Source organism: Desulfosediminicola ganghwensis (assembly GCF_005116675.2).
Taxonomy (GTDB): domain Bacteria; phylum Desulfobacterota; class Desulfobulbia; order Desulfobulbales; family Desulfocapsaceae; genus Desulfopila; species Desulfopila ganghwensis.
The window spans coordinates 4,969,388-5,027,058 of the sequence record NZ_CP050699.1; the positions used below are offsets into that span (position 1 = coordinate 4,969,388).

Consider the following 57,671-nt stretch of genomic DNA (forward strand, 5'->3'; position numbering starts at 1 on the left):
CTGCGGTAAGGATGCAGAACAAAATGTCTGGATTGCTCATGGAGGTTGGGGCTGGATACAATAAAAAGCGACTGCATGGGAAAAAATATTTCCATAACCTCCTTGAGACATTTGATGATATCCCGGAATCAGTGAAAGAACTCCTGAAGTTGAGCCGCGCCGGTTACGAGATGTTTCATACGGCTCAGAAACATCTCACAAAGGCCTTACGCACCAACCCCCTGATACAGGAGCGGGTACGGCGTCTAATGACAATCCAGGGAGTCGGTGAGGTGACCGCTCTGACCTGGGTACTTGAGATTGGTGACCCCATGAGATTTCCTTCCGTTCGCAAGGCAGTCAGCTACTGCGGACTCTGCAGCGCCCAGTGCGAATCAGCAGGTAAAGAGAAACGAGGACCAATTTCTAAGAAGCGCAACAAACATTTGCAAACCACACTTGTTGAGGCGGCCAAAATTGCTCCGCGGTGGAACACGCAACTAGCTGCCATCCATGAACGGGAATTAAAAAAGGGAAACAGGAACAGGGCAACGCTTGCCGTTGCCAGAAAAATGGTAGCCTACATGATGGCTGTAGATAAAACTAAAGCCGACTTCTTGGTACCGGAGGAACATGCAGTAGCCTAAGAGAAAAACTTCAATTCCCTTGCTAGTTTAAAAAGATCTTCCCGCCAGTCCTTACCGAATCGGGGACTATGCATGCTGTAGACTGGCAATGCTACATTTGGTCTGTTTCGAGGCTGGCGGGTTGACCCTAACTCAATCTTCTACGGAAGTCATCACAGGTACGAGAAAAGCAGATTCGTATGGACTTCAAAATGCAGCAAATGGATGTCTGGTCGCATGATCAATGTTGACCATTTGAAGAGGAAAAAAGATCGGATTACAGCAGGAAGAACGAAGAAGCCACGATGGGTATCTGAGATATCGCAAGGAAACCGCTCCAGTGAAAGATTTGGACGCTCTTGGTGGTTAGAGGAAACCTCCGCTTTCCTCTTGACAATACTTATCATGGATGTCCCCGATATAATCCAAAGGAGAAAGGAAACATGAGATTCCTATATCGGGTGACAGGGTGACAGAAGGCTTGGGATTATCATATCAATTACAGTAATGGCCTCGAAGCTTTGCCAAAAATAATTAGCCTCTGCCCAAAACAGCCTTTTGAGCATTATATTCCTTTTCGTCTATCTCACCAGCAGCAAAACGATTTCTCAAAATTTCAAGTGCGTTATCATGTTGTTTTGAACGAGTACTGGAAAATAAGCCCCTGATAATGCTCAATGCCAGATAGGCAATCAGGCCCCAGAAGAGGAGAGGAAATAACCAACCCATAAACCATGGGCCGTGCCCCCAAGGTGGTCCCCAACCGCAAAAAGAGTTGCCCCATTCAGATACGTTAGCTCCCCACATGATGACTCCTTGTACGATAAGATGGCAGTAAATGCCTACATGCGTAAGCAATTAATTAAACACTGTTATTGCTATACCACTATGTGCCATGTTTGCACGAGCAGTTTTGTGAGGTTCCTTTTCACTTTGCGACCGTAGACGATTTTTAGACCTTTTAATCGCAATAGAGAGTTGGTCCCGGTTTATAGAACAGAATTGGGGTATGATGAAGTTGGGTATAGGCAATTTTAACAGCCAGTAATACATTTCATGTCAAGGTTATTCCTGAGTTTTCTGCTCTGCCCACAGGATGTTACGCAGAAATTGACTCGACCGGTGAAAATCAGCGTGTCCTTGGTTTGGCCTATGGTCTCCGACACTATTTTGATAGAGTCCCGATGGCAGAAATACTTCTGGGGCTTTTTGCGCTCCGGTCACAGCTTTTTTAGATGTCGAGCCGCTTAAATGAACTTCTGCCATATTCCTTGGTTCCAAGATCCATCTGGTGTTATATGCATGAGAATTTCATGTTTCGGTTGGCTAAACTCGTCTGTGAGGTAGCTCTCCTGTAAAATCTTCTCAAAATGATATGATAACGGGTGGAAAGGGAATGAACACTCAGATAGTGCATGGAACTGCGCATATCAATTGGCAAGACCTTTGTGAATTGATACGACTTGCGCCCCTTGGTGAACGTGACGTGGAAAAAATGCAAAAAGCTGCGGAAAACAGTTATGCCGTCTGTTCAGCCTATGTCGACAATGAACTGGTTGGCTTTGGCAGGGCGATATCTGATGGCCAGTATCAATCAGCTATTTATGATGTGGTTGTATTGCCGCGTTATCAAGGCAAGGGGGTTGGCAGGCTGATAGTTCAATCCCTGCTTGAAAAGCTGCCTGAAGGAGCGCTGTCGCTTATGTATGTGGTGCCGGGAAAACAAAAGTTCTATGAGAAGTTCGGGTTCAAGTGTCTGGCCACAGGAATGGGGCGTTTCCCAGACCCCGATAAAGCGAGGCGAAATGGCTACCTGGTGTAATCTGTCAGCTTCGCAAAGGAGCACAATAGATGCATCCCGTTTAGTCTCTGCCCGCTTGGAGTTGGTATTGTTAAGCAGCGATTTTCTCTATGCTATGAAGGCTGGAGATCGCCATCTTGCAGCACGGATTGGCGGGTTTACTATCCCTGACGATCTCAGCCTCAGTCAGTCATTACTTACCATGCGACTGAGTCAGCTTCGCTACATTTCAGTGGAGCAGCACCCATGGTAATTGCGAGCTATTGTCCTTAGAGAATCGCAGACGATGTGTGGCCATATCAACTTTCACTCTTGTCCCGGACCGGATGATCTGAGGGAAATAGCGGCTGACGGCGTGGAGTTGGGGTATTCGGAAGGAGAAGCTTTTCGTCGCCAGGATTACGCAAAGGAGGCCGTCTTTACCTTGATGAAGTGGGCTTTTGAGCACCATCAGCAGCACTGCTTCATTCTCTCGATCCGCCCTGACAATGTCGCCTCACTTGCCATGGCCCGCTCACTTGGGTTTTCAGAAATTGGTGCCCATGTCGATGAAGAAGATGGATTGGAACTCTATTTCGAGCGACGTATCAGCCATTGGCCTGAAGAATGGCGTTCATGACTCCATGTAACAAATTTAGGATGCTGGTCACCAGCCTCAAGAACTGGAGGGATTAACATGGTTAGTTTTTTCCTGATGCTCTTCAGGTGGACGGAGGTGCAAAGCCGATCCCAGGCTTTTGCGGATCAGAATCGGCGATGCACAGTAGCCATTTCAACTTCAAGATTCGGTGGAATCTTCAGTCATTCGGAATGGCTATATTAATCGCGTTATTGGATGGAGCATCTTGTCCCAGCACAAGCCACTTGGAACAGGGGTAATAACGATGTCAGTACAGCCATTATCGGCCACTATTTAACCGATAATTTAGGCATCCTTAGCATGCCCACAGTATGTCATATTGAAGCAAGCAATGCTGCACCCAGAATGGCCCCAGTATTCAATTTCTTATGGAAGCATCATTCCCGCCAGAGAATAAAATTGATTTCTACAGGCACTGAGGCATCCGCATGATATGGTATCACTCTCGGAGTGTAGTCTTGTGCAGATCGCCCTTTTGATACAACTGCATGATATTGATAGCCGATAACAGACCCTGATAGCCTCTCACCACGATCCATGGTGATGCGGACGGGATTCGAATCAGGTGACAGCGGGTCAGCATACAATTCAACCCTAACTGCTGACGGATGCACCTCACCCAGATAGACTTCAACGAGAAACAAGTTTCGCACGGAAGACTCCTCGACAGTGCATTGCCCAAAACGCAGCTGCTGCCAGTGACTAAGAAGAGTAAGATGCCACTCATCCAGGGCGGTTGCAAGACTACCATTGTCTGCGGCCCTCCGTTGATACGCCGCTGCTGCCGGCACATAGTAATCGCTGGTGTACTCTCGCACCATCCGATTGCAGGAAAATAGTGGCGTCAGTCGTGCCATGCTATGCCGCATTCTGGTCACCCATGCCGTGGGAATGCCGCGTTCGTCGCGGGTGTAGAATGCCGGTACCACTTCCTCCTCCAGCAGCATATACAATTCTTCAGCCTCTTTGGCATCCCAGGCGGGATCGTGATCGTGCTCCTTTCCATCACCAAGTGACCAACCTACTCCAGGTTCATAGGCCTCGGCCCACCAGCCATCAAGTTCGGACAAGTTGAGCCCTCCGTTAACCAGCACCTTCATTCCACTGGTACCGCAGGCTTCCCAGGGCCGGCGAGGTGTATTCAACCACAGATCAACACCCTGGACCAGTTCAGCAGCAAGGCCCATATCATAATCCTCAAGGAAAACTCCATGCTCACGCACTTCCGGTCGGCGCAAATACTCACTCCATTCGCGGACCAGCCTTTTTCCTTCTTCATCCTGAGGATGTGCCTTACCGGCAATAATAAGCTGAACAGGATGCTGTGGGTGCGTGAGTAGGTGGGTCAATCGTTCCGGGTCGGTAAGTAGCAACCCTGGTCTCTTGTAACTGGCAAAGCGGCGAGCGAAGCCGATTGTCAGCACATGCGGATCAAGCGTCTCACGGCATTGCCGAAGATCTTTTTCAGACAGGCGGCAAGCTTCCTGCTGGCAAATTAGACGACGGCGCACCGCTGTAATGAGCGGTTGGCGTGCCTCATTGCGCATAGTCCACAATTTTTCATCGTCAACGTTTTTCAAGGCATACTCGACGGTTTCCAGGGTGCTGAACCAGCTGCCCTTGCCGCACCGTTCAGTCCAGAGCGTATCGGCAGCCGCAGAATCCCACGATGGCACGTGCACACCGTTTGTGACATGTCCTATGGGGATTTCCTGTTGGGGCCAACGGGGAAAGAGGGGACGAAAAATTTGACGGCTCACCTCTCCGTGCAAGCGACTGACGCCGTTTGTCCTACCGCAGCCCCGGAGTGCGAGATATGCCATGTTAAAGGAATCATGGTTCTCGGCCTCCCGTGAACATCCCAACGAGAGTAGAGCTTCCATGGATATGCCGAGCGTCTTCGTATATTCGGAAAAATATTGCGTCATAAGCCCTGGTGGGAAACGATCAAAACCTGCTGCTACGGGCGTATGGGTTGTAAATATATTGCCAGCCCTGGTTGCCTGAAAAGAAATACTGAATGAACGATCATGCTGATCCATAAACCGGCGGGCTCGCTCCAGCACGACGAAAGCGGCATGCCCTTCATTGAGATGACATACCGAAGGTGATATCTTCAGTGCGTCCAGCAACCGCCAGCCGCCGATACCCAAAACGATTTCCTGTCGCAGGCGCATTTCGGTTCCGCCACCATACAATTCACCGGTGATGCCACGGTCGCCCGGCGCATTGAGCAGATCGTTACTGTCGAGCAAATACAGAGGAACTCTTCCAACCTGCGCCAGCCAGCCACGTAAATGCAGTGTCCGGCCGGGCAGTTCGACACTGACCCGTAGCCATTCGCCATCCGGGCCCTGGAGAGGGAGCACCGGCAGCATGGTGGGATTGTTGAACGGAAAAAATGCCAGCTGTACCCCATTGGTGTCAAGCGCCTGACGAAAATACCCCTGCTGATAGAGCAGTCCAATACCCACCACGGGAATACCCAGATCACTTGCAGTCTTGAGGAAATCCCCTGCGAGCACACCCAAACCGCCCGAATAGATGGGCAGTGCATCACTTAAACCGAATTCCATGCTGAAGTAGACCACAGATCCCAGGCGATCACTTCCATACCTCTCATCATACCATGTGGGCTGTCTCATATACGCCTGTCGATACGCCAGCTGGTTCCGAAGTTCCTCCATAAAGGCTGGATCGGCAGCCAACGTTTCCAACCGCATTCTCGAAACACTTTCCAGAATCAGCCATGGATCTTCCGTACCTTCCCAGATCTCCGGATCAATTGCCCGCCATAGAACATCGGCACAATGATTCCAGTTCCATCGCAGATCCAGCGCCAAGTCCGTCAGCCCTTTAAGCGAAGCTGGTAGAGACCGGGGCAGGTATCGTTCGGGGTTCATGGTCCGCCTCCTTCAGTCAGTTTGAATACTCCAGTTATCATCTCATAGTCTTTCAAAAAGCTAGTTTTCAGTTTCTGGATCCGCATCCGTTTACGGTTAGCTGGATTACTTGTAGTTTGTCCTGAGTGACATTCAAGGCAGCTCTTGCTCTCTCAGCACTTGACTACCTATATGGATTTATAACCAATACCGGGCATGGAGCCTTTCTGAGAAATTGTTCGGAGATACTGCCGAGAACAATTTCACCCTGTGTCTGTTGGCCATGGGTCCCGACAATGATCATATCGGCCTTCTGGCTCTCTGCATGGGTGAGAATTTCACTGACAATATCACCAGCTACCACAATTATGTGATATTTTCGGCATTCACGGGCAGCATTAATGATGCCCTTCAAAAGTGGAGATGACATCTTGAAGGGAATCCTGCAATGCTTTCCAGGTATCCTCAACCCCTTCCATAATTTGCTCCGACACACTGTCCTGAGTCCGATTCAATTCGAGCAACCGCTGCTTTGCTTCTTCAATTCTCTGTTCCAGCAAATCAATACGTCCGACATTTTCGGATCAAACACTACCTGCTACGCTTTTGATGTTAGCTTTGAACTCAGCAAGTTTGACTTGTGCCAGTTCAACATCGTTTTTAAGCTTTTCCTGTAATTTTTTTTTATCACTCATTGTATTCTCCTCAAATAAAGAAAGGTGAGACGATCGTATGCGTTCAGCAGCACCCCATCTTCGCACGATCAGGCTGTCGTGCAGAGGACTCATCTGAATACTCATGGCAGAACCTGTCTTCCACATGAGATGCAGCAGAAGTGTACCTATAATCTTAGTTCAGCAATTCCCATGCTAAGTGCCCGATACCAGCTCTCTCTACACCCCATCACTCTGCATTTTTAGTATAATTCACTTATGCCGCCTCCTCTGAATGTGTGTCGTCACCCACAGGCTAAAGGTCATATTTAACCACTTGGGCAAATATGACCTTTAGACCCTCACTGTCGATGCAGCCATTCCCATTTTATTGGAGCATCTTGTATGCGACGCAATGCTTAGTGCTCACTGTTGTGCTTCACTTCAAGCTCTCGCAAAGGGAATAAAATATGCGAAAAGCTGACAATGTCATGGCTGTCCTGTAATGCTTCAGTTGGAAATGGAGAATCCATTGTTTTGAGTTGGTTGGCCATCCTGATAGCTGGACAAGAGAGTTTATATGATCTTACGTTATCGGCTTGTAAACGTTCAGCAGTGAACCGGCTGGGAAAAGCAAGTGCTTTTCCCAGGTCCTATTGATAGTTAGAATTCATTTCTTGTTACTCTACTTTAATCTCAATGGCTTTTTGCTTTACCTCCTCAGTCTTCAGAATCTGCAGGTTCAGCATGCCATCCTTGAACGAAGCCTTGATGTTCTTTTCATCGACATTGTCGGGCAAGGTAAAACTCCGGGTGAAGATTCCGAAAGATCGTTCGATTCGATGGATTTTTTTTCCTTTCTCCTCTATCTCCTGTTTTCTCTCCCCCCGAATCGTCAAGATACCATTGTCTACTGTAACCTTGACATCTTCTCTATTTACCTCGGGAATTTCTGCTTTGATTACGAATGCCTTATCGGTCTCAATGATGTCTACACGGGGAGCCCAATCCCCTGCAGCAATAACCTCTTGGCTTCCCGCTCGAGGTTGCCCTACAGCTCTCGTGTAGCGTTCGACCATATCCTCAATTTCTCGCCATGGATCCCATCGTACTATTGCCATAATGAACCTCCATATTTGCGGGCATTTGTTTTCCCAACTGGACGATTCCCGCATTCAGCCCATCAGGGGGTTACGTGGATTTCTCTGTGTTTCCAGAATGGTCAACATTTTCATTATCGCTTTTTCCGGCGCTGTTCGAGGATGGCTGCTCGGGAGATATGTTCGCCATTCCCGATGGGGCTACTGACAGCATCTTCCTCAGCTCCTCTCCCTGCACGCTTTCCTTTTCAAAAAGGATATGGGCCAGATCATTCAAGACACCCTGCGCTCTGAGAGAAGCTTCATTGATAATGTTGGCCAGGTCCGCCCCGACAAAACCCGGTGTGCGACCGGCGATTTTGCCGAGGTCGACATCGGGACCAAAAATCACATTTCTGGAATGGATCTTCAGGATGGCTTCACGTCCATGGATATCCGGTCGGTCGACCAGGACCTGCCGATCGAGTTCGTCCAAAACGATCCATAGCGTTCGAATAGCTCGCTTGAGTAAAGAGGTGTAGGCGACATCGAACCGGTATCCCGCCTCGCGCAAGGCAGCACCAGCCTTATGTGCCTCGGCGATTCCGGCTTCGGCAAGGTCTACGTCTTGCCAACCGGTAAAGCGGTTCTGCTGGTTCCAGTCACTTAACCCGTGCCGCAGGAGTACAAGTTTGTGCCTGCTCTCCATAATTGGCTCCCCTGATCCAGGAGATAAGAATTCAAGATTTTGGGATATTGAGCTTTCACTCTGTCAGTTGATCCTGGCCTGCATGCGAGTCATGTGTAGTCATATGCGTCCACCACGAACATGTTGTGCACCAGCATTCACTATCTGGGATATTGAATTTTTAGAGCCACCTTTTCGGCCTTTCGCAATTATTAAGCCGAAACCTGATTGGCGGACATGAATCGATGATTTCTAGTTGGGTAAATATCGTATTATCGGATAGATGCACTTTCGAGCAATGTTCGCTAATTACCCTTCGGCCTAATACACCACAGTCGTTAAAATTATATAGCCTCTTCTGTATGTTCTCAAAGAAAAATTCTGATTTCTAGGCTTTAATAAAAGTTGGCCATTGGGTGAAAACTCGACCAACAGCCCTGCTGCATTAGGACTGCTAAGACAGTTTGCTAAAGCTATTAGCTGCGTACGACCAAAGAGATGGGGGGCGCCGATCCGGACCATCTTCAAACAGTTTGAAGTAGACTCAAGCTTGAAAAGTGATGTATATCCCCTGCACAACAGGGTGTGTCTCGTTGGCTTTGGAGCAGTATCATCAGCTCGAACCACCCCGGAACGATTGAAGGAGATGGGGCAGCCATCCTCGATGGAGACAGCAATAGATTTATCCTGGCAATACATTGCCGTGGATTCTTCACCTCGGTTTACCTTGTTCCTGAATCTCTTCGAAGGGAAAATATCGGTCATGCCGTGGAAAGCTGGATGAGCAATGTCCTCTAAAATACTAGCCGCACAGAAGAAATACTCCGAGCTGCAACCTGGAAAGTGGAAGCTACTATGCTGGCATGGCCTGCAGAGAGGGAAGAAATATTGAAAGATAAACGTGCATGAAATACGTGCATAGAAGTGACATGAGAAATGTGCTTACATATAGCTGGTCACATCTCGAACCCTTGCTCGACCGGGCGGGATAGGAACCTCGTTGGGATGACCTAATACCACGACACAATAGACCATATGATAGTCAGGGGCCTGCAGCAATCGACGCAATCGGCGCTGATCAACCAACTCGCACTGATACATCACGCACGCTCCCAGGCCGAGAGCATGGGCAGCCAAAAGCATATTTTGTATGGCCATTCCCGCATCCAGCGCGGGAGCATTTTTTTCCCCATAAAAACGTTCATCTATGGCCACATAGATTTTTATGGGCGCTTTTTGCAGCAGACTCTCATTGCTGCTATCTCCCTCGATGATGGCCACCGGAATGTTTTCCACCACATAAAAGTGATACGGCATTTTATGGAAAGCACTTGGGGCGTAGAGGGCGGACTCTATTATTTTTTCTATATCGGCTCGCAGTACCGGCTGTTTTTTCCAGAATCGTATTGAACGTCTATTTCGAATTACGGCAAATATGCCCTGTTCATATTCTTCATAGTGACCAGCAACGGTGCTTTTCGGCAGAGTAATGTATTTGCCGTCCTTTGAACACCAGAGCGTATAGCGCTTGAGCATCTTCTTTGCCCAGCCGATATCAGGCCCCGCAGGATAGTCATTTTCCACCCAGGCATTCAGCAGTATTTTTAGAGAGGCATACGCGTCCCGCCCCCCATCTTTATCATCACACTTGGTTGCCATATCGATGGCATGTGCTTCACTGCGAATAAACTGGCTCAACTGGTCTTTGTCCATGGCTGTCGCTTCACTTGGGGATCCGGGCAGGCGTCCCCCTCCTGCTCCCTCCTTTCAAGAGATTCGCTCCCGGGAACCCTGCAATCAGACTGCATCACACCAACCTGCCACAATCGTATTTTATCATTGCAATACAATTACATAGATCATAACAGCAGTGTAGCACACTTTACAGCCAGCGGGACTTCTTTTTTTATCGACAACACGTTTTCCCTTGAAGAAGTTGAGCAAACAGTGCTAGGAGTCTGTCGGACTAAGCCCTTTTCGGCCAACTCATCGTTATCGAAGAAAAATCAATGCTCGCAGATAAGCGAACGAAGTGAGACTTCGATATCAATAATATGGCTCCGCTTAATTTTCCTTCGATGCCTCGATTTGAGTGAAAATCGCAATAGTCCGACAGGCTCCCAGGATGCCGCCTGATTCCCCTACCTACAGAAAGGATTGATTTATGAAACAGATAGACAGTAGATTTATTTTCGCAGCTCCATTTATTTTAGGTGCTGCCATGGCCACCAATGTTGATGCGGCAGGATTTCAACTCAGCGAACACTCTGCTAACGGCCTGGGACGTGCCTATGCCGGCGAAGCAGCAACTGTGGAAAACAGCAGTGTGATTTTCAGAAATCCCGCAGCTATGAGCTATTTTGATCGTACTGCCATCTCGGTCGGTGCCGTCTACATCAAGCCCGCAATTAACATCGACGGGGACTCTGCAATTTACGGGTCTGCCCATCAGAATGACGCAGCCAATGGCGGCTTGTTGCCCAACCTCTCAGTGGTGCATCCCCTGAAAAATGATTGGTGGGTCGGTATTTCCTTGGGCTCGAACTTTAATACAGGTGTGGAATATGACTCCGACTTCACAGGTTCTCATTTTGGGGATCTTGCTGAAATTACCACGGCAGACATAAACTTCAGCCTTGCCAGAAAGATCACCGACACTTTGAGTATCGGTGCGGGATTAAGCGCTATCTGGGGAGAAGGCAGAGTGAAAAGTTCATTGCCACTATCCCTTGGTGGGGCGACTCTTCTCGACCTGGAGGGCGATGACTGGACCTGGAACTGGAACATCGGCGCCATGTGGCAGATTAACCGGGACAACCGACTTGGAATTACCTACAAGCATCACGCGACGTTAGATCTGGAAGGAACGGCTATTTCCGAGGTAGGTTTGCCCTCGGGTAACGGTAAGCTACCGCTTGAACTACCCGCAATGGTTGAGGTTGCAAGTTTTCACCAACTTACTGACAGGCTCGCCCTGCACTTTGGTATCAACTGGTCGAGCTGGTCCCGTTTCGAATCTCTCACCGCAGATATCGAAGGTAGCATCGTTGAAGTCAAGCGGGAAGACTGGCAGGATACGTTTAAGTTCAGTGTTGGCACTACCTATCAACTTAATGAAGCCATCATGCTGCGTGCCGGTTTCGCGTATGATCAGCCAGCCGCAGATGAAGAACACCGTACCATCACCATTCCCGATTCAGACAGGTTCTGGTATAGCGCAGGAATCGGTTACGCCATCAGCACCAATAGCGTAATCGATCTCGGTCTAACCTATATTCATTTCCTGGGTACTGATATCCACGAGTCATTCACTCCGCCAACGGGAAGCGGGCTTCCTGCCGATGACTTGGACGTCAGTGCCAGCGGGCATGCCTGATCTTGCAACAATAAAGTGGAACCCTAGTTAAGCCGTTTTGTCCCTATCCCACCACTCCTGCTCAAAAAGAGCTGGTGCTTTGTAACCGTTCGTCGAGTGCTTCCTCTGACGATTAAAATAGACCTCTATATAGTTGAACAGTGAATGCTCGGCTTCCAATTTGTCGCGAAATTTCACGTGATGAGTCAGCTGTGTCTTCAAAGAGGCAAAGAAGGATTCAGCGACTGCATTGACGCTCCTATGTCAAGAGGTCAAGGCGGCATCTTCCAAATCAGCCAAAATTAATGGGTACAATTCTCTGACAATATAACGTTTCAAACAACGATGTATCTCTTTCACGGATTTTCCTTCTGCAGTTCTACGAGCGACATAAACCTGGGTGCGTGGATCACTCCTCATGCGTACCATGGCGATCGTCCAGAGAGCATTGTTTGCAGCTCGGTTACCACCTCTATTCAGGCGGTGACGGACTGTTTTCCCAGAAGATGCTTCCAAAGGGTTAACACCGCACAACGATGCAAGTGCTGATTCACTTCGTAAACGTTCAGGATTATCGCCGGCTACAGATAGCAATATGGCAGCTGTTTGAGGCCCGACACCAAACTGCTTACGCACCCGCGTAGCTGCTTTTGCAGTCAATTGTTCCAGATCTTTGTCTAATAACTTCAGTTCTTCTGTCAAGTATAACCAGCGCTTAGCAAGGAGGCGAAGTGTTGTTGCCAAGGTTTTCGACCAGTTTGTTTCACCCAAAGAACGAAGGCGTGCACAGCATTTCGCACACTCGGCAGCATTTGATTTCCATAATCTTGATCTTATTTCATCTGGCGCAGAAATTAACAAGCCTCTTAGCTGGTTGATTGTCTGTGTCCTGGATTTAACCGTGCTACGTCGAGCAACTGAAATAATACGCATTGCTTCTGCTGCACCTGACTGTGATTTTGGAACTGCACAGTCGGTACCTGATAAAACGGTGCGGGCTGCACTCTCAGCATCTGTTGGATCAGATTTTCCACGAAATCGGCGCATTGAACGATCTGGTCGATTAATTTCCAGAACTAAAACATCCTCCGCAGCAAGATACCTGGCCAGGCCCGCACCATAAGTTCCAGTACCTTCAATCCCCGCTCTTTGCAGGTCTCCAAAAGATCGAGCCCATTTAGCTAATTGTTTATATCCTTTTGAATTAGCTGTAACTGATAAATGACCTAAAAGTTTGCCTACGCTATCAATGACGACTCCAATGTGCTGGTCCAAGTGGGTATCAACACCAAGGATTACCTCACGTGTCAGTTGGCTGCTCATCGACTACCTCCTAAAAGTTTAGTAGGTATCACCAGCCCGGATTACAGGACAGGACACTCAAGATGCAGGACAAAGCTCCTATTAGGTCACAAGCAATCGGCCCAGTGATGCATGGGGAACGCCAGGGCCAGCCGACAGGTCAACGCAAAGGCAATAGAGCCAATCCCAGCACGGGTCAGGCTAGCCTGACATTCAATACCACTATAACTGAGTATCCCAACAATTTCCCTTGCGACTCATGCTTTGAATATATCCATTCTGTGTTAGTACAGCCCTGAAACTGGAACTTGCATACTGAATGCCACGATCACTATGGATCATCAAACCTGGTGCAGGCCTGCGCCTCATTATTGCTTTTTTAAGTGCATATATTGCAGATTTACTCTCCAGGGAATCGCTCAGATCCCAGCCAACAATCGCGCGAGAGAATAGATCAATAAACACTGTGAGATAATGCCATTTTGCACCGACCTTGATGTAGGTGATATCGCTCACCCAGGCGGTGTTTGGAGCTGAAACTGAGAATTTACGATCGAGCAGATTCGACGCTACAGGTTGCTTATGTTTTGAATCGGTTGTTACTACGAATTTCTTTGTTGTTTTGCACCTCAACCCCATTTCTTTCATTAATCGCGCAACGCGAGGCCGACTAACGCTGGAAAATTCACGCTCATCTCGCAAGTCAGCGGTAACAAGCGGGCTGCCGACCATGCCTTTATGAGCGCTAAAGATTTCCTTCACGCGCTCTTTAATCCGTATATTTTCTCGTTTTCGCGTGGAGATAGGGGCTTTCTCCCAACGATAGAAACCACTCGGGGTAACTTCTAAAGCCTGGCACATCTTCTTCACCGGAAATGCTGAGCGGTTCTTTTCAATGAATCTATATTTCATTTCGGTGCTCTGCTGAAGATGGCCACAGCTTTTTTTAGGATATCTCGTTCCATCTCGGCATCCTTGAGCTTTTTCTCAAGGTCCCTGATTTTCTTTTCCTGCTCAGTCAGAGCCTCACGACCGTTCCCAGGGAAAGCTAGTTCTTCTTTGGCTCGAAACTCACGCCTCCACTTGTAGAGAAGGTCTTTAGAGATACCGAGACTGTCGGCTACATCTTGCACTGACCTGCCGGGATCATCGGTCAGCTGAACTGCATTGCGCTTGAAATCTGGATCGTATCTTCTTCTTTGAACACTCATATCTTCCTCCTGCCAATCTCTTTAATATTGGCTTATCTGAGTGTCCACTCTTTTATAGCAGGATCAGCCTGGTTGATTGGCGCGCAGTACAGTTATCAGTTCTAAGCGGTGTAATGAAAGGCCAGCAGACCTGAGAGGATACACCTCATACCCGGTCTGCTGGGCACTGCTTCACAATAGAAAAAAATTATTTTCTTCCCGCAGCCTGCGGAATATCAACCAGCATCCTGTTTTATATGACAGATTGATAACAGCAGCCTGGTTCTCATCTCATTTCCCCTCTAAACGACTCACCAACGAAAGCTATAGACATTGATTTTACAGGCCAAATCTGAGACGATACTGTTACTCTTTGAAGTCAATTACCTTGGCTTAAATACGAGCACAGGATCATAACGTTTCAGGGGTGTATCCATCCCCTGCCCACGGAGGAGGGAGCGACAATGACCAGGCGGCTCAGAAAGCATTTTTTGTCGGCAACTCTGCTGGCACTCGTAATGGTTTGCGGATGCGCCACCACGGAAGGCTATAAGGACGTGGTGAACGCCTGGGTGGGGCAGCCGGAACTGGAACTCACCCAAACCTGGGGACCGCCCCAACGAACCTACGAAACGGAAGAATCAAAATTTCTCGTTTACTATTTTCAACGGGATATATACTTTCCCGGCTCACCCACCACCTACCAGAACTATTTTGATGAGAGCGGCACTGCCTTCCGCCAATCTTATGGTGGTGTACCGGACCGCACTCAAACCTATAGCTGCGAAACATTATTCGAGGTTATCGACGGGATTATAGTGTCGTGGAGTTTCCGGGGAAACGACTGTATTGCCGAGGAGCAGGAGTAGTCACGATATTTCGAAAGCAATCAATCCGCAATTATTTGAATTAATAGAGTTAAGAGACCAATCAAACCAGTAGATTCTCGCCCCAGTTCTCCTGCCTGGCTATTGTGACTTTCTGAAACATATTGGTCAGTAAATCGATAAGCATTAACTCTCCTGAAAGCGGAGTACCCACACCAGTAATAAGCTTGATCGTTTCTGAACCCTGCAAGTTGGCAACAATTCCCGGCAACACCCCCATCACCCCTTGCGGCTGGGTTGCATTTTTTACCAACTCGCTATACGGGTACAGGCAGCGATACGAAGGCCCCCCCTGGAAATTAAAGACGCTTACCTGACCACTATACTCACGGATAGCACCATAAACATACACTTTGCCGAGCCTGACACAGGCATCATTTATCAGATACCTGGTGAAGAGATTGTCACAGCCGTCCACTATAATATTGTAATCTTGAACTAACTCCAGAGCGTTCTCTTCGAGGAGTCTGCATTCATTCGCCCTGATGGTGATATGCGGATTGAGTGCCTGCAGCTTTTCTCTGGCAACGTTCACCTTGGAGTGGCCGACATCTTCTGACGAATAGAGTACCTGCCGTTGCAGGTTCGAGACTGAGACCAGATCATCGTCTACCAGCCCGAGCGTGCCAACCCCTGCCGCTGCCAGGTATAGAGACAGCGGCGAACCGAGGCCCCCTACTCCCACAATGAGCACCCTGGCCTTTTTCAACTTCTGCTGACCGGCTTCACCGACGCCATCCAGGATAATATGACGGGCATATCTCTCTTTTTCCTGCTCCGACAATATCATTCCTTCTCCTCTGCACCAGCTGTCATTATGCTATCCCAATCTTTCCAGACCGGCTCATACCCCTGGGCTCGAATCATCTCTGCGACCTCTGCCGGGCTCCTGTCATCATCTATGGTAAACTGCTCCAGCTCACCGCCGGGATTGGCATAACCACCGGGCTCGGTGCTCGAACCCGCACTGAATGAGGTAGCCCCCAGCCGAACCACATTATCACGAAACCTTCTTCCCTCACGGGTGGAAATAGATATTTCCATCTCAGGGGCAAAGAGCCGGTATGCACAGATCAACTGGACCATCTGCCTGTCATTGATAGGATGATTTGCTTCGTAACCGCCAGCATGCGGCTGCAACCGGGGCAGGGAAATAGAGTACCGGGTTCGCCAGTACGTCTTCTCCAGATAATGTAGATGCATGGCTGTAAAAAAGGAATCGGTGCGCCAATCCTCCAGCCCGAGAAGACAGGCCAAACCAATTTTGTGAATCCTGGCCCTGCCGAGCCTGTCGGGAGTTTCCAGCCTGTAACGAAAGTCCGCCTTACTGCCGAAAGGGTGATATTCGCCGTATTTTTCCCGGTTGTATGTCTCCTGGTAGATACAGACAAAATTCAGACCTGCTGCTGCCAGCTTTTCATATTCGTGCTGCTGAAGCGGCTGCACTTCAATTGCCAACTGGGAAAAATCATCACCAATTTCCCTGAGCACTTTAAGAAAATAATCGGCGTCCGCAACCTGGGGCGCCTCGCCACTGACCAGCAGAATATGGGAATATCCAAGCTTCTTTATCGCCTCGATTTCCTGTCTTATTTCCTCCATATTCAATTTCTTTCTACCTATGGCGGTCTTGCAATTGAAACCACAGTAGACACAACCGTTAGTACAGTAGTTGGAAAGATAGAGCGGAATATAGAGCTGGATGGTTTTACCAAATCTTTTCTGGGTAAGCTGCATCGAGCGCTGGGCCATCTCTTCGAGAAATGGCGCAGCCGCAGGGGAGATCAGAGCCTTAAAATCATCAAGCCCAAGACGTTCTTTGGCCAGGGCTCCCCGCACATCACTTTCCGTTTTAGCAACAATTGAATCGCTGGTTGCCTGCCAGTCATGGCGGATTAATTCATCATAAAAACTCATAACACCCCCTTACTCATTATCAAGAAAGGCAGTTAAGGGGCTGCTCGCCTCGGCATTGTCGCGTACCTCTGCCAGTCTCGCTTCATATGCCATACGACCGGCTTCAACCGCCATTTTAAAAGCTTGTCCCATCTGCACCGGGTTAAGTGAAACGGCAATTGCGGTATTGACCAATACAGCATCGGCACCAAGCTCCATTGCATACGCGGCATGGGATGGAGCCCCTATTCCCGCATCAACCACAACCGGCACCTGTGATTGCTCGATAATGATTTTCAACATCTCTGCAGTCTGGATACCTTTATTGGTGCCAATTGGTGCTCCTAGGGGCATAACAGTTGCCGCCCCGGCCTCTTCCAGCCTCTTGCAGAGAACAGGATCTGCCTGGATATATGGCATAACGATGAACCCCTGTTTTACCAACTCCTCGGTAGCCAGAAGCGTCTCAACCGGATCAGGCAGCAGGTATTTAGGGTCGGGGTGAATTTCTAGTTTCAGCCAATTGGTACCAAGTGCCTCTCTCGCCATCTGGGCCACAAAAACAGCCTCCCTGGCATTACGCACGCCAGAAGTATTTGGCAGCAACTGAAGCCTCGGATGATCGAGATGACGCAAAATATCATCATTGTTATCTGCCAGATCGACACGCTTCAGCGCCACCGTCACCAACTCACTCTCCGACGCGATGATGGCATTGCGCATCAGATTGTTTGAAGCGAATTTGCCGGTTCCCGTAAAAAGACGAGACTCAAATGTGCAATCTGCTATTTTCAAAGAACTTCCACTCACGATTCTTCTCCTGAGATATAGAGTAACCACGCATAATACGCATATATGATTTTGGGATTACAAAAAATGCTGCGTAAACTTATGAAACCTGTTGCCTGATGGCAGCTATCCTGCTCTGGGGATTTTCGGCATCAAGAATGAGTGATGAAATGGCAACACCATGGACACCTGAAGAAATAAGCGGTGCGATATCTTCAACCGCAATTCCGCCAATGGCGACAATTGGAGTTGTAATCCCCCGCCGCCGGCATTCCTGCATTATGGTCCGATACCCCTCAAGCCCAAGAGTCGGGCTCAGATTCTTTTTGGTTGAGGTAAATCGATACGGCCCGAGCCCGATATAATCGACGCCTTGCTTGTGTCTCAGCTCAATATCTGCAAAAGTATTGCATGTCCCGCCAATGATCGCCGAGCTACCGAGCAAATCCCTGGCCATTTGAGGCTCACCATCATCCAGGCCGAGATGAACGCCGTCGGCACCAAGTTCCGCAGCCAGCTCAATGTCGTCGTTGACCATAAATGTTGCCTTGAAACTCCGGCAAATCTCGGCCACCTCCTTACCTACTGAAAGCTTCTCATCCCGATCGGCATCTTTAAAACGAAACTGCAACCAATCTATCCCTGCGCGACAAACGACCTCCGCTTGCTCCACAAGACTGGAATCAGGGCGTGGGTCTGTAATAAACTGAATTTTTCCAGCAATCATAATAATTCTATTTTTATAAGAAATTTAAGGTACTCTAATCATAGCGACCAGACAGAATCGTGGCTCAGATTCGGTCGGCAATCTTCTGCAAATTTCGAAAAGCACTTACCCGCTCGACCACTCCTTCATGCTGCCAGATAGTGCCAAGAGCGGCAGCACCCCAGCAAATACTGGAGGAAAGTTCAGGAAGCTTTTGTGCAGTTATACCCCCCAGGGCAACCAGTCTTCTGCCGGAACTGTTCGTACAGTTGTGCAGTTCATCAACAGAAACTGCCGACAAATACCCCTGCTTGGACACCGAATCAAAAACCGGGCTGATAAAGAGATATTCATAGATACCGGCCAAACACTCGACTTCTTCTATGGAATGGCAGGACCTGCTGCGACTGTAAGCAGGCGTGGTGCTACACGGATGAATCGATCTGGAGGGAAGATGAGCTCCGCGAAGCTGGTATTTTTCCAACAAATCATAATTGGAATGGATCATTATCCTGGGGTGGTGAGCCGGATCAATCCCATCCAGCAACTCAGCCATCTGAAGATTACTCCACCCAGGTTTACGCAGGTGTAAAATCTCAAGACCTGCTGAAAATAATGCGTTAATTGTCTCTGTCTCCGCACCATCAAAACCGGGAGTGGAAATAACCAGCAGTTTCATCTCAGCCCCCCTGAGTCGCCATAACAAGCATTACCACATCGCCGTCAGACAGCACATGGACTGGCCAATTATTCTTGGGGATAACTGCATAGTTGACGGCTACAGCGAGACCTTCTTCCGTCATATTCAGCAAATGCAGAGCATCCTTTACGGTGGCCTCTTCGGCCAGCGCATACTTCTGATCATTAATTACAACGTGCATGATTTACTCTTATTCATTGTGCTGAATGTTAATAGCTTACAAACTTTGCCGCAAAAGGCGAAAAACAGAGACCAACACAATTCAAATCGAGGGGGGGGGAGGAGGTGGAGAAAAACAATGATTCCCTACGCCGGCATTACCCGGATCAGGTTAAGGGTATAATCTCAGCTCGTAATCCACGGGCACCCCTGTTCTTTGAAATGTAGCTTGTTTATTACTGTATAGAGCAAAAGAAAGCTCGAAAAAAACTGACACAAATTGATGAGCGAAATTGGACTGGCTTACAATTATTTGTTTCAACAAACTTAAAATTTTAACCCAAAATGGGCCATGGATATGGATCCATGGCCCCTCCAACTCTCTCTGAATTGTAACGCATAAAATTTTCTAAATTATAACTACAAAGAAAAACAGGCCCTTTATCATAACATTGATTAAGAGCCTGTATATACATCAAAATGTTTTCTGATTACCCCTGAGAACCAGCAACCACTGGCCGGGAGTGAGGCGTGGGGCATCACATTGATGTGTGAATGAACCGGCAACTACGACAAGCTATTTTTTTATCATTCGATACCCTAAAAGTAATAAAACGGCACCACCAGTAGCTATGAGCAAGCTGGAGAAGTTGAAACCGGTTACGGTGCCGAAGCCAAGCCTGGTTGAAATGAAGCCACCCACAAAGGCACCTACAATTCCGATAATAATTGTTACGATAAAGCCACCGGGATCAGCCCCCGGCATAATAAATTTCGCTAACAAGCCCACAACCAGGCCAAGGAAAACCCAAGAGAGAATACCCATATCCTGCCTCCATAATTTAGCACCACTTTCATTTGAAATGACTTCTCGAAATAGATGTAGAGGACTCACGTCTCGACAAGTCCCATCTTGCTATTATCACGAAAGAGCAAAAGCTTGCCCACATAGCCTAACATTAAAAACGCTTTCACTCATGTCCAGCAGGCATTTGTCATACCCCAGTGGCAGAATCGGCCAGTGCACATTTGATAAAACACTGCAATTCCCTGCCACCAGCCTATATCGAGAAATAATACTATGAGATTGCTATATTACATAACCTAGAGCCACTCCGGAGGAGGAGTAACACCGGTAATGATGCAGTAAAGAAAAATTATTTCAACGGGCCTTTTTTACCGAGTCATGTCTTCAATTGCCAGAAACCAGCTTTGGCTCCGGGTGTCTCACACTTCGAATCTGACGGTATGACACCAATGGGCCCAATTTCGATTATCCAGAGCCTTTCTAATAATAGACCCTTAATACATGCCACGAACCACACCACATTTTCGACCTGTCGTGCGATACCTCTCTTGATATTTTTCAGATTAGCTCTGAAGCTCAGCAAAAGCTGGTCAGGAGTTAGGCGTGAGATGGCAGGCGATTACACCGTGAACATTGAATTCAATCTGTTCTTCACTTCATACGCTGAATGTTACATCGTAAAATCGTTGCAACCAAAGATGGCGGTGATGTAGTCCTTCCTCCCCCCCTTTCATCTCCCATCACAAATCGTAATCTGAGGTTCAATCGCAATATAATTTTTTTTTAAAATTTTTCCGTCACTTACACAACCATCAAACCACCTGCAATTCGAGGCAATTCAAGCGATAGTTGCCTAACAACTTAAATCCGTTTAACAAGTAGGCCGTATTTTACATTGACACTACATCAATTTGTTATAAATATAACTACACCTAACTATTATCAAGAGCATCTACGACTATTTACACGAACTACAATATAAAGAGAGCATTATCCGCCAAAACCTCCATTGCTCTTGCACCCCCAAAGACCTTAAAAGGACCGTGGAAAATAGAAACACCCAAATAAAACAGAGGGAGAATATGAAATGAAACTTTTACAGGCTTTCTCAGTTGTTAGCTGCAGCTTGGGCCTTTTGACTCTGACAGGTTGTGGCGGTGGCGGCAGTTCAACCGATACAGCCAATGACATAGCCCCCCAACCTTTTTCTGAATCAGGATTATCCGCCGGATTTGATGTTGAGATAAGTGACGGTACTGTTACCGTTACAGACCAAGGTATCAGCTCTAATTCCACAGCAGAAATTGAATATAATTCCAATGGCGATGTGCAAAGTGTGTCAGTCACCACCCCTAAGGGAACCATTGATTGGAATGATAATTCCGGCACAATAAACCCTATCACAGATAATTCAGTGATACTTGTTTTAAGCGACGATAGATCCAAGCTGGGAGCATTTTCAGATCCATATAATGCAGGCTTCGACTATCAGACTTTTGGTATATGGTTTAACAAAGTTGACGATTCCAACAGGTCTTTTGAGGCAATCACAATAGGTACACTAACGCCTGACAGCGCAATCCCCTCGACAGGAAGTGCGACATTTAATGGATCAACAACTGGTTTTTATATAGATACGGGATATGACGATCCGTTTCTTACGCAAAGTGATTTGGAACTTACCGCAGATTTCGAGAATAGAAATGTAACCTTCACTACAAGTAATACTCAAAAGTACAATTTGGCCGATACTGGTGGATTCACCGATGCTTCAGACCTTGATATAACCAAAAATACCTTAAGTATTAGTGAGGGATCCAATAAATTTTCAGGGCAATTAACGACGGATAATGGACTTACAGGCGGTGCAGAAGGAAAGTTTTACGGGCCAAATGCTGAGGAAGCCGGTGGAGTTTTCTCATTGGTTAGCACATCAGGCGATTCAGGATATGTTGGTAGCTTTGGAGCAGTAAAATAAGTCAATAAATTGAAATTTGCTCTATGACATTCAAAAGCCTCTTTTTTCTGGCTATGCTTTTACTGGGAAGCGGAGGCTTCTTTTTTCCAGCATCTGCTGTCGCCGCGCAAAAGGTAGTTCTCCAATCTGACGCAACAGACCCACTGCAGGTTCTCTTTGAGGTTGGTCTTGTGGAGCTCAACAAGGGGAACACCGAATCCGCAGTTCAGATATTTCAGGCCCTGGCCCAGCAATCACCAAGCCCTCGGGTTCAGCTCGAACTGGCCAGGGCTCTCTACCTGGATCACAAATACCGATCAGCGAGAGAACTCTTTAACAGCGTACTGGACAGGCCGAACATCCCCTGGGCCGTCAGAAGAAACATTGATGTCTATCTTGATGAGATAGACTCACGACTTGGCTTTGTACACCTCGATTTCGCCCTGGTAAGTGACAGCAACCCCTGTAATTTCACCGACAAAAAAATTATTACCATCCTGGGACAGCCCATGGAGGTTATTGAGCCTGAGAATAATGAACAAATTTGGGGAATCAATTATTCACTGAGAGCTGCCCGTGCCCATTTCGATGATAACTGGTTGGTCACATATGTAGACGCTTTTTTTACCGATTATGAAGGAGGTGATTTCGATAGATTCGGCGCGAACGTGGGAATTCAGGTTACACCTCCAGCATTTCCTGAAATGCGATTTAAGGCAGGGCTCAATGAAAACTTCTACGCTGGTGATCATTTTTATGAATACCCATATGGAAATATCATATATTCGCCAAATAAGTTTTTAAATTACGACCTTAAATTTGACTTCGAACTAGGCTATCTCAAAGTCATAGACGCAAGTTATCTCGATGCGGTCAATACAACTCTCACAACCAGCCTTAGCACCAGAAACTTCGGGAAGATCCGCTGGACTGCGGATCTCTATCTCGAAGGTTCCCACACTGATGAAAAGGCCTATACATATTACGGGGGCTCAATAGGTGCGACTCTCTATTACTCCATTATTGATTCCCTGGAACTCCGCCCATCGTTGTCTTTCGGCAAACGTACCTACCAGGGAACCGATCCTTTCTGGGGACAAACCCGAGACGATGATATTATCAAGATCAGCTTTTCAATAGTTAAAAGCAACCTGCAGATATTCGGCTATACCCCTGAAGTTGGTATCGCCTATCAGGAGAACTATTCCAACATAGATTACTACAACTACTCCAAGGTTGCGCTCATCACAAACTTCACCAGATAATCCTGCCTTTATGAATCACGGTGAGAACTCTGATTCACCCTGAAACATCAACCACGCCACTGATCCATCCCGCACCAGAGCATTACACAAGGTTTACCTCAGCCGGCCCGGCTGTTTTTCTGGCAAGCCCCCGGAAATCATTCAGTAGAATGGGGTTGGATGGGTCAAAATCCCGTGCGCCCAGAATGATTTCCAGGGCCCTGCCAAGCCCGGCCTGCCGTGCCATGCGTGAAGCGCCACCGCCGCAGGGCAGAATGCCCATGCCAACCTCCATCTGCATAAACTTCGCCTTGCCGCGAGCGGCAAAACGCATATAGCAGGCCAGGGCAAATTCGTGACCGCCACCCCGCGCAAACCCCTCGATTTTGGCAATGGTGGCCTGGGGCAGTTTACTGATTCTCTCCAGCGTGGTCTGCAGATAGAGTAGCTCAACTTCTTCACGGGAGACCGCTTTGGTCGACATATCCTTCAAAAAATTTGTGTCGGCATGTGCCACGAAAATCTCAGGGTGCACAGACTGAAACACCACGACCTTGACACTGCGATCTGCCTCAAGCAGTATCGGCCAGGCGATTCAGGTCGTCAAGCATTGGAATGCCCTGAATAATTACCGGCGGATAATCAAAAGAGACGGTGAGAATTGCATCTTTTTGTTCAGCCTTGAATGTCGTAAACCCTTGGTAATTCATCTGCTCCCCCTTACATCTTTTTTGTGAAATATAAATAATTCAAATTTCCAGGCGACAGTTCCACTCTGCAGATTGTTCACCCAACAAATTCAGATCATACCCAACCCTGCACCCTCCTCTGCCGAGTGAGCATAACGGTTATTTGTTGACCACATGAAGTATAGGAAGTACATGCTTGACGTGCAAGTAGGCATAATTTAATTACGTAGTATCAAAAAACATACTATTGCGGAAAATCAATGCGTCACGACACATATAAATGCAACCAGGGATGCCCGGTTGAGGCAACTTTGGAATTGATTGGTGGAAAATGGAAAGGGGTTATGCTCTACCATTTACTGGAGAAGACATATCGTTTTGGTGAATTGAAGCGGATGATGCCGGGAATAACCCAGCACATGCTGACCAAACAGCTCCGTGAACTGGAAGCTGACGGAATCATCTCGCGCAAGGTCTATGCGGAGGTACCGCCCAAAGTGGAATACTCGCTGACCGAGTGTGGAGAGAGTCTGCGGGAGATAATAACGCTGATGCGTGACTGGGGCAGAAAACACTTTGAGCTGTAATGCCCTTTAATCTCTTTACTTGTCAGACACCCTCTTATACCTCTCAACGACATCTGCCCGGTTCTCTTCCGGTAACGCGTTCAGATAGCGTTTCCAGCCTGGGCACCAACCAATGTGCCAGTGCCACAGGCGTCCCAGCAATGACTTTGGGTTATTATCGTACCTCGCTCTGAATCTGCAGTTTTCGCAGTTATGTTTTTTCATCGAATTTTTCCTTATGGTCATAGCTTAGAAGTTAGAGGGCAGAAGTACCCTAAATCTCACGTCCACCATCCAACCCCCTTCTCCCCTCTCACCTCTCACGGCCTTCCAACATCCAACGTGCCTTCCCCCACCTTCTCAACCCGACAACGGACATAACGGTGCAATGGAGTTGCAGCCAGCCTGTCGCGATGGGTGTTTTTGGTCAGACGATTCACATTGATACCGTGTACTTCACCGCGATATTTGAGTCCGAAGCCATGGGGAATCAACACCTGCCCCTGACGTACTTCCCCTGTTACCTCCAACTCAATACGTTCCTGACCCGCTTCGGTGATGACTTTGACCGTCTCGCCATCAACGATGCCCAATGATTCTGCATCCACCGGGTTCATCGCCAGCGTACAAGTTCTACGCCCCTCATTCCAATCCGGCTTGCGCATCAGGGTATTGGCATTTTCAGGCTTATGGCGGCCGGCGTTTAAAACAAATGGGTAGTCAGCATCCTGCTGCAGTGCCTTCTCTTCCAGTTCCGGCTGGATCTCTTTTATCCACTCTGCCATTTCCGGAATATAGAGATTAACCATTTTATCTTTGGTCATCAGTTCCGCAATATTGTCATCACCTGATTTGCCGAGCCATAGTCCTGAAGGACTTTCGACAACTTTATTGAACAATTTCTCAGCAAAAGAGACCTGGGGGGTAAGAATGGCCAGCGGGGCAACGGAACGATAGTTGATAACCCCTCTTACGGCTCTTAATATCTTTCGCAGATTTCCAAATGCTCCAAATTTTGAAGAAGAAACAACTCCGGCCCTGGCAACATTCCTTTTAAGGCTTGGTGGAGAAACCAGAAACAAACTCCAGAGCGCGTCGAGGTTTATCGACTCCGATCCTTTTTTCCTGGTTTCGGCAATGATCAGTGGCATCAATTTCGAGTACTTGCGGTTTCGCTGGAGCCAGGTAAGAAGTGCCATGGTGTATTCCAAACGATCTTTTTCACCTGCTTCGTAAAGGTAGTCCGGTAATTCAGGTAACAACCCTGCCGCCTTGCCGATCGCCGCAAGAATAGTGCCCGACTCCCTGGTTTCCGGCTCTGGTTCCACCACTGGATGGCGCATCTGAAAAAAGATTTCAGGGTAATTCCAGGTGAAAAATGATGCATCATATGACTCGTATGCAGTTCGGGCAGGTAAAACGTAATCAGATAACTCAGCAGTCTCGCTCATGGTTATCTCCACAGTCACCAGTAGATCAAGCTCTTTAAAAGCTTTCTCATAAGCACTCGTGTCGGCATAAGAACGTACTGGATTTGAAGAGCTTACCACCACAGCCCGCAACCGATCATCTTTTCCGGAGAGGATCTCCTCAGGCATCACGTTGGGCGGAAAGCAACCCAAGATAGCGGGAAAATCCGTCTCGACAGTGCGCCAGGTCCTGGCCAGCCGTTCATCGCTATGGCTGCCAATCGGCATTACCGCGCCAGGGATGACATTACCGCCGGGCACACAAAATCTGCCGCAGACTGCCAGCAACAGCATATGCAGATAGGTGGCAAGCGTAGAGTGCCTGTTCATGTAAACACCGAGGTCAAAATGCAGACACCAGGATCTGCTGGTCATCTCCCGGCAGACATTTCGCACCTGTTCAAAATCAACGTGACATACCTCGAGCGCCTTATGAATATCGAAATTTTCAAACCAGCCACGGATCTCTTCAAAGCCGGTACAAAAATTATCGAGATATTCACTATCCTCCCACCCTTCCTGCAAAATTATAGCAATCATGGCTCTGGTAAACAGGGCATCCGTGCCCGGCCGAAGCGGGACATGGATGTTCGCCTCTTTGGCCGTCCTCGACTCCCTTGGGTCGATGATAACCAGCAGCTTATCAGGATTTTTGGCAAATTCCCGTATCACCAGGGGCGCTCTGGGCATCTGATGGCTCTCCATGCCGTTCCAGCCGATACCGACCAGCATATCCGCTTGATGTTCATCCGGTATTGGGAACCTGTTCTGCCTACCCAGCATCCTGCCTGCGCACCAGAAAAAACCGGTCAGCTCCTGAGCCAGCGCATTATAGTGATAGTGCGAGCCTAGCCCCCGCATAAGTGAAGTACCAAAAGCCGCCTCAAAATGATTGGCCTGCCCTCCACCACCCATAAATGCATAGGATCGCGGGCCATGGGTACCGACAATGCTGCGGAGCCTCGCACCTATTTCAGTCAAAGCCTGTTCCCAGGAGATCTCAACAAATCCTTCCGCAGTCTTTTTCAACGGTTTGGTCAATCGTTCCGCATGATGCTGGAAATTTGCTATATTCTGGCCTTTGCGACAGAGATAGCCGGCACTGCGTGGATTGTCCCGATCCCCTTTCACATTTACAATCCGGTTGTTTTCCACCTTCACCAGTAAACCGCAATTCTGTGCGCATAATGCACAGCTCGTGGGCAGCCATCTACTCATCTCTCACCTCAAATCTGAAATTGGTCGGATTGCCGCATTTGCCAATCCTCGATAAGCGAACAGTTATCTATTTGTATTGAATATATTTAATCATTTGTTTTTCACTACAAACATTACCTTCCCGGAGTATCCGTGCTACACTTTTAACGTAAACGTAAAATACACTTTGCGAATTTTTTGTGAAAGAGGCATATGTGACATATTGCGTGCAAAACCGGCCATAAAACAGTCTCAAACTTCGCCTACTTCCTCTCTATGAAAATGATCACGATTCTTGCCACAGACGGCTGTCTTTCTTCCAGCATTTCCAATATGGTCGACACCTTTGCCATCGCCAACGTCTGGCATCGCACCCTCACCAAAAGCAAAGACAACAGATTTGTAACAAAGATCGTCACTGCAGATGGCAACCCCGTCACCTGCAGCAATTGTATGCAAATCCTGCCACAATTCGCTTTCACCGACGCAGTACAATCAGACTACCTGATCATCCCTGCACTGTTTCCAATCCCCGACTCAGGCAGCCTGCATAACTCTCCAACCATCGAATTCATACAGCAACAGCATGCTTCAGGAACCACTGTGGCTTCAATCTGCACAGGATCATTCCTGCTGGCCGAAACAGGCTTACTGAACGGCAGGCAGGCCACGACCAACTGGCAGTTTGAAAAAAAGTTCCGGTTCCGTTATCCGGAGGTCGATCTGCAGATCGGCAAAATTCTCACCGAACAGGACAATATAATCTGCTCTGGGGCCATGAGCGCCCTGATGCACCTCGCCCTCAGGATCATCCGACGGGAGGGCACCAGCAAACTCGCCTCAGCCTGCGCCAAGGCAATACTGGTCGACCCGAATAATGACAGTCAAACGCCATACGCCACCTGTCAGTTCACCGAAAATCATAAAGATTCCGATATACTCAAAGCTGAACGGTTTATGCGTGATCATCTTGCCCGTTCAATATCCATCGATCAGGTAGCGGAGTTTGTCTGCCTGAGCCCACGCCACTTTAAAAGACGATTTAAAAACGCCACCGGCGAATCCCCTTTGAACTACCTGCAAAAATTACGAGTTCAGAGTGCCAGGGATCGGCTGGAAAACTCACTGGACAACATCGAGGAAATAAGCCGCTGTATCGGTTATGAAGACAGCAGCGCGTTTCGTCGACTCTTCAAACGCCATACAAGTTTATCGCCTAAGGAATATAGAAGCAGGTTTTTAATGCTGGAAGAGCGGTGAATTGGAAGGTGTGAGCCAACTGCAGAGAATGGAAACAAACAGAATGCTGCAGGCTATTGCTTTGCATTAATCTACGTTGCAGCAAGTGCCCGGGGGCTCAGCATCCCTGCCGGCTCCTGACAAAATCCCTCAAATGGTGCGTTTTTCCGCGCAATGTGGTAATAAACACAGTTTTGCCAGTAATTCATACTCTGCACCGATTTATCCGAAAGGCTTACAATTCCAACGATATAGTTGCACTTCTCGCCTTTTTCATGAATCATTTATCATAGCACAGAGACGGTCCTTTCAGCTCCAGGGGAACTGAGGAAACCGTCCAACAATGAAAGGAACTATTCCCAGATGTACAGCTACAAACCAACCGGCGTTTGCGCCAAACTGATTGAGTTCGAAATCGAAGGAACCACCCTGAAAAATCTCTCATTCACCAGCGGATGTCCAGGCAACCTCACCGGTATTGCCAACCTCGTCCAAGGTATGGAGATCGATGAAGTGATTACCCGTCTTAAAGGCATCACCTGCGGTAGAAAAACAACCTCATGCCCCGACCAGCTGACCAATGCGCTTGAAGATGTTAAAGCAGGCATTCTCGAAGAAAGTTCTGATCAGCCTAAGTTGAAAATGGCGATGTAACTCCCGATATTCGAAAACAGGCCGATACGACAGAAAAGAAAGTGTGTCGGCCTTATCTACACTTTTACCCCATACTTGCTATAATCAGACAGAGGTTCTTTATACAATTTTCTTGTACCACTGAATATTCAGGAGTTTTTCGATGGAACAAGTTGAGCTGCATAAGGTGCTGAATAGTTATACCCTTCCCAGTACCAGGAGATCTCTTGTACAGACAACCGTTGCCTTAGGGATATACTTTACTTCCGTCACCCTGTTGATTGTATTTGTGCATTATCAGGTCCCTTTCTGGATCATTTTGCCCCTGTCATTGTGTACAGCCCCTATTGTCGTACAGATCTTCATTATTTTTCACGACTGTTGCCACACTTCCTACTTTACATCCCGCAGGGCCTGTTCCTGGCTTGGCCACATACTCGGCATCCTGACCTTCACCTCGTACTTTGACTGGCAGCGAACCCATGCCCTGCATCACCGATTTATGGCAAACCTTGAGAAAAGGGGTATTGGTGATATATGGCTCATGACTTTGGATGAATACCGTCAGGCTGAAAAATGGACCAGATTTCGCTACAGACTGTACCGAAACCCGTTGGTGATAATTTTTGTCTCAGCACCATTTCTCTTCCTCATCCTCAACAGGTTTCCCTCAAAAGGATTCCGTGCCCGGGAGATGCAGAGTGTACTCTTTACTGATTGCATGCTCCTGTTTCTCATAACCTGCCTGGTAGTCTCAATCGGCTGGAAAGCTGTGATTCTCATCTTTCTGCCCATGATGCTGGGAGCAAGCATGCTTGGCGTCTGGCTATTTTATGTTCAGCATCAGTTTCGTAATGTCTACTGGTCCCATAACAGTGAATGGAATCGTCTCAAGGCAGCCATGGAGGGCTCTTCGTTCTATATGTTGCCCTCTTTCCTGCGTTGGCTCAGTGGCAATATCGGCTACCACCACATCCATCACCTCGCCCCCCGCATCCCTAACTACAGGCTGAAAGAGTGTTTTGATGAAGTCCCGGCATTGCAGGAAATTGATCCGATCCCATTCTTGAGTGGCTTGCGAAATCTCTCCCTGAGTCTTTGGGATGAGCAAAGTGGCCTTCTGATAAGTTTTGCAGAAGCCAGGTCAATCATGAAAAATTCTGACCTTTAATAAAGAGATCAAGGTCAGCAGGTAAGTGGGATTCGAAGTGCTTAATTCCAAAGGGCATCAGTAAATACCACAGTACTTGAAAATATCTACAAGTGTGAGATCCGCCACCAGCAGCAGAGCCACCCCGACCAAAGGTGGAAGATTGTGATGTAGCATAATTTCAGTATTCATTCAAAAATGCCCTGGAAAAACCCTAAGGCCAATCCCGCCCGATCAGCCTGCCAATTGTGAGCCGGTAGCATATTCCTTATATTCAGCGCCCTGATAGTCAGTTAACTCCGTAAGGATGTTTTCTCTGACCGAGTTCATCGCAACCGCTGCCTGTGTTTCTCTGGTAAGAAGAATTTCCACCCCCGCATTACCGAATACAAGGGCCGGACCTTTACCGGTCTGATCGTGATTTGTAATCAAAATGTCGATTCCGGATCGTAATAGCCAGTTGGCTGTTTTTATTCCCCTGCCTTTCTCCTCATTTGCATGGGGATTTACCAGAACATGCTCATCGGTAACTCTTCCGGTATCAAGGGTAAAATGAAGAATATGAAACAGAGGCGCCCCGCCAAAATGTTCTGACAGAGTCTTGCGGTCCGTTTGTAATGGTGCTGCCAGCACAAAATGATCATGAACCTCAGGCTGGTAATGGATGAGCACCCGATCTACCTGCTTAATGTTCATTTTAATCCTGTTTTCAATTTCCTCAGCTATCCTGTGACCTTTCTCCAGGTCTTTCACGCACAGAGTCAGATCAAGCTCGACAAACTTGTATCTCCCTGCATTCCGCCCCCACAATCCGTTGATTTTCCTTACCCGGGCATCGGAGAGGACCAGTTCACGAATCCGGGTCATAGTGTCATAGTCAAGAGAAGCATCCAGAAGAACCCGCATCGAATTAATGAAAATGGAAGCCGCAGAGCGCACAATAAAGAAGATGACAATCACCGCACAGTATCGGTCTATATTAAAGCCTGAGGCGCTGCCGATAAGTGCTGTCAGAATTACCAGAGAAGAGAACACGTCAGACAAAATGTGCTGCGCGTCAGCCACCAGGCTTGGCGACAGGGCTTCTCTCCCCTTTCGCAATTCATAACAGGAAAAAAGAAAAGCTATGCAGATAGTGAGAGAAATCCCTGCAATTGCCTGGGGGATATTTGTTGGTAAGTCACGTGGTGAAGCAGAAAAAACCTCTCTGCCGATTTCATAGCCTGCCACTGCAATGAGCAGAGAGGTACCCATGGCTATAAGGTTTTCAACTTTATAAAGTCCGTATGGAAAATGACGAGAGCGGCGCTTTGATATCTTGATACCGATCAAAATGACAACAGATGAGATAACATCTGTCACTGAATGCAGAGCATCAGCTTTAACCGCCAGACTACCCGAAAATAGTGCGACAATGATTTTAATGGCCACAAGAATGAAGTTCGCTAAAATAGAAAGGAAAGCTGTTTTCTCTGAAATCTCCATGAGGCTTCCCTTAAGAAATTGGGGCTGGACCGAATGGCGCATACCCAGGAGGATTACGTCAATCGTCGCCCTATCACCTTGAGTCAAATTCGGCATGAGAGAAAACCTGCTACTGCACCTATTATCCCAATCGGCAAAAAAGATTGCAATTCTGGGCTGCCCAGGACTTATGGGCGGGTGAGGTTTGAGCTAAAAGGCCAAACCAAAGAGGAGCATTAAATATGACAACATTCAGTTTGAGCCCCTGCCCCTTTTGCGGGAGTGAGGCAAAGCTTTATGAGTTTCATGAAGTTCCGGCTCTTGGCGGGTCTCACTCAAGATTTAATCCTGGGTGTGCAAATGACGGTTGCTTCATAGAGGGTTGGATTGATGCCTGGTTCAAGAGCAAGGAGGAAGCTGCTGCAGCCTGGAATTCTCGTGCTATCCCCCTGAAGGCAATTTTGACAGTAAAAGATGCGCTCAAGGATGCCATTGTTGAAGGACATGCCGAAGTTCAAGACCAACAGCTTAAAAAGGTCCTGCAAAGCCTGGCCGAGATTGATGCATGGCTGGAGGGGATGAAGCCAAGCATATAGGTCAGAGGAATCGATATCATACCCAAAAGACACCGCTGCCAACAGGCCAACGTGCTGCTACAGCAGCCTGAGGTCTGTCCCTGAAATATTATTGATCAGCGCCCCATGGAATTGTACCGGCCCTGGAAAATGAAATCATTGGCTATAGACTTGATTTTGTTCTTTTGCTGGAATAAAGATGTTTGTGCCCTACATATTTTCACTCATTCGACAATACACACGGCAATGCCCCGGAATGGCAGGGGAACAAAGATCTGGTTGAATACCCGGGCGCCTCTGAGAGGTAGGAACCATTGATCTGGGAGTTGATTACCTCAGGGGTGGAAAGGGTAAGCACTTTATTGCTACAGGCTCTGCACTACCTGAAGGAAACAACGTTGCAGTAGTACGGACGGAATGGGTAAGTGATACACGTTCGATTGTTGCTGCCGGTACCGGGACATATTTGATGGGGTAGTTTTTGATATTGCTCTGACCCTTTTGTTTAATGTGATTTTTTATGAATAGTGCTGCATTTCTCTACGCTTTTTTATCCGCAATCCTGATGGGGACTATCGGGGTATTTTCCAAACATACTGGCCTGTCCGCCGAAATCATAACCTTTTTCAGGCTGATTCTGGGCTCCGCCTTCATGCTGCTTTTCCTGGTCGCTGTCGGAAAAATTCGACTGGCGAGAGTCTGGCCCTCCTGGCCAGTTATCGTCAATGGCGGTTTTCTGGCAGGGTTTATTATCTTTTATGTTCAGGCCATGAATTACACTTCCATGGCCAACGCAATTATGCTGATTTATCTGGCCCCGCTTGCGGCCTCAATTACGGCCCATTTCTTTCTCGGAGAGCGGCTGAACAAAGCCGCACTTGGCCTGATTTGCATTGCACTCTTCGGTTTTGCGATGATGATGGAGTTCAGGATCGATATCACTCAAGGTAGCGACGAGCTCATCGGCATCGGTTTAGGGGTTCTGGCTCTGACGTGCTATGCAGGCTTTATCCTCATCAACCGGATCATCGACCCAGGCATTCATGTCTATACCCGCACCTTCTGGCAGCTTTTTGTCGGCGGTTGCGTGATGATACCACTGGTTATCTTTTCTCTTGATGAGGTGAATATAGGGCAAAGTGGCTGGCTGCTGGCCATCGGCTTTTTCCCGGGCTTTCTGGCAATTCTGTTCGCCATTATTGCCCTCAGCCGTTTACCTGTAGCGGTTTTCGGAACCATTGCCTACAGCGAACCTGTGGCGGTGGTGATTTTTGGCTGGACCATGTTTCATGAGACACTCAGTCCCATGCAGATGGCAGGCTGTATGTTCATCATTGCCAGCGGTATAGCCAAAACAGTTCTGGAAAACAGAGTCACGCATCAAAATCAAAACGCATCAATCACTACTTGAAAAGGTAGCCCTGTCACAGGCAAAGCCTAATGCACGTTATCTTGTCACTATCTAGACCCTCGCATGACAGGGAAGAGGAATAACGTGCCAGGATAAGGACGGAACTCGAAAACGATTAGAGAACTCTTATCGTTTCCTGCCCATCTTGGGAAAACAAATCTCTCCCTCACCTTGACCTTCTCCCACCAGGTCCATACGTTTTCCTCCAGTAAAGACCTTATCTCAACAACACCACCAGATCCATATGGAGGACCCCATGAAGATCCTTCCCACTGTCAAAATCTTCCCAGGCATGCTCTTCGTGACCTCTGCCGCTATTATACTGTTGGGTTTGAGCGCCGGCTGTACCAGTTACAACCCCCACAGCGGCACTTACGAACATGATCCAGGCAAAACCATGGTGGTGGTAGGCGCTGCCGCACTTGCCGGATCTGTTATCTACCACGAAAATAATCGCGACCACTACTATCGACCGCCACATCATCATCACAAGCAATATCGTCGTCCACCGAATCATTACCACTACCATCGGTCACCACCGAGACGGTATCCATATCGACGGTGATGTATCACTTTCTGGCGCCTGAAGCTGTAGTGAAATAAACGGATTCGGTATAGAGAGAAACAGCAAGTGGATGTAAGCCCGCCAATAATTGAGATCGGTCAAATAACATCATGATAAACAAAAGGAGACTTGCGATGAAAATTGTACACCTTCTACTCATCCTGCTCTTGATTTCAACCACCAGCAGCATGGCGGAAGACGATCCACTTCCCGTCCTTGACCAAATCAGCCCGGCCTGGGAGCGACTTGACATACTGACCCAGAGCTACCTGACCGATGAGCAGCAGATAAGTCTGCAAAAACTGGCTTTTGCAGCTGCCGTGGCAGATATTTGTGACGGGTTCGAGGTGAATGGCGAGAAGTTCATCGCAGCCTTTCAGAAATTTGACAGTGTTAAAGAAAAAGAGCCTACCAACGGACAGGGATATTGGTATGAAAGAATGCTGGTGGCTTATGGTATCGCCACCGGTCTATTTACTGCCGAAGGCTTGCTGGTCAGTGAACAATTCTGCAAGGCTGCCGAAGAGTTGAAAAGCACCTCAACAGATCATTATTGGAAATCAGAAAATTTAGCGTTAGATCAAAACTAAATCTGATTACCCATAATCTTCAGCTCGAAAAGATGAGGTGATAAACTTGATGGGTAAGATGTGACCGATTGGCCAGGAGGCTGCCCCTTGAATAATTGTAATCGACTTGTAGAGAAAAACTTTTGGGCTTCAAGTAGTTACTCCTTCTCACCTCTAACCTCTAACCTCTCGTATAATATCCTTTTAACCACTGTTGTTGTGCATCCAGCAGTTCATCGAACATTGCTTTAATTTGATCAAGGGTACATAAAGCAGCTGTCAGCGGATCTAAACAGAGGGCGTGAAACGCAGAATCAAGATTTTTTGTGAGGGCAGCTTCAACCACAAGCTCCTGAACATTAATATTTGTCTTATTCAGGGCGGCACATTGAGTTGGCAATGCGCCTATTGCTGTGGGGTGTAGACCACCTTTGTCTACATAAATTGGTACTTCAACAACACAATCTGATGGAAGATTGGGTATAAGACCGTTGTTTTTTACGTTACCGTTTATCTTGGCAACTTCGCCAGTACACATCGCATGTATTATTTTTGGAGCATTTAAAACACTCTTTTCAACACGGATTGGCAGTGTGCTATCAAGCTGTCTCTGGATATTTTTGCTATCGCGCTGATGGATTGTTTCGGCAAGCTGCAGCAGGTTCCAACGACGAGGGAGGTACCTATTGATCATTGCCTCATTTTTTCGAAAATATGGGACATAATCGGTGAAATGCCAGTGGTTTTCAGTGGACCAGTAACCAAAATGTTTAAACACCTCACAACGTACACCATCTGCATCGTAAATATCTTTTCGATGGATTATCTTTTCAATTTCATTTGTTTTGTCTATACCATCAACAAGGATTTTTAAAATCCATGTCATGTGGTTTATTCCACCAAAGGTAACATCAATATTATCCGGGATCGGTGAATACATGAGTTTATCCCAATCTTCAGGACTATGTGGATGTTCAACCCATGGCCCAAGCCCCATATATCCCGCAAGCTGTGCAACCGTATAGGTTACGCCATAACAGAGCCCAATTGATGAGATCTCAGAGTATTCTGTTGCTGCCCATGTGAGTGGAGCAAGCGGATTGGCATAATTTATGAACAAGGCGTTTGGACATAGTTCTGCCATATCATCCAGGATTGAAAGTACTGCAGGAATGTGACGCAGAGCACGAAAGATTCCACCTGGCCCCAAGGTATCACCAACTTCCTGATCAACCCCATATTTACGTGGAATTTCAACATCGAGTTTCCAAGGTTCCAGCCCACCGACCTGGATACAATTTATCACAAAATCCGCTCCCGAAAGAGCTTCTCTGGGATTGTTTGTAGCGCTGATAAGGTTTGGATCGAGGCCTTCTTGCTCAAGCATTTTTCGGGCGAGATCAAAAGATCTTTGCAATGCTTTGGTATCAATATCTTCCAGTACAACCTGTAATCCTGCAAGCTCTTTATGGCAGTACAGTGACGAGAGAAGTTGTCGGGTGAACATGGTGCTACCGGCACCGATTATTGCGATTTTTTTCATTATAATATTATCAATTGTTGTAATCAGGGTCTTAAATGCGCCTGGTTTTGAAAGCTACCGCATAGAGAGACACGGACACAATAATAACCAGACCATAGACAAGTCGTGTCCAGTATCCTGATAGCCCGGCACTGATAATGCCGGCCTCTATGATACCAATTATTACTGAACCAATTACAGTTCCCCAGATAGTACCTTGCCCACCGAACACAGAAGTTCCGCCAAGAAAAATAGCCGCAAAGACAAGCAGAAGATAACCTTCACCTTGAGTCGGCCACCAGTTTGCCATTTCAAGGCAAACCATTACTGATGTAAATGCGCTGATAAGCCCCATGAGGACAAAGAGTGAAATTCGTACCTTATCAGTATCTACACCCATCATTTGTGCGGTCTTTATGTCGTCACCTATAAAGCGAATATCGTCACCGAAGACATGGCGATTCAGGAGAAACCAGAACAAAACGGCCAGGGCAACACACCAGAGAGTCTGGGCTGGAATCCAATCGAACAAACGGCCGACAAAGATGTGGTGAAAAGTGGTATCACGGACTTCGGTGAGGTTCAGGGCTAATCCATCTGCGAGTAGGGTGCTTGCTCCACGCCAGAAAAATTGTGTCCCGATTGTGGCTATGATTGCCGGAACACCAATTTTGACAACTATCAAGCCGTTACATAATCCAGCGAAAGCACCTGTGGCAAGGGCGGCAATAAATCCTAATGATGCCCATCCGGTTGCCTCAAAAACGACAGAAAAGCTCAAACCGGAAATGACCATGATGGAGGGAAATGATAAATCCAGTTCTCCGGCAATAATGAGAAGGGTCAGGCCAAGGGCTAAAAGCGTTGGGAACGGAATAGTTGACATGAATGCAACGTAAATTCGCTGGTGCATAAATGTCTGTGGGCTAAGAAACATGAAAAGGCTGAGAAGACTGATAAGAAGACCCAATATGCCAATTTGAAATCTATATTTGAAGAGAGAGTTTTCAATTTTCATAGTAATGATTCAAACCCCGTCTTCATGGATTGGTGCCATTGATAATTCTTCAAGTTTTTCAAAAAGCTCATTCACGGACATAGAGTTACGATGACATTGATGAACAATTCTTCCACGGTTAACAAATACAAAACGATCAGCAACTTCATGGATATGGTGCAGGTTATGAGAAATAAACAGGGCCGAATTACCTTTTTCAGGAATTGAACGAATGAAATCCAACACCCGTCGTACTTCCTTAATGGAAAGAGCGGTTGTCGGTTCGTCTAAAATTGTGAGCTGAGAGTCAAAATACATTGCTCGACTGATGGCAAGACCTTGTCGCTCACCACCTGATAATGAACCGACAAGTGCCTCTGAAGATATTCCAACACCTTTTAAGCCAATACTATTTTTCAACATGCCAAGGGTGAGATCTTTTTCTTTTTGTACCTGGATAAACCCGAATTTGTTTTTGATATGTCGGCCAACGAATACGTTTCGCCATAGAGGTTGCTTTTCTGCCAAAGATCGTTCTTGATAAACAGTTTCGATACCGAGCGATCTGGCTGATCGAACGGTGTGGCTGCGTAAGTCTACATCTTTGCCATTTATAAATAACTTCCCGGAGTCAGGGCGTAATGCCCCGGAGAGAATCTTGATGATTGTGGATTTTCCTGCACCATTATCACCAATGAGAGCAACGATTTCCCCTTTATCAATGGAAAAACTGATATCCTGCAGGGCTTGAATAGGGCCAAATGACTTATTGATCGAAACGGCCTTTAGAACTTCTGTCATAACACAACTTGAATCAGATAAGGGACAGTATTTCTGCCCCTTATCTGATTCAAGTTGTGTTGTTTGTTATCGTAAACCTTTTTTCGCAAGTGGAGCGATAAGGTCAACGTTGTCCGCATGGACAAATCCGCCACCTGTTTCGATAACAAGGCCGGAAAAGCCAAACCGCTTTGATAAAGCAATCTGCATTACAGGAAGATAGCCTTGCAAGTATGGCTGGCCGTCTCCAACGAGATCGACATATCCTGTTTTAATTGCTGATGCGGTAGCAGGAGACAAACTAAATCCTGCCCCTACGATCTCATCAGGTTTAACACCAGCGGCACGAAAAAAGTTTTCAAGTTGAGCAGTGAGAGCGCCGTGATCGGTAACCACAATGTCGCAGTCGGGATTAGAAGACAGGTATGCTGTGATAACAGGGGTGCCGAGGCTTGCATCTTTGTCAATTTCCGGGGTGATTTCCATATAATCAACTTCTAAACCAGCCTTCTCGAAAGTTTCAATCAATGCTTTGGAGCTTAAACCACGAGTTGGTTGACTTTTAAGTCCCCAAACAAGCGCTTTGTTGCCTTTTTTGAGACCAAAACGATTAATCGCTTCGGTAGCCAGGGCTTTGCCTCGAGCATAATTGCTGACACCGGCATAACCAAATCCTGTTGACTGATATTTTTCGATTAATGCCGGGAGCTCAGTATCGGCCGCAGTTACGATTATTCCCTTGCCAGCTGCTTCTTCGACAAAAGGTGCAAATGCGTCGTCGCCGGGGTGTCCCATAACAACAATTCCATCTGGATTTGCCGAAAGAGCCTTCTTAAAATTCTCGATCATTTTCTGTGGACTCCAATCGGAGTACATAAATTCGATATCGCAACCCAGGTCAGTTGCCGCTTGCTGAGCACCATTTTGAACGATGGTGTTGTAGGTTCCTCCGACGGGTCCACCAGTATCGAACCAGATTTTTAATCCTTTACCGCTTTGTTCAAGTGCAGTTCCCGCAAATGCATTGGTGCTGAAAATCAACAGTGCCAAAAATGATAAGAATACGTTCGCTTTTCTAAATCCCATTGCTATCCCCCTTTAGTTAAAAAAAAAGTTTTACTCTGAATATTTTCAGCCGAATAAATACTAGAGGGAGTTGTTTCACACCAATATTTAAAATGAATGAATACCCAGCATGGTATAGGATATGCCGATCTATCACATATAATTTTCTCTAATTATCAGCAAGTAACAAATAACCTTGTAGTGTTATATCTTCATAAAATCACTACATGTTACTCCAGGGTCGAAACAAACATTTCCACATCAATGTGACCAGATAGGAATAGAAACTATAATATTATGGTTCTTCACCACTTGAAGGGGCTTTCAGTTTTGCGCTGTCATGACTGACGATCATATAGGGCGTTGCAATGGAGGTCTTCTTGGTTCGTTCCAACTCGTTCCGATGGCTCCCCTGAATTTCCTGAAAGAACTCTCCTCTCTTGTCCGGGCAGTGACCTGTATAAATAACAATCGGCAAGCTACACTTATTGAAAGTTAGGTCAGAAAGAGATCTCTTTCAAAAAGATTGAAAAAATCCTGATAAAGTTTAGTATAACCCTTTTTTTCTGTGAGCGACTAACCTAAGTCTGCTTAAACTCGTTATAAATTCGTCGAGGTATGTGTTGCAGGACGGGAAGCCTGATTTGCCAGAAATGGACGGCCTATCTCATAACTCTATGTAGGAGGATTTATGCAAATGAGTAAAGATAGGTTGAAGCACCGAATTCGTGCAGGCCGTGGCCTTGTACCGGCCGACAGAGTTGTAAAGGGAGGTAACCTGGTCAATGTCATGTCAAGTGAGGTATATCCTGCAGATGTAGCCATTCATGATGACATTATCGTCGCAATTGGTGATGTCCAAGATTACATCGGTCCCGAAACAGAGATAATCGATGCTACAGGCAAATATCTGGTTCCCGGCTTGATTGATGGTCACTTACACAGTGAGTGTAGCAAGTTAAGCATTACCAGCTTTGCCAAAGCCGTGGTTCCCTGTGGTACAACCAGTATTGTTTCCGGGCTTGATGAATATATTTCCGTTTCCGGAATGGAAGGTCTTCAGGAAGTTTTTGCAGAAATTAAGAACAGCCCCCTCAAAGTCTTTTGGGGAGCCCCATATAAGACCCCTTATACTTTCCCGAAATCTACAGTAGCTTTTAACTTCACCCAGAAAGTTCACAAAGAAGTACAGCAGTGGCCAGAGTGTTTTGGTGTTTGGGAAACTGTGCGCGAAGCTGTCATTGAAGAAGATGATGACACCCTCGGCGCCCTTGCCGAAGCGCATAACAACAGAATGCCTATTTTTGGCTGCGCTCCCATGGCAAGAGGTAAGGATCTGAACGGTTATCTCTGTGCCGGCGTACGACTTGACCATGAAAGTTATGATCATGAAGAAGTTGTCGAAAAGATGCGTAACGGCATGCACATGCTCATCCGCGAGTCTTCTGTCACCCACTTTTTACAAGAAAATATGCGGGCAGTGACCGAAGTAAACCCACAGCTTGCGAGAAGGGTGAGTTTTTGTACCGATGATGTAACAGCCACCGATGTATTAGAAAAAGGCCATATGGATCATGTGGTTCGCCTTGCTATCAAAGAAGGTGTCGATCCAATGATCGCAATCCAAATGGCGACTATTAACAGTGCCGAAGCCTATAGAATAGATCACTTAGTCGGTTCTATTACTCCTGGTAAAATTGCCGATATCGTGCTGGTAGATAGCCCTGAGAGCTTTAATGTTGATGCTGTTCTAACAGACGGCAAATTTGTTGCGCAAAACAAAGAACTCACCTATGAACTCAAGTCTCCAAAGCGTAGTGCAATCCTCAGTAGCGAATTGAAGTGCGCGAAAACCACTCCAAAAGACTTCGAGTACCGGGTTGATATGGAAACTGGTGAGGCAGAAGTGCTCTCCATGAATGTTGTTGGCCCATTTGTTCGCAAGCGCCGCGATGTCACTTTGAAAGTTGAGAATCATATTGTTCAGCCAGATACTGAACAAGATGTGTTGATGGTTTCCGTGCTCGAAAGATTCGGCCGCAATGGCAACAAGTCATTAGCCTTCTGTTCCGGCTGGAAATTGAAAAAAGGTGCCATGGCCTCCTCTGCCGCGCCGGATGATAACAACATTGTTGTTATGGGTGCTGATGCAAACGATATGTCCATTGCTGTGAATCACCTCATTGAAAACGGTGGTGGTCAGGTCATCGTTGCAGACGGTGAAGTCATTGAATTCCTCTCACTTCCTGTTGGCGGTATTGTCAGCGATCTGGATGCCCGGGAGATTGCCTCCCGGGAAGTAGAGCTGACTAAAGCAGCAAACGCCCTTGGCTGCGATCTTCCAGATCCACTCATGTACATGTTCTTTTTACCTATTACTGCAATCCCTGATTACGCAATCACCGATGTGGGCCCAGTGGACTGTATTGCTCTCACAACCTTCGACCCGATTCTTGGTCTTAATCCAAGCAAGTAAGAGGTGAACACGTGGAAAGAAAAGATCTCAAACACTTGATAGACGTTGCTGCCGGCCGAGAAGAAGCCGATTTAGTTATCAAAAACGCCAAAGTGGTCGATGTTTATAACGGCCAGGTCATCGAGGGCGATATTGCCGTGGTCGATGGCCTGATTGCCGGTGTTGGTGACTATTCCGCTACAAACGAGCTGGATGCCGAGGGGCAGTACGCCACTCCCGGCTTTATCGATAGCCACATTCATATCGAATCATCCTATGTGAGCCCCGAAGAATTGGGCCGCTTGGTGGTTCCCCACGGTACGACCACCATCATTGCCGACCCCCATGAGATCGCCAATGTTTGTGGTTTGAAGGGGCTTGATTACATGATTGATGCCTCGAAGGAAACCGCCCTTGATGTGCAGATGATGTTGCCATCATGTGTGCCGGCCACACCTTTTGAGCATGCCGGTTGCACTATTGATGCAGAGGCCATGGAAGCCCCAATCAAGCGCGAGGAAGTGCTTGGTCTCGGAGAATTCATGAATTTCCCTGGTGTTATCAATGGATTCGATGACGTTTTGGATAAACTGATTGTGGCCAAAAACGCCGGCAAACCGATTGATGGCCACAGCCCGGGTGTTTCCGGCAATGCCCTTAACGCCTATGCAAGCGCCCAGATCAAAACAGATCACGAGTGTTCTACTGTCGAGGAAATGCATGATCGTATCGCACGGGGAATGTACGTTCTTCTGCGTCAGGGATCAGCCTGCCATGACCTTAAAGAACTGCTCAAGGGTGTTACCCCGACTAACAGCAAACGCTGTTTGTTCTGCGCCGATGATTGCCAGCCGAAGACTATTCTCAGCATCGGCCATTTGGATAATCACCTGCGCATTTGTGTTGAGGAAAAGATCGATCCGATCATGGCAATTCAGATGGCGACCCTGAATGCAGCTGAATGCTTCGGCTTAAAAGATCGTGGCGCCATAGCCCCCGGTCTCAAGGCAGATATTGTACTGGTTGACAATCTTACCGACTTTACCGTTCAAAAGGTATGGGTCGATGGAGAGATGGTGGCTGATAAGGGAGATTATCTTCCTGAAATAAAACGTCATGATATCGCCTCCACCAAGGGGAGTTTCAAGGTTAAAGACTTTTCGGTAGAGAAGTTGAAACTTGTTATTCAATCTGAAAAAGCCCATGTCATCAATATATTGCCCGGCGGCGTGGTTACCAGCAAAGAAGTTGTCGAGATTGCAAGAAAAAGTGACAACGAATTTGTCTACAACAAGGAGCAGGACGTTGTAAAGGTTGCCGTGGTAGAACGCCATCAAAATACTGGCAATGTAGCTGTTGCTTTGCTTCAAGGGTATGGAATCAAGCAGGGAGCCATTGCTCTTTCTGTGGCCCATGACTCTCACAATATCATCGTGGTAGGTGTAAATGATAAGGATATGGCTTTTGCCGTAGAATCCCTGATTGCTCAGGATGGCGGCATTGTCCTTGTTAACGATGGGCAGGTGCTGGAGAGCATGCCAATGCCGATTGCAGGCCTTATGAGTGATCAGAGTGGCGAATGGGTGGACGCACGACTCACAGCCATCCATGAAAAGGCCCACGATGTTCTTTCCGTAAGCCCTGATGTTGAGCCGGTGATGACCCTCTGCTTTATGTCACTTGCTGTTATTCCTGAAATAAAACTGACAGATATGGGTCTCTTTGATGTGACCAAATTTGATTTTATTTCCATTGAAGCATAAACACTGATTGATTTAACGAGATTTATTAAATGAAAACCAAGCTTCCCTTATTCTGCAAGGGCGATGTTGGTGGTCTGACCTATATTCTGGCCAACAACATAGTCAACTATATTATTGTTATTGCTACATTATCCGGCGTTCTTGGCTGGCCGGATGAAATCGTTTATGGTCGCGTTATTCCAGGTCTGTCTATGGGACTCCTGGCAAGCGGCTTGTATTATGCCTACAGCGCACATCGTCTTGCCCAAAGAACCGGTCGCACCGATGTGACTGCTCTGCCTTCAGGTGTTTCCACTCCGGCAATGTTTGTTATTCTGTTCGGTGTGATCATGCCTTTGCATTATGCGCTTGATAATCCCGAGCTTGAGTGGGCAGCAGCAGTTGCCGCTTGTTTTATCGGTGGTTTCATTGAGCTGTTAGGTGGTTTTATCGGTCCATGGCTCAAAAAGAGAATTCCGCGGGCAGCACTTCTTGGTACCGTTGCCGGTATCGGTTTTATCTGGATGTCTACCCAGGGCGTATTTGATCTCTATAGTGACCCGATAGTCGGTCTGCCAATTCTTGCAGTTGCCGTTATGGGGCTCTTTGGCGGCTACCTCTTTCCAAAGAAAATCCCACCTTTTGCAGTGGCAATTATCGGTGGTATTGTCTACGCCTACATTTTGGGTCGAACCGAAATTGATTTCAGCGGCATAGGCTTCTATGCACCAAATCCGGTAAATGGCTTCGAAGCCCTGTTAAGCGGCTTTGCCATAGTGCTTCCCTATCTCTCGGTAATTATCCCAATCGAAGTATATAACTTCATCGAGACCATGGATAATGTCGAATCGGCAAATGCAGCTGGCGACAACTATAATGTGCGAGAGGCACAGTTTGCAGATGGTATCGCAACCATGATCTCTGCCCTCTTCGGTGGTGTTGTCCCGAATACCGTATGGCTTGGACACGCTGGTCTTAAAAAGGCCGGTGCATGTATCGGCTTTTCATGGGTTGGTGGTCTCCTGCTTGGCTTTTCCGGTATTTTTGGTTTGTTTACCTTTTTCAGCGGTCTGGTACCGCCGGCCGTAGCCGCCATCACCTATCTCTGGTGTGCAACCATCATGCTTTCACAGGCTTTCAGGGCCTGTGAGCCCAAGCACTATGCAGGTGTCGGTATTGCCATGGTTCCGCCGATTGCAGATTACCTCTACACCCAGGTTACAGGTGCTGTCGGCACCACCGGCGTCTGGGCGGAGCCTCAGCCATCAGGACTTTCAGGTTATGGGGCAGAACTGACCCAGAATCTGCTGGAAGCAGGCGTTATGTGGAATGGTGTGCCTGCGGTTAAGGCCGGGTCCATCATTATCGGCATTATCCTGGGCACCTTTGTGGTGGCTGTTATCGATCGACGTCTCGATAAAGCTGGTATTGTCGCATTTGCAGCGGCTGGTCTTTCCATGTTCGGTCTGATCCACAGCGCATTGCTTGGATTCTATCCGACATCTCCATTTGTTCTTGCCTACATCATTATGGGTTGTATCTGTCTGCTGCTGCATACAGGTCGTGACAAATGGTTTGATTCAGATAAAGACTTTGACTATGTGTAACAGCAGGTAACGCCACACCAGTTGAATACAACGTCTTTCCTTTAAGCAGAAAGTGATGTTTGACATCACTTTCTGCTTTTTTTTGCTCAGACACTCGCTGCCAAATACCACTCCCCTTTTGACCAGTTACGACAGGTATGATCCCACCTAAAACATGAATTGGGTCATCAATGATATGTATTGTCGAAGCTCAAGCGGAGCTGTACCCTCAAGCCGGTCTCATATGATGGGTAGGTTCCAATCTATAGGTTTTTCCTATTTGCCACATCGGTATATTTATTTTAGCATCAGGGAGTTTTGCAGAATGCACAGTACTCACAGAAAGTACTGTCGACAACTCCCTGCTTTTCGCCCAGTAGTGTCCGGGTTCGGGGAAACAGTAGAAGTAAACCTAATGGACAAGCATGAATCAATAACCGGCAAGGAAAATAAAATGACAAACGCAAGAGAGATAGTCCAGCACTTCAAGAAAGGAATGGGAACTCTGACCGATGCAATGCCCGAGACAATCCCCGCCATGGCTGGCTTTATGGGAACTGCCGCCAAAGACGGCGCATTGACCTACCGAGAGAAGGAACTTGTGGCAATCGGCGTCGCTTTGTATACGCGCTGCCCCGAATGTATCGCCGTTCACTGCCAAAAGGCCCTTGAGGCAGGCTGTACCCGGGAGGAGATACTCGAGGCTGCGGGCATGGCAATGGTTTTTGGCGGTGGCCCTGTTCTTGGATCCAGCGCTACGTTGTTGCTGGAGTGTCTGGATGAATTTGCGAAATAACTTAAAAGAGCAGACACTGGTCGAATGTGGCGGAATATCAATTACATTTCATAACATCCAGATAACCAATCAACTTTACCAGAGTGAAAACCATGTTAAACGTTAGCGATCTCGCAGTCGATAAACTGCACGAATATTTGCAAGCCAATAATATCTCTTCACCTCTCAGGGTGGCACTTTTACCTGGGGGATGCGCAGGTCAGACGCTCGGCCTTGCTCTGGATGACGAGAAAGCGACTGATGAGTCCTTCAAAAAAAACGAGATTACCTTTCTGGTGGAGAAAATCCTGCTTGAGCAGTGCGGTTCCATAACCGTAGATTATGTGGAGGCCGGTGCAAAATCCGGTTTCAGCATCAGCACGACAAAGCCATTGCCAACTACAGGGGGCGGATGCAACTCCACATCCTGCGGAACAGGTGGATGCAGTTGTTGACCGAATGAGGATACACACCTCACCGACGGGTAAGCTGAGGGCGCCCTGGGCGGCCCGCCGCTTACCCGCATCTAGTTGAAATTGCCATATCGAAGATCAGAAATTCTTCCAGTACTACCTATATACCACCTTCCTCTTGTTCACCTCTAAAACAGCCTTGTTCTGGGCACCCTTATAATCACATTCTGTGAAAACTAGAGCCGATTAAGAGTTAGCTTCATCATGTCTAACGAATATTATACAAATACTGGGGGCAGACCATTGTTTAGAGTGAAACTGATGGCTGGAGAGATTGCCACATACACCCTTCAGATAAGTTCTTGAACAGAAATTGTCCAATTATTTGAATTATTGTGATTTTTACTTGACCACGTCATCCCTACAGCATCATGCAAAGAGGAGAGTCAGAATCAATCGTGGTCTGTCCCGAATGGCGCTAGTTTAAGCCTTTTTTTCATATCTGCTCCGATGCTGTATTTCGACCATTTCACTCCTAGGTTTGTTGAGTAACTGATAAGGTTTTGGTCTTCGCTTAAGACACCGCGGATCGCTTCGTCCAGGCCTGTCGAAAACTTTGCAACGAGCCACGACAAAGGATAAATCTGAGAGCATGTTTTGTCTTTCATTTGTGCTCAACCTAGAGGACCCCAACCGTGGTTCCCAACTTCTAATAGCCTGTAGACTTCCTTTGAAACTGATAGACCGGATATCAATGTCTACCAGCTGTGTCGCTTGTAACATTATGCGCCGGATGCAGTTGTACGCTATGAAGTACATTAAAATTTCTTTCTTTATCATTTCAGGCGATTGGCACCGGAGGATATCAAATCCCATCGTTGTCTTGATATCACGAAAGAAAAGTTCGACATCCCAACGCTTAAGGTATAACGCTGCAATTTCGTCTTTCAGGTACTGATCTTGATCGATTAGCGTGGTAACAATATGAAATTCTTTTGTTCTAAACCCTGATTGAGTCACCTTTACTTTGATTTGTCTCATAACGAGTTTGTCGGGAAGGTCCTCCCAGGTTTTCCGCGAATACGACACCATTTCCCTGTATACTGGTTTTTTCCATTCAATCAGTAGATCATCAGGAGCGAATTCTTTAATGCAGTTTTTCCTACCGACTGGTTTTCTACGAGCAAGTGTTATCACACTATCAACACAGCGTTTTTTCAGCTCGGCTAAATCGAAGTAACTACAAAAACCTTTATCACCAAGAAAGATATCACCAGCCTCAAAGGTGGACCACTGCTTACGGAACAATGGAAGTTCGTTACTCTTTTTATTACCGATGGCATAGCTGAGCATTGTTCCGGTTTGCAATGAAAAGTATGCGCATATTCGTGCTGAGGGGAAGCCGCATCCTGGTTTCTGGTTCGATGACTGTGGCCAAAGCTCTTGATTTTCTGCTGTATCCGCCATTGTAACACCTGTCCCATCAACAACAATTACCTGGCGATCATTTAATGAATGAGATGCACGTCGTGCTCCGGACCATTTAGCAGTATGTTGAAACACCTCAACAAGCAGATTTTCATCTAATTTCTTACGTGCACAGCAATATGAAGCGGTAGATGATGATGGAAGCCGAAGGCCGTGGTTAGATGCATATGATTGCAACTTTTTTACAGCTTCTCTACATCCACCGTCTGCATCAAGGACTTGGCCTAAGAAGGACCAAAAAGTGTTTTCCTTGGTAAACAAACGTCGTCTGCTCATCTTTCCCGAAGGATCCTGTTTGAGCAATTTCGTGGGAATGAATTGCCCAAAAATCTCTCCTATCTGTTTAAAAGAGTTCTGTCTGAGGGAAGTGATTTTTCGAGCAAATTTTTGTTGTTGGCTATGAGGTTTTCTACCTCGTTTGGGAAGGTGAAAACCGGGCAACATTGGCATGATTTGGTGTTGGTTTCGCATAGCAAATTATACCAATTTTTGCCAATATATTCAGTTGCTTTTCACCTATAAAACACGCTTAAACTAGCGCCATTCTGGTCTGTCCCCGATTGATTCTACATGGACACAGTTTACCATGCAAGGCGATGGGCGAAAAGATGGTCAGGTTTAACTTGCACTGAGATAACTATTGAACTAATAACAGAATTGAGGGACGAACGAAGCAAAATATCCAATCAAACTGCTAACAAAGAGTTAAGACACCTTCGTTCTCTCTTTAACTGGGGAATCAAGAAAGGCTATGTTCAACATAACCCCGCCTCAGTTGTTGACATGATGAGAGTAGAAAAACGAAAAGTTTATGTACCATCTCAGCATGATATCGATAAGGTGTTCGCTGTAGCCAGCGCGGAACAACTCGATTACTTGTGGTGCTTGCGTGATACACTTGCCCGATCACGTGAGATTAACCGATTGAAGTGGGAGGACATCGACTTTGAAAACAACACTATTACTCTCCATACTCGCAAGAAAAAGCACGGCACCAAAACTCCTCGTCTCATACCTATGACCCAAAAACTCTGTGAGGTACTTACTCGTAGATGTGATATGCGAAGCCAAGCAATACCATGGGTATTTTGGCACAGGTATTATTCTCGAAATGAAGGTAAAGTTGTAACTGGACCATATAAAGATCGTAAAAGATTCATGCGCTCTCTGTGTGAAAAGGCAGGTGTTAAATACTTTCGGTTTCACCCTCTACGGCATGCAGGTGCTAGCCTGATGGAAAACATCAATATACCCGTCACTCATATCCAAGAAATTCTTGGACATGAAAACAGGAAAACAGGAAAACTACAGAAACATATATCCATGCTATCAACAAGGCCAAGCATGAAGTTATAAGACAATTTGAGGCGGCCAGAATAGATATCAGCCAATAAAATGTTAATCAACTAAAGATACTCCAGTCGTTTTTTTAAAAAATCAATACATCAATCACATATCCCCGCATCCAAAATCAATGCCAGTGAGAAAGAAGCTATGATAACGAGAATTAATCTAAGAAATTTCAAAGCCTTTGAAAGATCATCACTACGATTAAAACCAATTACAATTTTACTGGGGCCTAATAATTCCGGAAAATCATCAGTTCTTGCATCGTTGAGAATGTTGTCGCAAACACTGGAAAGTTATGACACTAACGTACCATTGCTCTTAAATGGTAACATGGGTGATTTTGGTACCTACAAGGATGTAGTATTCAACAATAATACTAGAAGGCATTTTGAAATAACACTATCGCTTAAGTCTTCTGGAGGTAGAGCTGCTACAGGAGTACGAAGATTTGCACGTAAAGGTGATCGAATCAGGGTTAACTTAAAGTACAAATACAGATCGTCAATTAGAGAAGTTATACTTAAAGAAATTAAATTTTTTAGAAATGGAATAGAAATATTTCATTCTCACTATTCTGATGATTCAGAAAAGCATATTATTCAAAAAATAAAGAAGACTGAAATCCCAATTAACATCAGATCTTTTTTATCAAATAATTTAAGATTATTTCATTTTTTGCCTCGAGCTTTGTTTGTTCCAACGCCAACAGAAGATGACAATTCTCTTCGAGCATCTATCATTAGAGATACCAGATCCACATTGCGCAACCTCCCATACTATCTTGATGAAGTAAATCACATACTAACTGGAATGGAATATATTGGTGCAATGAGAGTCCCTCCTTCCAGATCTTATATGTTTTCTGGAGAAAGGAATAGGCGTGTTGGATCTAATGGCGAAAACGCACCAAATATCCTTATGATGGATGCACTCCGAAAGGGTTCAAAAAGTAGAGACATTAAAAATCAAGTAGTCGAATGGTTAAATAGGGCTGGCATTGCTTCTGACATTAAAATCGTCAATATTTCAGACAGATATTATGAATTACATATCCAAAACCCTGTCACACGAGAATACCAAAACTTTTCGGATGTCGGCTACGGCAACAGCCAAATTATCCCGATCCTGGTCGCAGGCTTCAATTTAGACCCCAACTCAGTCCTAATGGTAGAAGAGCCAGAAATACATCTACACCCTAAAGCACAAGCTGAACTTGGCAATTTCTTCCTCTCATTATATTCACAAAATATTCAGTCTATTATCGAAACACACAGTGAACACTTAATCGTAAGAATTCAACAACATATAGCAGAAGGGCTTATATCTCCAGAGGATATAGCAATACACTATGTATATCCTAAAAATAATGCGAAATTTATTAAAACTATTCCGATAGATGAAAATGGCATTTTCACTGAAGAGTGGCCAGAGGGTTTTTTTCCTATTAGACTGGAGGAAGCTAAAAAACTAGCTAAAATCAGACATTTCAGACAAACCACAAACTAACTTGGTCCCCCAAATGCCGCGAATTACAATTGATGCTAACATTTTCAAGAACTATTACGAAGAGGCAGTACTCGAAGGCCCTTGCTGTCTCACTAAATCAAGCAAACCAATTTTTGAAGATACCTCATTAAGGCACATACTAATACTTGATGATGGCGGGATAATTGAACATGAATGGAAGGAACCTATCTGTTCAGAGTGGTTTGATGCTTGGATTATAGAGAGGATGACTAATGGGCACATTGAACTTGTGCCAACCAACAACCACCCAGATCTGTCCAAATCACTGTATAATCTTGGATTCCCAAAAGGAGAGCGCGATATTTGGTATATAAGAGTAGCCAAAACGTGCGCAGAAAGAACAGGGAGTGGTTACGTAATTACTGAAGATATAGATTTTTTTGCACCAAAACAAAAGAAGACTGCTAAAGCAGAAGGTCGTATAAAATTAATGCGATCAAAAAGTGCACCTATAAAAAAATATCTTCGGAAGAATGAACATATAGAAATTCTCTGTGTAAAAGACTATCTCTGATCACTACTGCTTTTTATCACATGATTTCACACACAACTGCAGAAAAAAATTAGTCTCATGAATTTCAAATGCAAACAAAAAAGGACCAACAAGCTGAAATCACTTGCTAGTCCTTTCAATATATATGGTGACCCCGGCAGGATTCGAACCTGCGACACCAGGATTAGGAAGATTCAATGCTGTTATTCTAAAAAAAGCATTTTTCTGCTTAATTAATCGATATTTCAATAAAATAATCATTTACTATTTCCCAATAAGTCATCAGTATTCTGACAAATTCTTTTGTTTTTTGCGCACAATTACACAGGAATTACACAAGATCTTTCACAAGGCGATAATTGAGCAAGAGCACGTTATTATAACCAAGTACGTTGATTACCCGACATGGTTCTGAGCCTACGTTACACAAATTAGGTAACATAAATATTCAGAAGGACTATACAATGTCGACTACGCAGGATTTCGCTGTAATACTAAGTAGGTCACTGCTGTCTCATAGTTAATTCCACAATGCAAGTTGTGGCGAAAATTGTGTTTTTCCTGGTTTGTCAGGCGGCTTTAACAAGTCAGCCAACGGTCTTCTTTCAAAAATGTTCAATTGCAATAGCCTGAGCAGTTGCGTGAGCGATCCTTTGAATTTGGCCATGAATTTAAAATACGACAGCATTAGATAGACACAGAGGGCAATCCATAGCTGTGTAAGTACTGCGTTTTCAGATGTTCCAAGAAACGTCTTCACTTTTAGTTGTTGCTTGATCCACTTAAAGAACAGTTCGATTTGCCAGCGTTCTTTATAAATTGCAGCAACCTCTGATGCTTTGAGTTTCCTCGAATTTGTCACAAACTGATACTCAATGCCCGTTTCTGGATCAACATAGATAATCCGTCGAAAAGTGAACTGATATCCTGGAATTTTTATCTTTTGGTCTTCAAGAACATCAGGAGAATCGGGTTTACGTCGGTTGCCGTAGCGATAGACTTTTGCATTACTTTTAAGCCGTGTTACGAACGTTATTTTGCGTTTGTCGAGGGTCTCGTACCAAGTGTAATCGGTGAACCCTCGGTCAAAAACTACACAAGAACCGGCAGGCAGGTTAAGAGATCGTGCCCATTCGATTTCATGTTTTTTGCCCTCCGTCATATCCATGAAGACTGGAAGATAGCCACTTGCATCAAGGCCAAAATGCAATTTCATGGCACCCTTGGTTTTGCGGTAGTTAGCCCACGGAAACACTGAGAGACAGAGATTGACCATCGTTGCATCGAGTAAATAAATTTTACCCTTGAACTTGAACCTATGCTTCGGAGCATTCGCCTGGCACTTATGCAAAAGCTGAAAGAACATGGCTTTGAAAGTCTCATAAGGCTGTTGCTCATTGACACGAGCCAAGGTGGCCCGACTAGTTGGCCTCATACCCAAATGATACAAACGAGACTTTTGAACGGCCAGGTTGCTGACTAAGTCACGAAGGCTCTTTCTGGAAGTGAGTTGGGCTATAGTCATGGCGAGAAACTGGCTCCATCTGTTGAAGGAGCGAAACTTTTGTCCATGATGATGCTTTCTTGCCAGTTTCTCAAAATCATGTCTTGGGAAAAAGGAAGCAATCTGATTTAGGATTGTGCTAGAATGAGCCATGGCTCGGATCTCCTTGTTATTATATTGTTTTTCGCAAATTCACTATAACACAAGAAGCTCTCCGAGCCTTTATTTATCCGTAATCACGTTATTATTTGTGAGACAGCAGTGTAAGTAGGTACAAGAAGACCGTTTAGTGACAACACACAAACACCTAACACACGCTTGACACCTCGCTAGTCTTTCACTTATGATGATACCAAACCTGTTACAATGCAGTGAGAGAAGCCACGGATCTGGAACAATATGGCAGAAATGCATTTAATGAGGTGGTTTTGCTTTCTCACGTTCTGATGATTCCTCATTATCAACAAATATTAAATAACGCTGAGATATTAGCATAGTAACTGCGGAATATAGAAAAAATGAGCCGATCATACCACCCATATAAAGGCGGTTACTGAAACGAAAACAGAGTTCAGCCAAATACCTCGGCAAATGCTTTGTACTCGCAGCCTGATATGTACCATATATGGCTCTTCTGGCCTCGCTGATCATGATGCAGATCCAATGGAAAATCTTGTTGTCAGGATAGGGATAAATCTCACTTGTATTGACAACGTCGCGGAAAGCAAAGTTGTCAGCAACTCCCCACAACGGCCTAGCTCACCTCAAATTACAACGCTTTCGTGGTAAATATGCTTCAACGACCACTTGCTAAGTACTCTAGAGAAAAAAGAACTCACGTTGATCATTCTCATATGAACCGGACGACCTTTTTCATTGAGGACTACGGAAGCAAGAAATGGGGTCTTGGGGGTGCCCTCTGACCACGCTTACCACCGAATCTTTTACCACCCCATTAAGCGCCATGACCTTCCGCTAAACCCTTGAGAGCAAGACTGTCATCGGAGACTTTCATGTCGTGCCTCAGTTTATGCTTCATGTTCATAGCAGCGTTGACTGAAACGCCCTGCAATTGTCGCATAATGAGCGCTGGCCTACCCTCTTAAAAATTGGTCGGTTGTAAGTGAGCAATTGTATAGATAGTTACGAAACTGAAAAAAATTTCGGATTGAAACCAGGCAATGTTTGGCATGACCGCATCTTGCGGCACCTTCAGTTAGCAAGCCAACGCGCTTTGAAAACCTTTATCGGTAATGCTCTATTTTACCATATTTTCTGACGTTAAACTTTGTTCCTAACCATGTCGTTTCTCCTAGTATGGTCATCAATGATGATTATGACCTGCCTAGGATATCAAACTGTGACCAACTCTAAATATTATTTACTTGTTGAGATTTAGGGGGATCCGATAAAAAATAGGGAGGGATATCATGAAGACATCTCGTGTCAAAGCTTTAATTCGATTTTGTGTTATTATTGGTCTTGTTTTGGTTAACTGCGCGGCACATGCAACAGATGTGGCAGGTGTTATTGATACTGATACCACTTGGGATTTAGCAGGAAGCCCTTATATTGTTACCGGGGGAATATTGGTAAACCCTGGCACCACATTAACAATTGAAGCAGGTGTCCAAGTACGTTTCAATGGATTATACATACTTACTGTTCAAGGAAATATTCGAACTTTGGGTACTCAGGGTAATGAAATAATATTTACTTCAAACTTTATCCCGCAACAAAAAGATGATTGGGTCGGGATCAGGCTTCTCGACAACATTGGCTCTGAAATTAATGGAACCATTATAGAGTATTCAAAAAAAGCTATCAGCCTGGAAGGAGGATCGGATAATAGGTTCTATAACAATGTATTCAGAAATTGTTCTGAAGCAATAGGGTCTTGGGATGCTAATAATACAATTGCTAATAACAATTATTTTTACAATATTTCTGGTGCTGCTTTCGCAATAGGCAGGAACCATTCAATTGTGATTTCAAATAATACGATAGAAAATGTTGAATATGGAGTATATATTAACGAATATTCAACTATAACAATAAACAATACCAACATGCTTAATGTATATGGATACTCTGTCAAATATACCGGATTCCAAGATAGTCAAGACATTGTGATCGATGGTCGATACAATTATTGGGATATGGAAACTACAGCCGAAATGGATTTGAAAGGTGCTACTGCAAATATTGATAATATATGGGACTTCTACGACAATCCTCTAGTAGGAAGAGTTGATTATTCCGAATGGTTACATGCACCAAATCCCAATGCTTATCCCTGGTTGGGGGTGATTCCGGTCAATCAGTCACCTATAGCAAAAGCAGGGGCTGATCAAGTTGTCTTTGACACTGTCACACTTGATGGTAGTGCCTCATATGACCCTGATGGATCTGTAGTTTCACATTATTGGGAACTCGTATATAGAGGTGATGCTGCTCACGATATGACCACTAACGGCGTAAACCCAACAATCACAGATTTGTACCCTGGTTTTTATGATGCATATCTCACCGTGACCGATGATGAAGGGGCTACAAGTACTGACACCTCGGTTGTTGCCGCTGCTGGTCCGTCAATCTGCACCGCTAGTACAATTCATGTTGGATCTATTACCGCTTCAACTCTTAAAGGAAGCCAAGGGCGAAGTTACGGTGAAGTGACAGTCACCCTTTTTGACGATTATTTCAAACCCGTTGCTGGTGCTACTGTTACCGGAACATTTGCTGGTGACTTCAATGAGACGTTAAGCGGGGTATCTGACAATAATGGAGTTGTAGTGATACGTACTACTGAGCAGGTAAAGAAGCCTTTGTATGGATTTTGCGTGAATAGCGTAGATAAGGAATCATTGCTATATGTCCCTGAGGATAACATAGAAACATGCACGGTGAAGTAATATAGCGGTATGTTTTTTATTGCAAAGGCAGGGACAAGTTGTTGGGTTCCTGCCTTATTGAGTTAATATCGTCGACAGTTTTGTTTATGCAACACCAGTAACCACCCCAGAATCGATCGTAGTAACTGGCTGTTTCCACAATATCTTCCCAAGTGCTCCTCGGTTAGGTATTTAGAAACTACGAGCCCCAGCTACTGTTTGGAATAAAATACAAAAAACGCATCCTTTAAAACCACGTTAGCTGTGTACGTTCATGTAATATACAGCGGCCGGAGCGCTTTACAGAACAGACTCGGAGCATGATTAATGCAGAGTCTGCCAGATTAATTGCTCATTTCATTTGGTGGATGCCAGATCGGGTCTCCAGTTCTGCAAGGAACTATCCCCCATCTATTCATGTTAGAGCACTGATCGTTTTCCTGAGATAGTCAAAGCGATATATCATGAACCTAAATATAGACATCCCCCCTTTTTCCTCCCCTCCCCCACATCCGTGAATTTCCAGGAGTCCCATTCATCAGCCTCAATGCCGTTTGAGACATCCATATTGGCCCATGCCCTTTTCCAACAATCAATTGATTTCACTAGATAAACTCTGCAATATTTAACTATAGCCATGCGGTGCTACTGCGCTGGTCGGCGTGAAAAGACAGGCTCTCAGACCATTTGGGCGTTGCAGGATCCTCCTTGAATTTAAGTAGTGCCTTAAGTACATTTATGCTCACCATCTTGCCGCAGGATGACGCTTTTCACGCTTCCCTCGGTAGCCTTCTTGATTAGCTTGATAAGGCAGAGTGTTTGCCAGTGCGACTTGACGATTCTTTCGGCTAGATGCTTTTTTTCTGGGGGAGGAAGTATCCTGGTTCTTTACACTACAGGATGGAAAGTTTGGCGCCCTCTAGTGGTCACAAAGTCTTTCGGCAATAGATGATCCGCCCCATAGTCCGGCCTATATTTAGCTGCGGCTAAGTTCCTCGCACTTCTCGAATATCTTGTACTTCGGCATCTCGGGATAGTCTTCCAGCGGGTCGTTGACACGGACAATCTCATCACCGAGCCGAAGCCGTTCGCACTTAACCGAGTACGCTAGTTTCCACTTGCCATACTCATCCGACCTCGAATAGTCCACTATTGGACCTTTCACCTCGACCACTTGACCGCGCTTGATTTTATCGGCTCGATAGGCTTGTCGACCGCAGGCCAATACACCGAAAAACATATCGTCAGCTTTGACAATCAGGACCACTTCTGCTTCGTCACCGACCGCTTTGTATTTGCTTACGACTGTACCACCGATTTCCAACATGGTTTGATGGATGATTTTTTTGGTCATGAGTCCCATTAATGTGTTGTAGTATGGCTTACATGAAGAGCACGTAGGCTCGCGGGGGTAAGCTGATTTTGCGAATTCTGACGTAAACCATTTACCGACCTGGGATCGCGCCGTTTTCAAGGTAGGTAGGTTCACGGGGGTAAAAAGGGGAAGTCTGCGTGTTAGACACGTGAGTCCACGTGTGACTTGACACGTAATCTCGCCCCCCTCTTCTATTTTGACTTTTTGGTGTAATACTTCCCTGATCCTGGCTGGCAGAAGCCTTTGCTAAAGGCCATCGGGTCCTTTTCAAAGCAGGGGGGATCGCCCTTTTTCCACGTTCGCCACTCGTTTTCATAGCCGTAGAGGTTCTGGTCTTCCGGCCCGTTCCCCCCTTGGTACTTCAGGCTTATAAACCCTACCGCCATGAGCTTTACAAAAGCCTTACGAATCGTGTCGTGATGAGGTGGAGCAGACTTCATCCCATAAAAACTGCCATCGAAAAACTCCTTGATCCCAATCACCGGAGCCTTGAACTTGTTTTTGTTGATCGGGTTCCAATAATCCCGCTTTCGGCCTTTAGGAAATTGCCGGAGCGTCAGCAGGTACAAAAGAATTTCCTTTTCGGTACTGGTCAGGACTCGAAACGCGTCTGAGCGGATCATCTCCGTGGCAATCCAGGTCCCTCTCTGTTTTTTGCTCCACTCAAGGTTTTGTTTATTACCTTTTCTCACACCGTTGCTCCCCCATTGCTATAACCGTCACAACAGGTACTCCATATGGGAAGGGCGTGGAACATCTGCCTTGGGGTCCCAGATTTGTGCCTGCCGCGCGGTCTACGGCCATGTTTTCAGATATTATTGGAACGGCCTGTGGTCG

51 protein-coding genes, 3 pseudogenes and 1 riboswitch (1 of these 55 cut by a window edge) are annotated in these 57,671 nt (G+C 46.3%); of the genes and pseudogenes, 25 read left to right on the top strand and 29 right to left on the bottom strand.

All coding sequences use genetic code 11. The features are described 5' to 3' along the window. Nucleotides 1-626 carry the 3' portion of an IS110 family RNA-guided transposase gene (locus tag FCL45_RS21350; RefSeq protein WP_136797046.1) on the top strand. Its footprint begins 406 nt before the window's first position, so 626 of the gene's 1,032 nt are visible here — the last part of the coding sequence; the start codon falls outside the window, past its left edge; it ends in the stop codon at nt 624-626. 513 nt (nt 627-1,139) lie between these two features. On the opposite strand, the gene FCL45_RS25420 is transcribed toward FCL45_RS21350, so the two are convergent. Then, entirely contained in the window at nt 1,140-1,412 is a 273-nt protein-coding gene (locus tag FCL45_RS25420; protein WP_136797047.1) for an SHOCT domain-containing protein, read from the bottom strand. Between the two features lie 589 nt (nt 1,413-2,001). On the opposite strand from FCL45_RS25420, the gene FCL45_RS21360 reads away from it, so the two are divergent. From FCL45_RS21360 to FCL45_RS21370, 3 genes are all read left to right on the top strand, one after another. Continuing rightward, the gene (locus FCL45_RS21360; protein ID WP_136797048.1) at nt 2,002-2,427 is read left to right on the top strand and encodes a GNAT family N-acetyltransferase; all 426 of its coding nucleotides are present in this window, start codon (nt 2,002-2,004) and stop codon (nt 2,425-2,427) included. Nucleotides 2,428-2,494: 67 nt separating this feature from the next. Then, nucleotides 2,495-2,659 (top strand): hypothetical protein, encoded by a 165-nt coding sequence (locus FCL45_RS21365; RefSeq protein WP_153305545.1) that lies wholly within the window; start codon nt 2,495-2,497, stop codon nt 2,657-2,659. Beyond that, complete coding sequence (locus FCL45_RS21370; protein ID WP_228721393.1) at nt 2,660-3,025, top strand: GNAT family N-acetyltransferase; 366 nt, start codon at nt 2,660-2,662, stop codon at nt 3,023-3,025. 398 nt (nt 3,026-3,423) lie between these two features. Here the strand turns inward: FCL45_RS21370 and glgP are convergent, their stop codons facing one another. From glgP to FCL45_RS25050, 4 genes are all read right to left on the bottom strand, one after another. Then, the gene (glgP, locus tag FCL45_RS21375) at nt 3,424-5,949 is read right to left on the bottom strand and encodes an alpha-glucan family phosphorylase (protein WP_176360081.1); all 2,526 of its coding nucleotides are present in this window, start codon (nt 5,947-5,949) and stop codon (nt 3,424-3,426) included. 163 nt (nt 5,950-6,112) lie between these two features. Next, a complete protein-coding gene (locus FCL45_RS21380; protein ID WP_136800036.1) occupies nt 6,113-6,358 on the bottom strand; it encodes a universal stress protein in 246 nt (81 codons plus the stop codon). A gap of 903 nt (nt 6,359-7,261) precedes the next feature. Then, nucleotides 7,262-7,702 (bottom strand): Hsp20/alpha crystallin family protein, encoded by a 441-nt coding sequence (locus tag FCL45_RS21385; RefSeq protein ID WP_073616346.1) that lies wholly within the window; start codon nt 7,700-7,702, stop codon nt 7,262-7,264. 70 nt (nt 7,703-7,772) lie between these two features. Next, a complete protein-coding gene (locus FCL45_RS25050) occupies nt 7,773-8,369 on the bottom strand; it encodes a 2,3-bisphosphoglycerate-dependent phosphoglycerate mutase (RefSeq protein WP_176360019.1) in 597 nt (198 codons plus the stop codon). A gap of 564 nt (nt 8,370-8,933) precedes the next feature. Here FCL45_RS25050 and FCL45_RS21395 point away from each other — a divergent pair. Next, complete coding sequence (locus FCL45_RS21395; protein WP_176360082.1) at nt 8,934-9,146, top strand: hypothetical protein; 213 nt, start codon at nt 8,934-8,936, stop codon at nt 9,144-9,146. A 144-nt stretch (nt 9,147-9,290) separates the two neighbouring features. On the opposite strand, the gene FCL45_RS21400 is transcribed toward FCL45_RS21395, so the two are convergent. Next, nucleotides 9,291-10,061 (bottom strand): nitroreductase family protein, encoded by a 771-nt coding sequence (locus FCL45_RS21400; RefSeq protein WP_136800028.1) that lies wholly within the window; start codon nt 10,059-10,061, stop codon nt 9,291-9,293. Between the two features lie 451 nt (nt 10,062-10,512). Between FCL45_RS21400 and FCL45_RS21405 the strand changes: the two genes are divergently transcribed. Further along, a complete protein-coding gene (locus tag FCL45_RS21405) occupies nt 10,513-11,724 on the top strand; it encodes an OmpP1/FadL family transporter (protein ID WP_136800029.1) in 1,212 nt (403 codons plus the stop codon). Between the two features lie 27 nt (nt 11,725-11,751). Here FCL45_RS21405 and FCL45_RS21410 read toward each other — a convergent pair. The 3 genes and pseudogenes from FCL45_RS21410 to FCL45_RS21420 all read right to left on the bottom strand — a co-directional run. Further along, nucleotides 11,752-11,955, bottom strand: a pseudogene (locus FCL45_RS21410) (IS3 family transposase); the annotation flags it as partial. Between the two features lie 12 nt (nt 11,956-11,967). After that, nucleotides 11,968-13,026 carry an IS110 family RNA-guided transposase gene (locus FCL45_RS21415; RefSeq protein ID WP_136800040.1) on the bottom strand — a complete coding sequence of 353 codons (1,059 nt, stop codon included), beginning with the start codon at nt 13,024-13,026 and terminating at the stop codon, nt 11,968-11,970. A gap of 213 nt (nt 13,027-13,239) precedes the next feature. Beyond that, nucleotides 13,240-14,216 (bottom strand): annotated as a pseudogene (locus FCL45_RS21420) (IS3 family transposase); the annotation flags it as partial. Between the two features lie 443 nt (nt 14,217-14,659). On the opposite strand from FCL45_RS21420, the gene FCL45_RS21430 reads away from it, so the two are divergent. Beyond that, the gene (locus FCL45_RS21430; RefSeq protein WP_136799706.1) at nt 14,660-15,064 is read left to right on the top strand and encodes a hypothetical protein; all 405 of its coding nucleotides are present in this window, start codon (nt 14,660-14,662) and stop codon (nt 15,062-15,064) included. 61 nt (nt 15,065-15,125) lie between these two features. On the opposite strand, the gene FCL45_RS21435 is transcribed toward FCL45_RS21430, so the two are convergent. The 7 genes from FCL45_RS21435 to FCL45_RS21465 all read right to left on the bottom strand — a co-directional run bounded on the left by FCL45_RS21435 (nt 15,126) and on the right by FCL45_RS21465 (nt 20,158). After that, nucleotides 15,126-15,872: a HesA/MoeB/ThiF family protein gene (locus tag FCL45_RS21435; RefSeq protein ID WP_136799707.1), complete on the bottom strand. Its 747-nt coding sequence runs from the start codon at nt 15,870-15,872 to the stop codon at nt 15,126-15,128. Further along, complete coding sequence (thiH, locus tag FCL45_RS21440) at nt 15,869-16,999, bottom strand: 2-iminoacetate synthase ThiH (protein ID WP_136799708.1); 1,131 nt, start codon at nt 16,997-16,999, stop codon at nt 15,869-15,871. Before thiH ends, FCL45_RS21435 begins: the two co-directional genes overlap by 4 nt. Nucleotides 17,000-17,008: 9 nt before the next feature. Further along, entirely contained in the window at nt 17,009-17,788 is a 780-nt protein-coding gene (locus FCL45_RS21445; RefSeq protein WP_136799709.1) for a thiazole synthase, read from the bottom strand. Between the two features lie 79 nt (nt 17,789-17,867). Further along, nucleotides 17,868-18,494, bottom strand: a complete 627-nt coding sequence (locus tag FCL45_RS21450; protein ID WP_136799710.1) for a thiamine phosphate synthase — start codon at nt 18,492-18,494, stop codon at nt 17,868-17,870. A 64-nt stretch (nt 18,495-18,558) separates the two neighbouring features. Beyond that, on the bottom strand, nt 18,559-19,152 hold the full coding sequence (locus FCL45_RS21455) for a thiamine phosphate synthase (RefSeq protein ID WP_136799711.1): 594 nt from the start codon (nt 19,150-19,152) through the stop codon (nt 18,559-18,561). A gap of 1 nt (nt 19,153) precedes the next feature. Beyond that, the gene (gene thiS, locus FCL45_RS21460) at nt 19,154-19,354 is read right to left on the bottom strand and encodes a sulfur carrier protein ThiS (protein WP_136799712.1); all 201 of its coding nucleotides are present in this window, start codon (nt 19,352-19,354) and stop codon (nt 19,154-19,156) included. A 105-nt stretch (nt 19,355-19,459) separates the two neighbouring features. After that, nucleotides 19,460-19,554: riboswitch (TPP riboswitch) on the bottom strand. A 355-nt stretch (nt 19,555-19,909) separates the two neighbouring features. Next, on the bottom strand, nt 19,910-20,158 hold the full coding sequence (locus FCL45_RS21465) for a GlsB/YeaQ/YmgE family stress response membrane protein (protein ID WP_136799713.1): 249 nt from the start codon (nt 20,156-20,158) through the stop codon (nt 19,910-19,912). 1,069 nt (nt 20,159-21,227) lie between these two features. Between FCL45_RS21465 and FCL45_RS21470 the strand changes: the two genes are divergently transcribed. Then, a complete protein-coding gene (locus FCL45_RS21470; RefSeq protein WP_136799714.1) occupies nt 21,228-22,118 on the top strand; it encodes a transferrin-binding protein-like solute binding protein in 891 nt (296 codons plus the stop codon). A 23-nt stretch (nt 22,119-22,141) separates the two neighbouring features. Beyond that, the gene (locus FCL45_RS21475; RefSeq protein ID WP_136799715.1) at nt 22,142-23,362 is read left to right on the top strand and encodes a surface lipoprotein assembly modifier; all 1,221 of its coding nucleotides are present in this window, start codon (nt 22,142-22,144) and stop codon (nt 23,360-23,362) included. A gap of 163 nt (nt 23,363-23,525) precedes the next feature. Here FCL45_RS21475 and FCL45_RS25425 read toward each other — a convergent pair. Then, a pseudogene (locus tag FCL45_RS25425) lies at nt 23,526-24,051 on the bottom strand (enoyl-CoA hydratase/isomerase family protein); the annotation flags it as partial. 239 nt (nt 24,052-24,290) lie between these two features. On the opposite strand from FCL45_RS25425, the gene FCL45_RS21485 reads away from it, so the two are divergent. After that, on the top strand, nt 24,291-24,617 hold the full coding sequence (locus FCL45_RS21485; RefSeq protein ID WP_136799716.1) for a winged helix-turn-helix transcriptional regulator: 327 nt from the start codon (nt 24,291-24,293) through the stop codon (nt 24,615-24,617). Nucleotides 24,618-24,916: 299 nt separating this feature from the next. On the opposite strand, the gene FCL45_RS21490 is transcribed toward FCL45_RS21485, so the two are convergent. Continuing rightward, nucleotides 24,917-27,283 (bottom strand): molybdopterin-containing oxidoreductase family protein, encoded by a 2,367-nt coding sequence (locus FCL45_RS21490; protein WP_136799718.1) that lies wholly within the window; start codon nt 27,281-27,283, stop codon nt 24,917-24,919. 255 nt (nt 27,284-27,538) lie between these two features. On the opposite strand from FCL45_RS21490, the gene FCL45_RS21495 reads away from it, so the two are divergent. From FCL45_RS21495 to FCL45_RS21505, 3 genes are all read left to right on the top strand, one after another. Next, entirely contained in the window at nt 27,539-28,522 is a 984-nt protein-coding gene (locus tag FCL45_RS21495) for a GlxA family transcriptional regulator (RefSeq protein ID WP_136799719.1), read from the top strand. Between the two features lie 342 nt (nt 28,523-28,864). Beyond that, a complete protein-coding gene (locus tag FCL45_RS21500) occupies nt 28,865-29,155 on the top strand; it encodes a TIGR03905 family TSCPD domain-containing protein (RefSeq protein ID WP_136799720.1) in 291 nt (96 codons plus the stop codon). Between the two features lie 142 nt (nt 29,156-29,297). Continuing rightward, nucleotides 29,298-30,305, top strand: coding sequence for a fatty acid desaturase (locus FCL45_RS21505; protein WP_136799721.1), 1,008 nt, complete (start codon nt 29,298-29,300; stop codon nt 30,303-30,305). Nucleotides 30,306-30,518: 213 nt separating this feature from the next. Here the strand turns inward: FCL45_RS21505 and FCL45_RS21510 are convergent, their stop codons facing one another. Then, the gene (locus tag FCL45_RS21510; RefSeq protein WP_136799722.1) at nt 30,519-31,865 is read right to left on the bottom strand and encodes a cation diffusion facilitator family transporter; all 1,347 of its coding nucleotides are present in this window, start codon (nt 31,863-31,865) and stop codon (nt 30,519-30,521) included. 125 nt (nt 31,866-31,990) lie between these two features. Between FCL45_RS21510 and FCL45_RS21515 the strand changes: the two genes are divergently transcribed. Together FCL45_RS21515 and FCL45_RS21520 are read left to right on the top strand one after the other, a co-directional pair. Then, on the top strand, nt 31,991-32,344 hold the full coding sequence (locus FCL45_RS21515) for a Lar family restriction alleviation protein (protein WP_136799723.1): 354 nt from the start codon (nt 31,991-31,993) through the stop codon (nt 32,342-32,344). A 499-nt stretch (nt 32,345-32,843) separates the two neighbouring features. After that, nucleotides 32,844-33,734: a DMT family transporter gene (locus FCL45_RS21520; RefSeq protein WP_136799724.1), complete on the top strand. Its 891-nt coding sequence runs from the start codon at nt 32,844-32,846 to the stop codon at nt 33,732-33,734. Nucleotides 33,735-33,951: 217 nt separating this feature from the next. Here the strand turns inward: FCL45_RS21520 and FCL45_RS21525 are convergent, their stop codons facing one another. Further along, the gene (locus FCL45_RS21525) at nt 33,952-34,251 is read right to left on the bottom strand and encodes a hypothetical protein (protein ID WP_136799725.1); all 300 of its coding nucleotides are present in this window, start codon (nt 34,249-34,251) and stop codon (nt 33,952-33,954) included. A gap of 182 nt (nt 34,252-34,433) precedes the next feature. On the opposite strand from FCL45_RS21525, the gene FCL45_RS21530 reads away from it, so the two are divergent. Then, nucleotides 34,434-34,889 (top strand): hypothetical protein, encoded by a 456-nt coding sequence (locus tag FCL45_RS21530; protein WP_136799726.1) that lies wholly within the window; start codon nt 34,434-34,436, stop codon nt 34,887-34,889. Between the two features lie 160 nt (nt 34,890-35,049). Here the strand turns inward: FCL45_RS21530 and melA are convergent, their stop codons facing one another. The 4 genes from melA to FCL45_RS21550 all read right to left on the bottom strand — a co-directional run bounded on the left by melA (nt 35,050) and on the right by FCL45_RS21550 (nt 39,253). Further along, nucleotides 35,050-36,411: an alpha-galactosidase gene (melA, locus tag FCL45_RS21535; RefSeq protein WP_136799727.1), complete on the bottom strand. Its 1,362-nt coding sequence runs from the start codon at nt 36,409-36,411 to the stop codon at nt 35,050-35,052. 31 nt (nt 36,412-36,442) lie between these two features. Beyond that, a complete protein-coding gene (locus tag FCL45_RS21540; RefSeq protein WP_136799728.1) occupies nt 36,443-37,408 on the bottom strand; it encodes an ABC transporter permease in 966 nt (321 codons plus the stop codon). 9 nt (nt 37,409-37,417) lie between these two features. Beyond that, nucleotides 37,418-38,188: an ATP-binding cassette domain-containing protein gene (locus tag FCL45_RS21545; RefSeq protein WP_136799729.1), complete on the bottom strand. Its 771-nt coding sequence runs from the start codon at nt 38,186-38,188 to the stop codon at nt 37,418-37,420. A 66-nt stretch (nt 38,189-38,254) separates the two neighbouring features. Further along, nucleotides 38,255-39,253, bottom strand: a complete 999-nt coding sequence (locus FCL45_RS21550; protein WP_136799730.1) for a sugar ABC transporter substrate-binding protein — start codon at nt 39,251-39,253, stop codon at nt 38,255-38,257. A 670-nt stretch (nt 39,254-39,923) separates the two neighbouring features. Here FCL45_RS21550 and FCL45_RS21555 point away from each other — a divergent pair. The 5 genes from FCL45_RS21555 (at nt 39,924) to FCL45_RS21575 (ending at nt 46,245) form a co-directional block, all read left to right on the top strand. Further along, the gene (locus FCL45_RS21555; protein WP_136799731.1) at nt 39,924-41,708 is read left to right on the top strand and encodes an adenine deaminase; all 1,785 of its coding nucleotides are present in this window, start codon (nt 39,924-39,926) and stop codon (nt 41,706-41,708) included. Nucleotides 41,709-41,719: 11 nt separating this feature from the next. Further along, complete coding sequence (gene ade, locus FCL45_RS21560; RefSeq protein WP_136799732.1) at nt 41,720-43,450, top strand: adenine deaminase; 1,731 nt, start codon at nt 41,720-41,722, stop codon at nt 43,448-43,450. A 29-nt stretch (nt 43,451-43,479) separates the two neighbouring features. Then, the gene (locus tag FCL45_RS21565) at nt 43,480-45,036 is read left to right on the top strand and encodes a xanthine/uracil/vitamin C permease (protein ID WP_136799733.1); all 1,557 of its coding nucleotides are present in this window, start codon (nt 43,480-43,482) and stop codon (nt 45,034-45,036) included. Between the two features lie 433 nt (nt 45,037-45,469). Continuing rightward, complete coding sequence (locus tag FCL45_RS21570; protein ID WP_167495915.1) at nt 45,470-45,811, top strand: carboxymuconolactone decarboxylase family protein; 342 nt, start codon at nt 45,470-45,472, stop codon at nt 45,809-45,811. A gap of 92 nt (nt 45,812-45,903) precedes the next feature. Further along, nucleotides 45,904-46,245, top strand: a complete 342-nt coding sequence (locus FCL45_RS21575; RefSeq protein WP_136799735.1) for an IscA/HesB family protein — start codon at nt 45,904-45,906, stop codon at nt 46,243-46,245. A 441-nt stretch (nt 46,246-46,686) separates the two neighbouring features. On the opposite strand, the gene FCL45_RS21580 is transcribed toward FCL45_RS21575, so the two are convergent. Further along, a complete protein-coding gene (locus FCL45_RS21580; protein ID WP_217907577.1) occupies nt 46,687-48,141 on the bottom strand; it encodes an IS4 family transposase in 1,455 nt (484 codons plus the stop codon). A 120-nt stretch (nt 48,142-48,261) separates the two neighbouring features. Between FCL45_RS21580 and FCL45_RS21590 the strand changes: the two genes are divergently transcribed. The 3 genes from FCL45_RS21590 (at nt 48,262) to FCL45_RS21600 (ending at nt 51,082) form a co-directional block, all read left to right on the top strand. Further along, the gene (locus FCL45_RS21590) at nt 48,262-49,047 is read left to right on the top strand and encodes a tyrosine-type recombinase/integrase (protein WP_217907617.1); all 786 of its coding nucleotides are present in this window, start codon (nt 48,262-48,264) and stop codon (nt 49,045-49,047) included. Nucleotides 49,048-49,185: 138 nt separating this feature from the next. Next, on the top strand, nt 49,186-50,547 hold the full coding sequence (locus FCL45_RS21595) for an AAA family ATPase (RefSeq protein ID WP_136800020.1): 1,362 nt from the start codon (nt 49,186-49,188) through the stop codon (nt 50,545-50,547). Nucleotides 50,548-50,560: 13 nt separating this feature from the next. Continuing rightward, complete coding sequence (locus tag FCL45_RS21600; RefSeq protein WP_136800021.1) at nt 50,561-51,082, top strand: hypothetical protein; 522 nt, start codon at nt 50,561-50,563, stop codon at nt 51,080-51,082. 499 nt (nt 51,083-51,581) lie between these two features. Here FCL45_RS21600 and FCL45_RS21605 read toward each other — a convergent pair whose 3' ends face one another. Together FCL45_RS21605 and FCL45_RS25430 are read right to left on the bottom strand one after the other, a co-directional pair. After that, entirely contained in the window at nt 51,582-52,718 is a 1,137-nt protein-coding gene (locus FCL45_RS21605) for an IS4 family transposase (protein WP_176359988.1), read from the bottom strand. A 261-nt stretch (nt 52,719-52,979) separates the two neighbouring features. Continuing rightward, nucleotides 52,980-53,315, bottom strand: coding sequence for a transposase (locus FCL45_RS25430; RefSeq protein WP_136798032.1), 336 nt, complete (start codon nt 53,313-53,315; stop codon nt 52,980-52,982). 680 nt (nt 53,316-53,995) lie between these two features. Here FCL45_RS25430 and FCL45_RS21615 point away from each other — a divergent pair. After that, nucleotides 53,996-55,480 (top strand): right-handed parallel beta-helix repeat-containing protein, encoded by a 1,485-nt coding sequence (locus FCL45_RS21615; protein ID WP_136798033.1) that lies wholly within the window; start codon nt 53,996-53,998, stop codon nt 55,478-55,480. 955 nt (nt 55,481-56,435) lie between these two features. On the opposite strand, the gene FCL45_RS21620 is transcribed toward FCL45_RS21615, so the two are convergent. Together FCL45_RS21620 and FCL45_RS21625 are read right to left on the bottom strand one after the other, a co-directional pair. Next, nucleotides 56,436-56,813, bottom strand: a complete 378-nt coding sequence (locus FCL45_RS21620; RefSeq protein ID WP_176360083.1) for a hypothetical protein — start codon at nt 56,811-56,813, stop codon at nt 56,436-56,438. 212 nt (nt 56,814-57,025) lie between these two features. Then, nucleotides 57,026-57,526, bottom strand: a complete 501-nt coding sequence (locus FCL45_RS21625) for a hypothetical protein (protein WP_136798035.1) — start codon at nt 57,524-57,526, stop codon at nt 57,026-57,028. Between the last annotated feature and the right edge of the window lie 145 nt (nt 57,527-57,671).

Coding starts and splice junctions, on each gene's coding strand:
- FCL45_RS25420 (WP_136797047.1), bottom strand. CDS start 1,412: ATGTGGGGAGCTAACGTATCTGAATGGGGCAACTCTTTTTGCGGTTGG.
- FCL45_RS21360 (WP_136797048.1), top strand. CDS start 2,002: ATGAACACTCAGATAGTGCATGGAACTGCGCATATCAATTGGCAAGAC.
- glgP (WP_176360081.1), bottom strand. CDS start 5,949: ATGAACCCCGAACGATACCTGCCCCGGTCTCTACCAGCTTCGCTTAAA.
- FCL45_RS21380 (WP_136800036.1), bottom strand. CDS start 6,358: ATGTCATCTCCACTTTTGAAGGGCATCATTAATGCTGCCCGTGAATGC.
- FCL45_RS21385 (WP_073616346.1), bottom strand. CDS start 7,702: ATGGCAATAGTACGATGGGATCCATGGCGAGAAATTGAGGATATGGTC.
- FCL45_RS25050 (WP_176360019.1), bottom strand. CDS start 8,369: ATGGAGAGCAGGCACAAACTTGTACTCCTGCGGCACGGGTTAAGTGAC.
- FCL45_RS21400 (WP_136800028.1), bottom strand. CDS start 10,061: ATGGACAAAGACCAGTTGAGCCAGTTTATTCGCAGTGAAGCACATGCC.
- FCL45_RS21405 (WP_136800029.1), top strand. CDS start 10,513: ATGAAACAGATAGACAGTAGATTTATTTTCGCAGCTCCATTTATTTTA.
- FCL45_RS21415 (WP_136800040.1), bottom strand. CDS start 13,026: ATGAGCAGCCAACTGACACGTGAGGTAATCCTTGGTGTTGATACCCAC.
- FCL45_RS21430 (WP_136799706.1), top strand. CDS start 14,660: ATGACCAGGCGGCTCAGAAAGCATTTTTTGTCGGCAACTCTGCTGGCA.
- FCL45_RS21435 (WP_136799707.1), bottom strand. CDS start 15,872: ATGATATTGTCGGAGCAGGAAAAAGAGAGATATGCCCGTCATATTATC.
- thiH (WP_136799708.1), bottom strand. CDS start 16,999: ATGAGTTTTTATGATGAATTAATCCGCCATGACTGGCAGGCAACCAGC.
- FCL45_RS21450 (WP_136799710.1), bottom strand. CDS start 18,494: ATGATTGCTGGAAAAATTCAGTTTATTACAGACCCACGCCCTGATTCC.
- FCL45_RS21455 (WP_136799711.1), bottom strand. CDS start 19,152: ATGAAACTGCTGGTTATTTCCACTCCCGGTTTTGATGGTGCGGAGACA.
- thiS (WP_136799712.1), bottom strand. CDS start 19,354: ATGCACGTTGTAATTAATGATCAGAAGTATGCGCTGGCCGAAGAGGCC.
- FCL45_RS21465 (WP_136799713.1), bottom strand. CDS start 20,158: ATGGGTATTCTCTCTTGGGTTTTCCTTGGCCTGGTTGTGGGCTTGTTA.
- FCL45_RS21470 (WP_136799714.1), top strand. CDS start 21,228: ATGAAACTTTTACAGGCTTTCTCAGTTGTTAGCTGCAGCTTGGGCCTT.
- FCL45_RS21475 (WP_136799715.1), top strand. CDS start 22,142: ATGACATTCAAAAGCCTCTTTTTTCTGGCTATGCTTTTACTGGGAAGC.
- FCL45_RS21485 (WP_136799716.1), top strand. CDS start 24,291: ATGCGTCACGACACATATAAATGCAACCAGGGATGCCCGGTTGAGGCA.
- FCL45_RS21490 (WP_136799718.1), bottom strand. CDS start 27,283: ATGAGTAGATGGCTGCCCACGAGCTGTGCATTATGCGCACAGAATTGC.
- FCL45_RS21495 (WP_136799719.1), top strand. CDS start 27,539: ATGAAAATGATCACGATTCTTGCCACAGACGGCTGTCTTTCTTCCAGC.
- FCL45_RS21500 (WP_136799720.1), top strand. CDS start 28,865: ATGTACAGCTACAAACCAACCGGCGTTTGCGCCAAACTGATTGAGTTC.
- FCL45_RS21505 (WP_136799721.1), top strand. CDS start 29,298: ATGGAACAAGTTGAGCTGCATAAGGTGCTGAATAGTTATACCCTTCCC.
- FCL45_RS21510 (WP_136799722.1), bottom strand. CDS start 31,865: ATGCCGAATTTGACTCAAGGTGATAGGGCGACGATTGACGTAATCCTC.
- FCL45_RS21515 (WP_136799723.1), top strand. CDS start 31,991: ATGACAACATTCAGTTTGAGCCCCTGCCCCTTTTGCGGGAGTGAGGCA.
- FCL45_RS21520 (WP_136799724.1), top strand. CDS start 32,844: ATGAATAGTGCTGCATTTCTCTACGCTTTTTTATCCGCAATCCTGATG.
- FCL45_RS21525 (WP_136799725.1), bottom strand. CDS start 34,251: ATGATTCGGTGGACGACGATATTGCTTGTGATGATGATGTGGCGGTCG.
- FCL45_RS21530 (WP_136799726.1), top strand. CDS start 34,434: ATGAAAATTGTACACCTTCTACTCATCCTGCTCTTGATTTCAACCACC.
- melA (WP_136799727.1), bottom strand. CDS start 36,411: ATGAAAAAAATCGCAATAATCGGTGCCGGTAGCACCATGTTCACCCGA.
- FCL45_RS21540 (WP_136799728.1), bottom strand. CDS start 37,408: ATGAAAATTGAAAACTCTCTCTTCAAATATAGATTTCAAATTGGCATA.
- FCL45_RS21545 (WP_136799729.1), bottom strand. CDS start 38,188: ATGACAGAAGTTCTAAAGGCCGTTTCGATCAATAAGTCATTTGGCCCT.
- FCL45_RS21550 (WP_136799730.1), bottom strand. CDS start 39,253: ATGGGATTTAGAAAAGCGAACGTATTCTTATCATTTTTGGCACTGTTG.
- FCL45_RS21555 (WP_136799731.1), top strand. CDS start 39,924: ATGCAAATGAGTAAAGATAGGTTGAAGCACCGAATTCGTGCAGGCCGT.
- FCL45_RS21565 (WP_136799733.1), top strand. CDS start 43,480: ATGAAAACCAAGCTTCCCTTATTCTGCAAGGGCGATGTTGGTGGTCTG.
- FCL45_RS21570 (WP_167495915.1), top strand. CDS start 45,470: ATGACAAACGCAAGAGAGATAGTCCAGCACTTCAAGAAAGGAATGGGA.
- FCL45_RS21575 (WP_136799735.1), top strand. CDS start 45,904: ATGTTAAACGTTAGCGATCTCGCAGTCGATAAACTGCACGAATATTTG.
- FCL45_RS21580 (WP_217907577.1), bottom strand. CDS start 48,141: ATGCCAATGTTGCCCGGTTTTCACCTTCCCAAACGAGGTAGAAAACCT.
- FCL45_RS21590 (WP_217907617.1), top strand. CDS start 48,262: ATGGACACAGTTTACCATGCAAGGCGATGGGCGAAAAGATGGTCAGGT.
- FCL45_RS21595 (WP_136800020.1), top strand. CDS start 49,186: ATGATAACGAGAATTAATCTAAGAAATTTCAAAGCCTTTGAAAGATCA.
- FCL45_RS21600 (WP_136800021.1), top strand. CDS start 50,561: ATGCCGCGAATTACAATTGATGCTAACATTTTCAAGAACTATTACGAA.
- FCL45_RS21605 (WP_176359988.1), bottom strand. CDS start 52,718: ATGGCTCATTCTAGCACAATCCTAAATCAGATTGCTTCCTTTTTCCCA.
- FCL45_RS21615 (WP_136798033.1), top strand. CDS start 53,996: ATGAAGACATCTCGTGTCAAAGCTTTAATTCGATTTTGTGTTATTATT.
- FCL45_RS21620 (WP_176360083.1), bottom strand. CDS start 56,813: ATGACCAAAAAAATCATCCATCAAACCATGTTGGAAATCGGTGGTACA.